Here is a 57,671-nt window from a genome sequence, read left to right as displayed (position 1 = left end):
GCAATGACACTATTATAAAACGGCGGGTATTTATCGGTCTTGGCATCAAAAGCTGCGGTATCTTTATATGGGATGCCAGTGACCCACGTGGTATCGGTTTCTTTGGCCACTTTGACCACTTCACTGATAAAACCTAGCGCTTCATCTTGAAACATGGGAATGGAAGACTCTGGCCACAAGATCATGTCGCTGCCCCATTCGGTACTGGACAGGGTGGCATAAATTTTTAGCGTTTCTACCTGATATTCGGTCAGCCATTTTAAATCTTGCGGAATATTCCCTTGGATTAATGATACCGACAAGTCAGGCGTGCCCTTTGGTTTTGTCCATTGCGGATTTAGCAGCCATAATGCGCAGCTGACAATAAGCAGCGCGGCAGTAGGAATCATATAACCGCCGCGGCGACGCAATAGCTCAACCAAACTTGCCGCCAATAATACTGCCACGAAAGACACCGCAAATACGCCAGCAACGGGCGCTAATGACGATAGCCAATACTGCTCGGTAAAGGCATAACCGACAAACAACCATGGAAAGCCGGTAAATAGCCAAGTTTTCATCCACTCTTGCAATACCCAAAGCGCAGCAAAGGATAACGGCTGCTTACCGACGACACGATTAAAAATCAGCGCCAAAAAGCCATGAAACAAGCCCATACCAAGGCCCATCAGCGCAATCATAATTAGCGCCAGCCACACTGGCGTATCGCCATAGACATGGATTGAGGTATACAGCCAAAACGCCCCGACGCACCAAAGCCCAGTACCATAAGCTTGACCGATAACAAAAGCACGCTTGCCCGTCATATCAGGCATCAGTAAGGCATACAAAATAGCAGGCGACACCAACGCCACCGGCCAAAAACCATACGGCGCGAGGGCAAAGATAAACACTGCGCCTGCCAGCCACGCAATCAATATAGTCAACACCAGCGGCAAGCCCTTGGGCTTATCGGGGTTTAGACGTTTTTGCAAATCAACAGTAGACAGACGCATAGCAGTTATCCAAAACCTTATTATTCAGTCGTTCAGAGCTTAAATATTAACTTTGTTTTATTCAGTTAGCGCTGGAATTGGTAGCCAATCGTTAGCTGCTCAATACAGCGCTCAAAAATTAAACCTGCCCATGATACCAGTCTAAATCAATCAATAGGTAACATTGCGTTGCAAAATACCGATTTTAAAAGCAAAAAAAACACGACCGCAATCGTGTTTTTTTATATTTAAATGCCGAGCTGATCTTTAAGTGCCAAGATTAAGTGATAAACATCAATAAATTAATGGCTACCTATTAATATTTGCTGGTCAGAATTGATTTTAGACAGCTCAAGATTTTGAATAAAGCGCCCTTCAACATCGGTAATAGTAATTTGCCAATCGTCTATCACCACGCTCTCCCCTTCCAAATCGCCAACATGACCGAGCGCTTGCATCACCAAACCGCCCATAGTATCAACATCGGTATCGTCAAAGTGGGCGCCAAGCTCATCGTTACAGTCTTCAATCACTGTCGATGCTTGCACGCGCCACGTATTTGGTCTTACAGGATCGGCGACGATATTATTGATATCACTGTCTTCATCGAAGTCATCATGCTCATCGACGATATCGCCGACGATTTCCTCGAGCAAATCTTCCATCGTTACCACGCCAGCAAAATTCCCAAACTCATCGACGACAATCGCCATATGCACTTGGGTGCGCTGTAATGAGCGTAGCAAAGTATCAGAGCGTGCCGTTTCGCTGATATAAAGCGGCTGACGCACCAAGTCTCGTAAACGTTGACTGTCAATTTTATCTTCTTGATCGCGCACCATGTGTACGAGGATGGGAATCAAATCTTTTGCCAATAAAATACCGATAACGGCATCATCATCTTGGCTATCAAAGACCGGATAGCGCGAGTGTGTGGTCTCAAGAATGATATCCATCACTTCAGCTAAGCTAGCGCTTTCGTGCAGCCCAACCACTTGCGGGCGCGGGGTCATGATTTCGCGAACTTGGGTGGCAGGCAAATCAAGGACGCCTTCCAACATGTCCACGGTATCGGGTTCTAAGAACTGGCGCGAGTCTTGCACCAAACGTATCAGTTCATCACGGGTTTCGGGGGCGGTCGATAGCCAGCGTTTTAAGCCGCGCATCGACCAACTACTCGGGCTTGGAGCGTCTTCGGACATGATGATGTGATTTAACCTCTTTAGTTAATAGCAGTAATCAAAGAAAATAGTAAATAGCAATTAAAATCTTAAACCTAAATGGGGATTAAAATAGTAAATAAAACAGCGACTTTATATTTAGGCAGTAGTCAAAATATTTAAATAAAGATCAAATTATCTATAAAAACCTATCATAACGATAAATGACAACTAGTAAGTATAGATAAAAATAGACCAGCCTAATAGGTTTCACTTTATCGCAAGGCTTACGGACATTCAACGACAAATTCACTCAAATTGTATTGTCAGTGTGTTGTGAACTTTGCTATGGTCAAAGCCTTCATTCCTCAAAGTCAAACCTATGTCGCTACGTGCCTTTTTTTCTCGCCTGCTCTCGCCGCTTTCAAACAGCAATCGCTTAGAGCATGGGGCAGCTTATGATCGCCAGCAAAAGCGGACTTGGCGCTATTACCTCGCGCAGGTTTTAATCGTTACTACGTTGCTACTATCTGCTATTTGGCTGTTAATGGCAATTTGGTATCAGTTTGGCATACGCTCACCAATTACTTGGCTTACAACCCTTATTATAATCGGCATTTTAGCCGCGCTGGCTAAGGCCGCTTATGCAACAGAAAGGCATTGGTCAAAAAGTCCAAAAAATCGAGGTAATCAGCCATTAAATAATTCAGCAGCGCCAGATAAAAAAGTAGCCGTTAAATGGCTCATCGGTTTATATGGCGCAGTTTGGTTTATCGGTTTGGGCTGTTTTTTTTCTATCGAGCCCAAACAAGAGCGCGACTGGATGGCGGAAGTCAGCGAAAGAGTTACTTATCGCCGTGATGCCAATAATCCTGACTTAGTCACGCTCACCAATGTGCGAAACTTTGATTGGCATACTGATAAAGAGGCGGCTGAACACTGGGGCACGCGCACGATAGATATGTCAAAACTCTCTGGCGTCGATGTGACCAACTCCTATTGGATGGGGCCGCTAATTGCGCATACTTTGGTCAGTTTCCGCTTTGAAGATGATAGACCGCTCGCCTTCTCATTTGAGATTCGTAAAGAAGAAGGCGAGTCGTTTTCGGCATTGGCAGGGTTTTTTAGGCGTTTTGAGCTGAGCCTGATTGCTGCCGAAGAGCGCGATATTATTTATACCCGTAGTAATGCTCGCGGCGAGCAAGTTTATCTGTTTCCGGTCAGCAATTTACAACAGCACGAGGTCAAGTCGTTATTTGAGTCTTACTTAACTGCCGCCGATGAATTGAACGCCAAACCAACTTGGTACAATACGTTGATTAGCAACTGTACCAATATTATCTTTTATATGGCACGTATTGTCAGTGGCGACCGTCTGCCATGGGATTACCGAATTTGGGTATCGGGCTGGCTACCAAACTACTTATACGACGTTGGCATGCTCGACGCCAACCCTGAAAAGGACGGTCAGCCTTGGTCAATGGATACATGGTACGAGCGCACCCATATCAATCCAAAGGTTCGCGGTTTTGATAATCTGGCAGGAACTAGCGCTATCAATAGTCGCGAGTTCTCCAAGCAAATTCGGCAGGATATTCCTATCCCGCCACTAGCAGATTCACAAGCCGATGCGGAAGCAAGTGCCAAATCTGCCGCGCAGGAATCTAAAGAATAGCTGAGGTTTTCGAAGAGGTGCAGCTACTCTCCAAAGCGGTATTGCGACGTTAAATCCATTGTTCATTAAGCATAAACATAGATTAAACCCTTTATAAAAAAAGTTAGGTTAAGGCTGGACCCAATTTACCACCCGCTCCTCCATCTCCTCATCTGTCATGCCAATCTCAGAAATACAGCGCCCTGCTACGCCAACAGTGGCAGCACGCATCTGCTGCTGAGTTGCCACCGCATCTCCCGTTAATAACAAATGCCAACTTGGCAAATCTTGTCCTTTATACAAGCGCTTATAAGCACAGTGTGACGGCAGCCACATCATCTGCGGCAAATTCTCCATAGTTAGCTGAATACAGTCCGGCACATGCTCTTGGCGTGTGGCGTAATGCTTGCAGTAACCGGTCGCGCAATCCATCAGCTGGCAGGTGACATCGGTATATTCAACCATTTCTGCTTCATGACTATGGTCATCGCTGACATTGTCATCGTCGATATACTTGATTAGGCAGCAGCTACCGCAACCATCGCATAGCGCTTCCCATTCGCTATGGTTTAGCTCTGACAGCGAAAAACGTGACCAAAACTGCGGACGCAATAGATCATTAGCATCGTTTTGGCTGTGAGGAAATAAGCGCACAGCAGATGGCGTCGCTGAATCTGAATCAGTTGTTGTTTTGGAATCTAGAGCGGATGCTAATTGAGATTCAGATTGATTGAGCAAATTGAGTGTCATAAAGTCGCCGTAGCATTTTGATAAAGAGCGTTACAGTATTATAGCTGTTTTTGGCGAACTTGGGCGTTAAGGTAGGAGAAGTGAATAAAAGAATGCAGCAAAATACGGACAGTTAACACTTATAAAACAAGCATTTATAAAGTAGTTATTTATAAAACAGCCATTTATAAAACACCCTTCATAACATAAAAAAGGACAATAATATGTCAATTAAGACCTTTGAATTAATCAGCACTACCGAAAACAACGTCGAGCTTATCAGCTATGTGGCGCTGCCAGAATCTGCCTCAGAGGACAATCCAGTAGCAGGTATTTTGGTGGCGCCAGAATGGTGGGGCGTGGTCGATCATCCAAAGTCCGTCGTTGAGCGCTTAGCAAAAGCAGGCTATGCAGCGGTGGCGATGGACGTTTACGGTGAAGGCAAGCTGACCAGCGATGCGTCGATGGCCAATATGTGGATGGAGCAAGTACTTGCTGATCAAGACATGCTAATGGCACGTTGCCGCTTAATACTCAATGACTTTGGTGACCAACTGGCGGTTAATCGCGATAACTTAGCGGCGATTGGTTATTGTTTTGGCGGTAAAGTGGTGCTCGATATGGCACGCGAAGGCATGCCATTAAAAGCCGTCGCAACTTTCCATGGCAATCCATCAGCAAAACAGCCAGCCGACAAGAACTTCAAAGCCAAAGTATTGGTCGCTCACGGCCGTGATGATTCGATGGTGTCAATGGAGGCAATCGAAGGTCTAAAATCAGAGCTAGATGCTGCCGATGTTGACTACACGATTGATGTCTATGACGGTGCTAAGCATGGCTTTACCAATCCGCATGCCGATGAACGCGCGGCCAAAAACGATGTTGACCTTGGCTACAACGAAACCGCTGCTAAGCAAAGCTGGGACAACATGCTTGAATTTATGAAAACCAATCTCGGTCAATAATTTTAAAAATATCATCAATCAAGTTGTATAAACGCTCACTATAACGAGTGTTAATACAAAGTATAAGACGAAAAACAGGGGTCACTTTCTCAGAAAGCGACCCCTGTTTTTCGTCATTATACACAATAACTACCATGACCAATCTTGTGCTTATGAGCAAATAACGTCATCATCACTCTATTATAAGTGGGATTGAGTAACGAGGATGTTATATCTATTGATAAATCAGCTGGGCTGGCTGGCTTTTATGGCTTTATTGATCGTGGTGTTCATACTATACGCCAGGATAAGCCAACAAATCAGACAGTTGCGTCATGATATGACAGCGCTACAAGCTGAGCTTAAACGGCAAGAAGAGGGCTTGATCACAGCAAAATCTTCTCACGCCGATATAAATAGCGATCAAGAAAGTCAATTTGCATCAGTGCCTGACACCTCTCCAACCTTGCGGTCATCAATGCCGCCACCGATACCGTTAGCAACAGTAGAATCGGTTACAGCCGCTGATCCTATTGCCGAACCCATAGAAAACCTCGGCGGCTTAAAGCCAAAACCGGAAGAATCGACAAAAACGAGAACCCCCGTTACAACGATAGAGCCAGACGAGCGCTCCTTGCCTATCGTCACCTCCATTATTCACTCTATGCAAAACTGGTTTTTTGGCGGCAACTTAGTAGTGCGCGTTGGGGTATTGGTGTTGCTCGTCGGGGTGGTGTTATTACTGCGCTTATTAAGTGACTATATTGAAATACCCATCGCCTTTAAACTCATTGCCATAGGCGTCCTCGGTTTAGGGTTAGCAGCTTTAGGATTAAAATTAGTAAAAAACCGCTTTGCTTACGGCATCACTTTGCAAGGCGCAGGATTGGCGATTGCTTATCTAACCACCTTTTTTGCCTATAGCGTTTATCAAGTGCTGGCAAGTCTACCAAGCTTTATAGGACTTGGTTTATTATCAGCACTTACCGTCGTTTTAGCCGTCCGTCAAAGCGCCTTTCCTTTGGCATTACTGGCATTATCGGGCGGCTTTTTTGCGCCTATATTGACCAGTCAGGATACAGGCAGCTTGACGGTTTTGTTTAGCTATTACTTATTACTAAACGTGACTATTGCAGTAATTGCTCATTATCGTCCGTGGAAAGTGCTCAATATTTTTGGGTCAGGAGTCACGTTTGGGCTGGCTTATTATTGGGGACTGACAGAGAACGTAACGGTAATTATTGATAATCAGCGTTGGTCATTGGTGGTACTGGTTGCCCTACATCTCATTCTGTATTTATTTGTGGTGATTCGCTACGCGCAACAAATCATTGCTTATAACGATGACAATGAAGCGATTATGAACGTGGCTAATGTTGAAGAACGACGTTCTAGCTATGTATTCCCTATCGATATTGGTCTGTTATTCTCCGTGCCGATATTGGCATTTGGCTTATTTTCTGCCTTATTGCAGGATATTCATCATGCGTTGACCATTGTTAGTGCTATTTTAGCGATGATTTATCTGGGTCTTGGTTGGCGTTTTATTAAACGCAGTCAGCGCTATGCTCTGATTACTGAAGGTATGCTGGCGTTAGGGTTTGGCTTTTTAGCATTAGTGATTCCGCTGGCACTTGATGCAGAATGGATTGCCTTTGGCTGGTCGGTACAAGGGCTAGCCTTGGTATGGTTTGGACGGCGCTCACTACGTGCATGGTCAGTATTGTTTGGGTTGTTATTGCAGCTGCTCAGTATCGCGATGCTGATGATAACTGTGGTCTTTACGATCAAAGATTATCCAACGTTGGCGTTGACGATTTCGGCGCTCAGCTATCTAGCTACGATGTTTATCTTACGCGCCAGCAACTCGCCTATTGATGACGCCAACAACCAGCTTAATGCCAATCATACGCTGACTGCCTATACTAAAGCTTTGGGCATTGGTGAACTCGCTACTAAGCAATGGCTTACCAGTATCAATAGCCAAAGTATGGCGTTTAACTTGATGTGGCGCAGTCCAAATTTGGGTCGCTTTTTAACCTTTACTGCAATGGTTTGGCTGCTGTATGTATTGGTGATTGATTTTGACCACTGGCTTGCCAGCCGGCGCTTAGCAACGACGGCGCTGCTAGGATTGGCCACCTTAACCAGCCTAGCTATTTATCAGGCAATCAATCACTATCATGCGTGGCGCGAGATTAGGCAGTTTAGCCATGGGTTATTGCTGCTATTTTATGCCGCACTACTGTTTCAACTGCCACAAAAGTATGAATTTGATCATCAATGGACAACCTTTCATTGGCCGATATTTATTGCCTTCTTCATAGGTTGGTTAGTCGTTGGGCAACTATGGTTAAAGTCATGGCATAAAGAATTGGAGTTAAAAAGTTTTGATAGCGCGAGCTGGCTTGGTGCTGGAATCATCCTGTTGGCAGAAGCTATGCATTATGGCTTGCCTGATTCAAAAGGCGTCATGACTATTTTGGTTCCGGTTGCCTTTATGCTGGCTGGATTATGGTGTACACAGCGTCATGCTATGGTTCAATACAATGATAAGCAATCACACTCGCAAACGGGAGCAGCGACCTCAGTATTTGCGCCTTATTGGTTTGATTGGCATCAGGCATTATTAGACAGTGCCAAAATATTTGTACCAATCACACTAGGTTGGGCTATTTTTACCAACTTCACTTACGATGGTATTATTTGGGAACTGCCCTACTTTCCTTTATTTAACTTATATGATGTGACGTTATGGCTGGTGGTGTTTTACGGCTTGGGCGTTTATTTACTCCGTCAGCCATATGGCATGAAATCGAGAAATCTATTAAGCGCCATTCCTAAAAACGATATGCTGTTAATTATCTTAGCGCTGATTAGTTTTTGGATAGGCTCTAGCATGTTAGTTAGAACGCTGCACGCATTTATCGGCACGCCGTTATGGACTGGCGGTTTATACGACGTGACAGGAGGCGCTTGGAATAGCGAGCAAGTACAAACGGGACTAACCATTTTATGGACGCTCATTGCTTTGGTCGCCACTATTATCGCCAGCCGCTATGGACAACGAACGCTATGGTTTATGGGCATTGGACTATTGGGAGTTGTGGTGTTAAAACTGGTCTTGGTTGATTTATCCCAGACCGAGGCGATTTGGCGAGTGATTTCCTTCCTTGGTGCGGGTAGCTTAATCTTGGTCATTGGTTATTTAGCGCCATTGCCACCAGCACGTGAGGATTTAACAGACGAGTTTGAATAATAGTCTGCTCTGTGCGTTACGTTAAATGAAATGTTAACGTGGTGACGCTGGTTGTGTAGTAAACTGAACACCATTAGAAAGTAGACGTTGATTGTCTTACTTTGAGCATTTTTTATAAAAGGTTAGTAAAGCAGATGGATAAGAGAGCAAGTATTCAGTGGTTCCCTGGGCATATGAACAAAGCCCGTAACGAAATCAAAGAAATCATGCCGCAGATGGACGTCGTCATTGAAGTGATTGACGCGCGTATTCCTTATAGTAGCGAAAACCCCATGGTTGCAGCATTACGCGGCGAAAAACCAGTCATTAAAATCTTAAATAAAGCCGATCTCGCTGATCCTGAATTGACCAAAGCGTGGATGGAATATCTTGAACAACAAGACGGCGTTAAAGCTATCGCTTGCGACAATAACAAAGCCGATGACGTCAAGCGTATCATTGCAATATGCAAATCCCTCGTACCCAATAAAGTCGGGACGGGACGTCAAATCAAAGCCATGATTATGGGTATTCCAAACGTTGGTAAATCAACCTTGATTAATACCTTAGCGGGGCGCGCGGTAGCTAGAACCGGTGATGAGCCAGCGGTGACCAAGTCACAGCAGCTGATCAAGCTTGACGATGACATCATGCTCTATGACACGCCTGGCATGCTGTGGCCAAAGGTTGAAAACGAAAACTCTGGCTATCGCTTGGCGGCGACCGGCGGTATTCGTGATACGGCGTTTGACTTCGCCGATGTGGCCAGTTATACCGCTGAGTATCTCATGCAAGCCTATCCTGAACTGCTAAAAACCCGCTATAAGATTGAAGAATTACCCAAGACCGATTGGGAGTTTTTTGAAATGGCGGGACGTAATCGCGGCTGCGTGCGCGCGGGCAATCAAGTCGATACCTACCGCATGTCTGAGATTTTGATTAACGAGTTACGTAGCGGCAAGCTTGGAAATATTACCCTCGAGACGCCAGAAATGACTGAAGCTGAAGAAATTGTGGTCGCTGAACAACGAGTCGCAGCCGAAGAGAAAAGAATCGCTAAAGAAGAAGAAAAACGTTTGCGTCGTTTAAAAACGCGGAAGAATCGTAAATAAATTGCATAAAGAATACTGGCTACTATGAATCCGTTAATACCCTCTGCTAAAACCATTCAGATTTATCTGCCAAAAGGTAATCCTCGCGGATTGCGCTTGGCAGAGATGACCACGCGTACGGTACGTTTGATTGAGATTCCGCGTATCCATATTGATGATTTTTTTGCGATGCCTGATGCCAATCAAGTAGGCTTATACTTTTTAATAGGTGAAACAGAAAATACCGATAAGCCGCTACTATATATCGGCCAGACTGGCGACCTAAGAAGACGGTTAAATCAACATGACGACAAAGACTTTTGGACGCGTGCCTTTGTCATGCTTTCAACCAATAATTCCATGACCCAAACCCATGCGCTGTATATGGAGCATAAAGCAATTGCCACTGCCCTTGACGTGGGGCGCTACGAGATTAAAAATGGTAATAGTGGTAATAAGCCGCATACACCCGACCCATTAAAAGCTGACTGCGAAGAGTTGTTTCACACCCTTGATGTTTTGCTATCAACCTTGGGGCAACCTATTTTTGAATCTTTAGCTATTCACGATAGCCTTTATAGCAATAAGACTGATGCACATAAACTGACCACAACCACTGATGTTAAAGTTGAAAAAGCAGCTGAAATACCTCCAACTAAACCTATCCCATTCCTGTTTTATTACAAGGTAAAAGATGGCGATGCACAAGGCTATTATGATGACGATGGCTTTGTAATATTAGCAGGCTCTTTAATTAGACAATCACAGGCAGCATCTGCGCCACCCTTTGTGACCAGATTAAAAGAGAGCTTGCTTAGTAGCGGCAAACTCATAGCGGTAAATGATACAAGCTATAAGCTCACTGAAAATCATTTATTTAAAACACCCAGTGGCGCTAGTGCATTGGTATCAGGTCGTTCGACCAACGGTTGGATTGAATGGAAAAATGCCGCAGGTCAAACTTTAGACAGCATCTATCGATAACGACTTTAATCCCAACATGCGATCCTCATATAACCCTCATACTTTTTGAATTGCTCGCCCATTGCTTATGACATCTATTACTTTTATCCATACCGAGACCAGCCTCGACTCCTTCGCCCCCCGCCTCCTCGATTGGTTCGCTGAAAACGGTCGCCACGATCTGCCGTGGCAACAGCACCAAACCGATACGCCCAATCCTTATATCGTTTGGCTATCAGAAGTCATGCTCCAGCAAACACAAGTAACCACGGTGCTGCCCTACTTTGCCCGTTTTATGGACAGCTTTCCCACGGTGCAAGATTTAGCCGCAGCAGAATGGGATATGGTGGCGGAACACTGGGCAGGACTTGGCTATTATGCGCGGGCGCGTAATCTGCATAAAGGCGCAAAGCAATTGGTTGCAGTGATTGATGAGACGGGCGACTTTCCACAGACGCTAGCAGGTTGGGAGGCGATTTCTGGCGTTGGCCCTTCGACCGCTGGGGCGATTATGGCAATGGGGCTACATCGTTATGGCGTGATCTGTGATGGTAATGTCAAACGCGTTCTCACCCGCTGGGCGGCTATCGATGGTGATATTACCAAGTCTGCGACGACCAAAGAGCTGTGGGCATTGGCGGAGCGTTTAACACCAAGAGAGAACTCAGGATTGTTTGCGCAAGCCATGATGGATATGGGTGCAACCTTATGTACGCGTAGCAAACCTGCTTGTCTATTGTGCCCATTACAAGATGATTGCTTAGCCCATGCGCAGGGTCGCGAAACCGATTATCCAGTCAAGGCCAAAAAACAGCCCAAACCCAGCAAAGTTAGCAATGCATTATTAATTAAAGATACGGACGGCAAAATACTGTGGCTACAGCGTCCTGATAATGGCATTTGGGGCGGATTGTGGAGTTTGCCTTTGCAATTTGTTGAGAAAATTGACGGTAAAGCTACTGCTAAAAATTCAAAAGCCAGCGATGATAAATCATTAAAAGTTGCTAGCAATGAAAAATTCTACGAAACAGAATTTACCACCGCTGAGCAAATTATCAATGAATGGTTGGATAAGCATAGTTTAGCAGCCGCGTCCATTAATAAAGCCTTAATTGATGAGGCGCCTATTAAACATTCATTAACTCATTTCCATTGGTATTTAACGCCGCAATCACTGACTTTAGCTAATGAGCAAGTGACTGATTTGACCAAAGCCTTGCAAGCGGCAGAAATTAATATTAACTGGTTAAATGCGAGTGATGCGCAGGCAACACTTGGATTACCACGAGCGATGGTTAAGATTTTAGAATAATAGGTTATTGCAACCAAATAAAACCCCTAAAAAAAGCGACTCAAAATATATTCTGAGTCGCTTTTTTCATTTATAACATACAAAAAACTAAGACAAAACTTAAGATTTGGGCACCCGCAAACGCATCAAGCCTTCTTGTTGTACCGTCGCGACCAATCGACCATCTTGCCAAAACTGACCGTGGTTTAAGCCTTTGGCATTAGATGTGGTGTCGCTCCACATGTCATATAGCAGCCAATTATTTAAATCAAAATCACGATGAAAATGCATCGAGTGATCAATACTCGCCGCTTGCAAGCCACTGGTCATAAAGCTGACCCCATGTGACATCAGCCCCGTACCGACCAAGTAAAAATCAGACGAAAACGCCAATAGTGCTTGCTGAATGGCCACAGGCTGCTTGCCAAGCTCACGGATACGCAGCCAGTTTGCTTGCTTGGGTTTCATCGGTTCTGGATGAATCGGATCACGCGGCTTAATCGGTTTAATCTCGACATGACGATGACGCATAAAGCGCGCTTTTAGGGCATCAGGAACCTTTCCAACATACTGCTCTTTTAAATCTTGCTCATCAAGCAAGTCTTCTGGCGGCGGATACACGGGCATATCTTCTTGATATTCCAAACCCTCTTCCATCGGTGAGAACGAAGCAATCATCGAAAATATCACTTGCTCGACAGGCGCTTTACCGCGCGCTTCTTTATACTGAATTGCCGTGACTTCACGTGCTGACAGGCTGCGACCATCACGCAGGCGGCGTACTTGGTAAATCACCGGCTGATTGATATCGCCGCCGCGCAAAAAATAACCATGCAGCGAATGACAAGGTTTGTCTTTATCGAGCGTATGCGATGCGGCCATAATTGCTTGCGCCAGCACTTGCCCGCCGAAAATACGACTGCCCACATAATCGTGGCTTTTACCTTCAAAAACATCAGGGCTGACTTCAATAAGCGCCACGGTAGCCAGCAGCTCATCGATCAGTTGCGGATAATCAGACATGACGATAGGTTTCCTTATTTTGATCAATCACACCAAGCATTGAGATATAAGCACTCAAGGGTCAAGCGTATCAATACGATACGGCTTAAGCCAATGCGGCGTTTTAATTTAAAATAATATATATAGTAGGTTCATTTTAAAACTGTTATAGCATGGCTATTATAGTTTGCGATAAACAACCAGATAACGCTGAGAATACCAAATAAATAGCCAGTAAAATGATTAGCAATCGCTCATTATAAAGCGAAAAGCCAATCATCTTAGCGAATATTAAAGATTTTGACTAGGCAGTCGCCGCCTCACGAGTCGGTTTAACGCTTTATTAGCTTAGCAATAATGGGCAAGCAACGACTTAAGTATGCTAACTAAGCCTGTAAACATAAATAAAAAACGAGATGATGAGACACCTCGTTTTTTATTTGACTTTATATTATGGTTTTACAGCGACCAGCACGCGAATAGAGTCTGGTACCAGCGATAAATTGCCTAGTGCTTGCTCGCCTTGGGCTTTTAGTTGCTCTAGGCGTTCAATCTCTTCTGGGCGCACGTTAGGGTTAATCGTTTGCAGATGCTTTAGGCGTTTGATTTCACGTGACCACTGCTGGCTAAAGCGCGCGCTTGCCTGTTCACCAATGTCTTCTAGCTGCTGACGGGCAATATCTTCGGCTTCATAATAACGCTGCTCAATCACATCGCCACGTACCTTAATCACTTGGCGAGCGCGGTTTTTATCCAAGCGCTCGATATGCGGCATAATCATATCGCTGCTAATACGCGCGGATAAATCACTGCCCTGCTCACTGATAAACACACGAATATTTTGCGTCGGCAAGGTAGCAGGCAGATTAAGCAATCTTGGCGCAATCGCTTCAACGCGGAAATTCACTTCTAGCAGCACCATACCTTGTGGAACGGCGGCACTCTTTAGCATCGCAACGGTGGTATTCCCAAAAGTGCTGGTACTTGCCAGCTCGTAAATCGCGCGCATCAATGGATGCTCATGGGTGATAAATTCGATATCTTCACGCTGCAGCGCTTGCTTACGCTCAAAGGTCAGCGTCATACCATCTTCGTCACCGAGCGGCAGACCGTCGATATAATCGCTAATTTCCGTGCTATCAATCGGCGCAATCACCCATGAACCATCGCGCTGGATATTGTGGTCGATATTGGCGGAAGCAAAGAAGCGCTCGATAAATTGCGGCAATAGATTATGTTTATCAAAATCATGCATGGCATCTGCAATACGCCCAGCAACGCGCGGACGGCATGAGTTGTACTCAAGTAAGCGATCGCGACCAGCTTGTAGCTGTGCTTCGAGTCCCAAGCGCGTTTGCTGTGCTTCTTCGATAATCTCCTGCAAAGTGGTGCGGTTAGCGTCGGTATCCGCGCCTTCAAGCAGCGGCTTTAACTCTTGGATATACTGCTCTTGTACGCTTTGCGCCGTTGGAGAAATCTGATTAAACATATTGAGCGCGTCGTTATACCAGCGGTACAGTCGCTCTTGCGCCGTCCCTTGTACATAAGGAACGTGCAGCATAATTTGCTGTGTCTGCCCGATACGATCTAGGCGACCGATACGCTGCTCTAACGTATCTGGATTGGCAGGCAGGTCCCACAGTATCAGCTGGCTGGCAAACTGGAAGTTACGACCTTCTGAACCAATCTCTGAACATAATAATATCTGCGCGCCTTCACTATCAGCAAAGAACGCCGCCGCTTGGTCACGCTCAAGTAAGGTCATCTGCTCGGTAAAGATGGCGGTTTTAATACCAGCATGCAGGCGCAATACCGCCTCTAAACTTTCAACCGTCGCCCCACTACGAGCAATCAGTAATACTTTTTTATGCTTAAGCTCACCCTTCAAAATATCAATCAACCACGGCACCCGCGGATCATCCTCTAGCCAGCCGCCATCGGGTTGATTTTCTTCGCCCCAAAGCTGCTCGCGCAATTTACCCTTGGTTTGATAGCTATCTACCCATGCTTCAGGTAGCGGCAACGGATACGGCTGGCTGCTACGACCATAAAAACCTTTGACACTCTCACGGGTATTACGGAATAAAATACGCCCCGTACCATGACGGTCAAGGAGTTCATTGAGCGCATAAGTACGCAGTTTTTCGTCGTCATTAATGTTTACTAATTCATCGATACTAATAGTAAGCAGTTGACTTAACGCCGCAATTTGACCATCACTTAACGGCTTATCTTCGATTAAGACACTCGCAACCGCTGCGGTTTCGGCAAAGGCTTCTTGACCATCGATAAACTCATCCAAATCATCAAAGCGATCGGGGTCTAATAAACGCAAACGGGCAAAGTGACTTTGTGCGCCAAGTTGCTCAGGCGTCGCGGTTAATAGCATCACACCCGGTGTTTCTTCAGCGAAATCAGCAATCAAATCATATTTATCATTGCCACCTTGCGCTTCATCCCAATGCAGGTGATGCGCCTCATCAACGACCAATAAATCAAAGCCCGCTTCCATCGCTTGATCGTACAAATCAGGATGATCGAGCAATAAATCCATGCCGGCAATGATACATTGCTCAGTAGCAAAGACGTTTTGCTCAGGGTCGTGCTCTTTAATCGCAGCAGTACGTACCAAATCAAACAAGGCAAAGTTTAGGTTAAAACGGCGACGCAGCTCGATCATCCACTGATACTGCAAACTGTCTGGTACAAGAATTAGGACGCGCTCAGCTTTGCCAGTCAGTAGCTGCTGATGAATAATCAGACCTGCTTCAATGGTCTTACCCAAGCCAACTTCGTCAGCAAGCAAGACACGCGGGGCGATACGTTTACCGACTTCATGGGCAATATACAGCTGATGCTCGATGATATCGACACGTGCGCCCATCAAGCCTTTGAGCGGATGACCCGCTAGCGCTGATTGCATACGCAAGATATCTTGACGCAGCTCATACCAATCCCCGCGCTCAATACGACCAGCCAGCAAACGCTCAAGCGGCTTAGCCAGCGTGATATTAGCCGCCAAACGGGTTTCCATAATGCCGCGCTCATGCTCATCAACACTGTATTTGAGCACGCCCATCACTTCTTCGACCGCGGTTACGGTATAGCTATTACCGGCTTGGTCAGAAATACTATCACCTTCTTTGAACACCACGCGCGATAACGGCGCAGAATTTTTGGCGTAGACGCGGGTCTCTTCACTTTGCGGAAATAAGATATGTACACAGCGGTCATCGACGTCGATGACCACACCCAAGCCAAGCTCAGACTCCGTATCAGATAAATAACGTTGACCAACGGCAAATTCGGTGCTGTGCAATGAAGCGATAGAGATAGTCATAAGGCGATGTCTTTTGTACTCAGATGATAAGAAAATAGATAGTTAATGAATCAAGCCACAATCATACAAACAATCACGCAAGGATTTAGTCAATTAATAGCTCAAACTCATTAATAAGTTGCTGGTCATTGAAGCTATCAGCAACGCCCAACTTGTCAGCTAGGTCGATGGATAAAACAGACCATTATATAACGTTAGCGCCTAGATGAGTGCGTTAAGTTAACTTTTCAAGAGCACTTTTTGGCAAGATTATTGCAATTGTTTGGCAAGAATATTGCAATACTGCGCTTAAGTAACTTTTTAGAAATCCATATATAACGACTCACAAGTAAAGAAAAAGGCTCGCTACTATGCCCTAAACATTGTTATCATAAAATTGTTTCTATATTGTTAATATATGCAATTTAACATTTCTTATTGTTATTGAAGCTATGTTAACCATTACCCCCTTTTAGATTTTCCAAATGATATAAAAAATTTATTCAAAAAATTTAACTATCAAGTCTTAAAACACAAAATTTCGGCAACCTCCTACTTAATACTGTCCTTTTTAAGACCGTTAAGTAAGCCAAATAGTGTTTTTCATAGTCGTTTAAGTTATGAATTAACCGTAAATACTTTAATACTAGTTATATATCTAGATATTTAACTGAGTGATAATCTTAAAAACTTTGCCCCAATACTCAAATCCCATTTTCGTAAGGCTTACGTATCACCACATCATCGATTGCTCACAGCAAATAGCATCAGTAGTCTTTATAGACAGTCTGCTTTGTGGTCACGTTTATCCAAGGACAATCCCCTCATGAGTGCCTCCAAAAAAGTTGGCTTTTTTAACCAAGTCAGTACCCAAGTGACGACCATTCTATTTATGGCTTTTGTGGTCGTACTAGCCGTTGTTGTGTATGTTGTTGATAAAGAAGGTCATGAAAAAATTCGCCTTGAATCGGCAAAACTGGTCGCTGAGCGTGGTAATACCGCGGTCAATAGTATCTCAGCCGATATCAATCGCGTGATGCGCAGTGCCTTGTTATTGCAGCAAAGCGCGCAGACTTTGCCGCCACAAGAAGCGATTTTGCAAGCCAGTACCGCCAATGCTTTTGATAAGCGCGATTATAACTTATTAGGTAGTGGCGGCATTTGGCCAGAAAAAGGCGCACTGGGCGCCAATACCGCCACCCATCCATTTTTGATGGTGCGTCAAAACGGCGATTATCAAGCGGTACTCAGCGACCCAAACCCTGCCAATCCTTATTATCAAGAAGACTGGTTTAGCGTTTTGAAATTGCTCAAACCTGAAAGCTGTATTTGGAACCATGTCCGCGCCAGCCAAACCAAAGGCGAGCTGGCGATGAGTTGCGGTGTCGCCATCGAGCGTGACAACCAGTTCTGGGGTGCCAGTACCGTCAACTTTACCCTCAACCAGCTGCAAGAAAACATCGTTAAGCTCAGCGAAAGCTCAGGCTCAGGTTATATTTTACTGCTCGATAACAGTGACAAAGTTATCGCCTCCTCTAATCCTGAGCGCTTAAGCTATATCGACGAAGCCACCGGCACACCGCTCGATATCAAGCAAGTTATCAACGCTGACCCTGCTTGGAATCCGGTACTAAACTTCTTGGAGATGCAGCGTAAAGAGACTATCGAGCGCGTTGCCGCTAGCGTATCGCCGCAAGTCCAGCAGGTATTGACCACGCTTGATAAAGCCGAAACCGGTACGTCAAAAGGCTATTATCTCGTCAACTACGCCGCTTATCTAAACAACGGTGAAAATAAGCAAAACGCGATGGACAGCCGTTTATTGCAGAGCTTTGAGTTAGAAAAAGACAGCTACTATAACGGCAGCCAAGCGTACGTATTTGAGATTCCTGAAACTTATTGGAAACTTATCGTCGTCCAGCCTGATGCTGAAATTAACGCCATCGCTGACAATCTAAGTAAAAATCTGATTAACTGGATTGCCCTCGCGCTACTTATCACCGCGGGTTTGATTTACTTTATGCTCACTTATTTAGCGTTTAAACCGTTAAAAGAAACCACCGATAAAATCTCGCAAGCGGAAAACCTGATTAATGATAAGCAATACAATAAGCTAAGTGAGGTTAAATTCACCGAAGGTCGCAACGAGATTGGGCTGGTAAATGGCTCTATTAATGACCTCCTAGACCGTATCCAATCTAACGAAGGTAAGCTTGCCAATATTAATCAGCAGCTAGAGATTAAAGTTGAAGAGCGTACCGCTGAGCTACAAGAGACGCTAAAAGAGCTGAAAAACTCTCAGCTGCAATTGATCCGTTCAGAAAAAATGGCAACCTTGGGTCAAATGGTGGCGGGCGTCGCTCATGAGGTTAATACGCCATTATCTTATGTGCAAAACAACCTTGAGATTATCGGTCAGTTGACTGAGCAATACGAAGAGTTGATTGAGTTGGTACAAGGGTTAAAAGCCGCTAAAACTGATGCCGCTACTGATGGCAAAATTGATAAGTTATTGGCTGATATCGTCCGTGCGTCGGATGAAATCCAAGAAGATGATTTGTCCACTGAGCTTAAAGAGCTGATTAAAGACTCACTCTTTGGTGTCGAGCAAATCACCGAGATGGTCCTAAACCTACGTAACTTTGCCCGTCTTGATGAGTCAAAAGTGAAAACCATCGATGTGCGCGAATGTATCGAAGCGTCATTGAAAATCGCTGGCAACTCTATCAGACATCAAGAGATTGTCACTGATTTTGCGCCGACGCCTGAAATTAAATGCTCGCCGTCACAGATTAATCAGGTGCTAGTGAACTTGCTTAATAACGCCGCGCAAGCCATGGGCGAAAAACCAGATGGCAAAATCGAAGTGCGAACGCGCGCCGATGACAGTCATGTCTATATCGATGTCAGCGACAATGGTAAAGGCATGAGCGCCGAGGTACTTAACCAAATCTTTGAGCCGTTCTTTACCACTAAGGGTGCGGGCGAAGGAACCGGTCTTGGGATGGCCATCAGTCAGCAGATTATGGAGCAGCATAATGGCGACATTAAAGCGGTTTCAACCGAAGGCGTTGGCACTACCTTTACCTTAACGCTACCGATTGATAATGATTTAACCGAACAAAGCCTAGCAGCATAAATGCTAGGTTCTGGTGTTCGTTTTGTTGTGAGCTCAATTGCTATTTAAATGATTATATAAAACTATCGTACTATTATTCATCATAAGGAAATCATCATGAATGAACTTGACCATGAAATGGAAACCTCTGGCGACGAGCTAGGGTCTGGACCAAAACCGAAGTTGGCGTTTATCGACGATGAACAACGTATTTTACGTTCGATGAAACTGCTGTTTCGTAAAACGCATGACGTTTTTATCACCACTGACCCGACTGAATATATCGACTATATCAAAAATAACCATGTACACGTGGCGGTCAGCGACCAACGTATGCCTGAGCGCGTGGGTGTCGATATCTTGCGTGAAGTCAAAGAAGTGTCGCCGTCTACCATGCGGATTTTATTGACCGGTTATGCTGATTTAAACGCGATTATTGGCTCTATTAACGATGGTGAGATTTATCGTTATTTGACCAAACCTTGTAAATCTGAAGAACTGCTCGCCGTCGTCGGTCGCGCCACCGAAATCGCGTTGACTTATAATCCAGATGAGGACGCGGAGCAATTTGATAGCTCGGGTAAAAAGCAGACACTGTTGGTCATCGATGAAACCGACGAGCTGATTGAGCAAATAAGCAAGCAGTTCTCGCATAGCTATAGAGTCCTGCACGCAGAAGGCTTAGAAGAAGCTTACGATTATTTGGCCAATGAAGATATCGGCGTGTGTATTACCGACATCAATGTCAGCGGCGAAAATATCGCGCCGATTATCTTCACCTTAAAACAAGATGCGCCGCACTTGGTGGTCTTGGTACAGACGGAATTTCAGGATGCGGGCTTGCTCATTGATTTGATTAATAAAGGTCAGGTTTATCGCTGCTTACCGAAGCCCATGCGTGCCAGCCTACTTGAGATTAGCGTCAACCGTGCTTTCCAGCATCATGCAAAACTCAAAGCCAGCCCTGAGTTGGTTAAGCGTTATGAAGTCGAGCACGACCCTGAAAACGATGTACGTATTGATTTAAGCAGTCGCGTTCGAAGTCTGATTGGCAAATTGCGCAAGCGTTTTTCTTTATAAAACGAAAAACGATATAAGCACAAGAACTCCTGTCGCATAAAATAAAACCTCTATTTCAATTGAAGTAGAGGTTTTTTACTGCACGCTTTTCGATAAGGTTTTTGACGCGTTTTTTGACTAAGCCCGGCAACGTGCTACATTAAGCCAATAACTCTATCAGCCTATTTAAAATGCAAGACCATTTAAAACGTCATCTATTTAAAATATCATCTATTTAAAATAACAATGAGATAAGGAAACATCATGCAAGCGGTTTTTTTAGACAAGGGTACTTTTTCTGACAATATCGACTTGCCAGCACCTGCTGGCGTGACTGACTACATTACTTACGACGATACACCTCAAGAGCTGATTATTGAGCGCTGTCAAAATGCTGATATCATTTTTACCAATAAAGTCCAAATCAGCGCTGACGTCATTGCTAAACTGCCTAAGCTTAAGCTTATCCAACTGACCGCCACAGGTATGAATAACGTCGATCAAGATGCCTGTGCTAAGCACAATGTTGCGCTATATAACGTCGCGGGTTACGCGGTCAAAAGCGTGCCCGAGCATACCTTTATGCTGATGCTAACGGCCATGCGCGCAGGCATCTATTATCATGAAAAAGTTGCTGACGGTACGTGGCAAGATAATGGTAATTTCTGCTTGCTCGATATCCCACTGATAGATTTGGAAGATAAAACGCTTGGGATTATTGGTGTTGGCACTATTGGTAAACGCGTCACCGACATCGCCCGCGCTTTTGGGATGACGGTATTGTGGGCGGAGCATCAAGGGCGTACGCCGCGTAATGAGGATTATACGGCGTTCGATGAGGTACTTGCGCAGTCTGATGTATTGAGCTTACATTGCCCATTAAACGAGCAAACCAAGCACATAATTAATAAAGACACCTTAGCAAAAATGGCTAAGCAGCCACTAATTGTTAATGTCGCTCGTGGTGGTATTGTCGACAGCCAAGCGCTGAGCGATGCCATTAACAACGAGCAAATTATTGGTTATGCCACCGATGTATTTGAGCAAGAGCCGATTGTCAAAGACGACCCTTTATTAACCCTTTCTAATCATCCTCGGGTGATATTTAGCCCACATAACGCTTGGGGCAGCAAAAGCGCGCAAGAAACCTTGTGGCAAATTTTAAGTAAGCAAGTTTCAGAATTTATCGATAAGCATTAAAAGACAATCACTAATAACACTTAACGACTAAAGCGTAACCAGTCGTCTTTTACTTTACGGTATTTAAGCATCACGCGGTCACTCAGATAATTATTGGTGACTCGCCAAGGATAAATATCGCCTTGTTTCGGTAATTCGTGTTGCGCGCGCTGCACGTAGCCTGCCGTTAGCGCGCCCATGACCGTATCTGGCTGCGTATGCGCCTCGCTATGCGCAGTTTTTGCGTGTGGCACTGCCACCTGATAACCGTGCTTGTGCATATGGTTGAGCAAGCGCAGCACATACTGACAAGCCAAATCGATTTTGAGCGTCCACGACGCATTGGTATAACCAAATAGCGCCACCATATTTGGTACACCTTCAATCATCACCGCCTTATACGTCATGCGTTTGCCAATATCAATTGCCCGTCCATCGATATATAGTTTCGCGCCGCCAAGCATTTGCAGCTTTAGCCCCGTTGCGGTCACAACAATATCAGCGTCAAGGTGTTTACCAGAATCAAGCATGATGCCAGTTTTGGTAAAGTGGCTAATTTGATCAGTCACGACGGCAGCGTGCTTGCCATGTAATGCCTTAAACAAATCGCTGTCTGGCACCGCACAAAGTCGCTCATCCCACGGATTATAAGTAGGCATAAAATGCGCAATATCAACTCCGCTGCCCTTTAACTCGGTTTTAACACTACGCTTTAATAAGGCTTTTATCACCTTGGGCGCAAAAACTGCCGCTCGATACGTCCCTTGTTGCATCAACACATTACGCGCGCGCAGTAGCTTATAAGCTTGCGTTTTTGATAACGGCGAAAATTTACCTGCCAGCCAATCAAGCGCATAATCATCGCCCGGTACACTTGCTACATAGGTCGGCGAGCGTTGTAGCATAGTGACGTGCTGCGCGCACTGCTCGCTTTCTTCATCGACCATAGCGGGCAGTAGCGTCATCGCGGTGGCACCGCTACCGATTATGACCACTTTTTTATCGTCATAATTGACGTTTTGCCAATGCTGCGGATGGATGATTTCACCTTGGAAATCTGCTTCGTTTTCAAAATGCGGGCGATAACCTTGCTCATAATCATAGTAGCCTGTAGCACCGACGACAAACTTTGCCGTTAAGGCAAATACCTCGCCGCTTACATGGTTTTTTACCGTTGCCGTCCACTGCTGACTATGGCTTGACCAAGACAGTTGTTGCACCTCATGCTGATAGCGAATGTGCTCAGAGACGCCAAACACACGCGCGGTATCGGCAATATAGTTTTTAATATCATCGCCTTTTGCCAATACCCGATGGTCCAACCATGGACGAAAGCTATAGCCAAAGGTCAAAGCATCAGAATCGGAACGAATACCAGGATATGTAAACAAATCCCACGTACCGCCCAAGTCTGCGCGTTTTTCTAATACCACAAAGCGCTGGCTAGTTTTTTGCCGCTTTCTTGTGGCTCGCTGTTTTAAGCGACTTGGGCTTTTCTGCCCAAACAGCCCTTTGTGCTTTTGCTGCTGCAATCGACACGCCATACCGATACCGGCAATCCCTGCGCCAATAATCAGCACCTCGCAATCGACGGGCGTCTTTGAGGTAGATGACGACGATTTAGGTTTAAAGCGCTGTTTAAGCGTCTGTTTAGCGGTATTGATATCAAGCATAATACGATCCTTGTTTTGCATGATTTATTTAAAAAAGCTTTTTAAAATGAGCTGATCAAAAAAGTTGTTAAAGAGGAATGGTTAAAAAGGGCATGGGCTTTCCCAATCCATCCAAGCACCAAGCGTCGGATGCTTGAGGCGCAAATGCTGGGCATGTAAATTAAGCCTCGGCGCAATCGTTAAGGCATCACCTTCAGCATAGATTGGGTCGCCAATCATCACATGACCGACGTGTACCATATGCACGCGCAGCTGATGACTGCGTCCGGTCACGGGCTTTAACAGCACGCGGGTGACGACCTGACCATTGCATTCTTCATGCGCCAATACTTCATACAATGTCAATGCATGCTTTGACCAATCATAGTCAACGATATGCCGCGGTTTGGTCGTGGGCTCATAGCGTACTGGCACTGATATCTCGCCTTTGGCACCGACACGCTGCCACGCCCCAAAGACGCGCGCTTGATAGCTTTTTTGCGGCAGGCGGTCGATGAATTGCTTACTAATATGGCTTTGTGCGGCGGCATTCTTGGCAAAAATTAGTAGCCCTGAAGTATCCATATCTAAACGATGAATCAATTTTACCGCCGGATTGGCGCGCTCGAGCCGTGCCAATAAACTTACCTTAAGGCTTTTACCATCGACACTTAACAGTCCGGCGGGCTTATCAACAACCCAAATGTCATCGTCTTCATAGACAGTAATGTCTTGGGCAAATTTTTGGAAAAACGCAAGAGGATAGGCATTTTCTTGAGCGTTTAAGGCGTTTATTGCTTCATCGGTAAAAGGCATAAAAATGGGCTACTTATATCAAAAGGTTGGTGGTCTAAAAATAGATTATTCTAATAAGGCAATAAATGATATTAGGGTTTAGAAATATTAACGGCGCTACACGGTAAACATGCTAGATGTAGAATAATGCCCGCAAGAGATTAGGGTGACAGATAAAACATAACCTGTGTCATTATGTGTCGATTTATTGTGCTAATAGTAATAGTTAAACATTTTAACCCGCCTGCATCTGTCAACTTTGAGCAAACATGTTAATATAATGGCAGATTTTCACCACCTCCCAACCATTCTTTAACCACTCATCGCTCGAATATGACAGCCGTATTGTATGATGACTGGTGATAGAAATAATAAAACAAGAGAGATAAATTATGTCAGACCTTATAGTTAATACCACTGATGCAAACTTCGACCAAGACGTTCTACAATCTGATATGCCAGTGCTAGTAGACTTTTGGGCAACTTGGTGTGGTCCTTGTAAAGCCATTGCACCTATTTTAGAAGATTTGGCGAGCGAGTACCAAGGTAAAGTCAAAATCGTTAAAGTCGACGTCGATAACAACCCGCAAGCAGCGAGCCGTTTTGGTATCCGCAACATCCCAACGCTATTTGTCTTTAAAGATGGCGAAAAAGTCGATTCAGTCATGGGCTTACAGCCAAAAGCTGAACTTGCTAAAGTATTAGATAAACATCTATAAGTACGGTTAATACACGCCCTCTAATAATCGCTAAAGGTGTTTGTTAAAAATAGCGATTTTAAAGAATGCGCTATGCTGTTTATAAAGTTCGTATTGAAAAAGCCATTATCTTTTTGAGCTAATGGCTTTTTTGCTGCTTTTCTGAGCAAAAAGCTGGATATTATAGCTTTTTTAGCAAAAATTATTGACAAGGCTGTCTTGAACGCCGTATAGTCTGCTGACAAGAGAAAACTAATCATTTTCCTAAGTGTCTTGTCGCTATTCTCCTCGTGTTTATCAACAAAAACACAATCGTCATTATAAAACACCACTACTGAACGCAATGACTAAACACAATTACTGATATTGAGTTTTTGACGCAGACTCTTATGTAGACTTCTTTATCTTCACTTTTTATAAACCTGCCCGACTGTCTTGCAAGGCGTTTATAAGCTGGCACGTAAAACAAATCCTACATAAGCCCCAAGCCCTGTGTATATACCCTCTATCGCCCTACACCCTTTGTTTAATCCTTGTCGTGATTTGTGCTGATAATGGCATCTCTCATCTGATCAACTGCTAATGACCTATCTATGAATCTTACTGAACTAAAGAAAAAATCAATCGCTGAGCTATTGGCCATCGCCAAAGAAATGGGCCTTGATAATATGGCGCGTAGCCGTAAACAAGACATTATCTTTGCTATCTTAAAAACCCATGCCCGTAACGGCGAAGCCATCTACGGCGACGGTGTGCTTGAGGTACTTCCTGATGGTTTTGGCTTTTTACGCTCATCAGAGGGCTCTTATTTAGCAGGCCCTGACGACATTTATGTCAGTCCGAGCCAAATTCGCCGTTTTAGTCTCAAGACGGGCGATAGTATCGCGGGCACCATTCGTCCGCCAAAGGATTCTGAGCGTTATTTTGCGCTACTAAAAGTTGGTGAAATCAACTTTGATACCCCAGATCGCTCGCGTCATAAGCTGATTTTTGAGAACTTAACGCCATTATTTCCAACTGAGCAATTAAAGCTAGAGCTTGGTAATGGTACGACTGAAGATTTGACTGGTCGTATCATCGACCTGATTGCCCCGATTGGTAAAGGACAGCGCTCGATTATCGTTGCACCGCCAAAAGCCGGTAAAACCATGCTCTTGCAATCTATTGCTCAGTCTATCACCCGCAATAATCCTGAATGCTACCTTATCGTCTTGCTCATTGATGAGCGTCCAGAAGAAGTAACCGAGATGGAACGCACCGTGCGCGGTGAAGTCGTTGCCTCAACCTTTGATGAGCCACCGCAGCGCCATGTCCAAGTCGCCGAAATGGTCATCGAAAAAGCTAAACGTCTGGTCGAGCATAAGCAAGACGTGGTCATTTTGCTTGACTCTATCACCCGTCTTGCCCGTGCTTACAACACTGTTATTCCATCATCGGGTAAAGTATTGACCGGTGGTTTGGATGCTAACGCGTTAGAACGTCCAAAACGCTTTTTTGGCGCGGCGCGTAACGTCGAAGAAGGCGGCAGCTTAACCATCATTGCCAGTGCCTTGATTGATACAGGTAGTAAAATGGACAGTGTTATCTTTGAAGAGTTTAAAGGTACGGGTAACCAAGAAATTACCCTTGAGCGTGACTTAGCCGAAAAACGCGTCTTCCCTGCGATTAATATCAAAAAATCCGGTACCCGCCGCGAAGAGCGCCTACTTGATGAAGATAAACTACGTAAAGTTTGGATATTGCGTAAACTGTTACAACCGATGGATGGCGTGCAAGCGACTGAGTTTTTGCTTGATCGTTTAAAAGAAGCCAAAACCAATGATGAATTCTTTGAGCAAATGAAACGTAAGTCACAAAATTAGATCGTTAGCTAGATTGCTAGATTAAAAAAGACCACTTTATGTGGTCTTTTTAGTTTTGCAATTACGCAATTGCAAAAAACAGTTAGCGGACTATCATTATAAATACAATAACTATAAGCAAAACCCCTACCAATGATACAGCCAAGTAACATAATTTACCGTATATTTGCAAAGCTTAGCGTTTCTACTACGGCTTGATAGAGACAAACAAGCTATTATAAAAAGTAGTACAGACATATTTAGATACATCCTGTATATTGGATTTCAAATTTGACAACTTAATAGGTGATACCATGAAATTTGCTAAAACTTTTGCACTAACTGCGATTGCAAGCTCAGCTTTGATGATGGGCGGTTGTGCTAACAATGGTTATGGTTACAACAGTGGCTTAAGCAACACTGCTAAAGGTGCAGCAGCGGGCGCAGCAGCGGGCGCTTTGATCAGAAGTGGCGGCGACAGTAAAGATATCGCTCGCGGGGCATTGGGCGGTGCTGCTGTTGGTGGCGCAGGTGCTTATATCCTTGACCAAACTCGTTAATCACTATTCGTTAGCTATGATTAAATCATTATCTTAATTAAGATGATAGATTACATGAGTATTGAAAAAAGATAGCTGACTATTAAAAAGTTAGCAAGAAAAAAGCCTGCAATGGATTTGCAGGCTTTTTTATGTTCATAGGGTAACCAATACCTAAATACTGCTATAACGCAACACAAACTTTATAACGCACCACTAAACTCTATAGCGCGCCGCTAAAAGTATCGCATGCTTGTACATTACCGCTCTCTAAACCACGGGTAAACCACTGCACGCGCTGTTGACTGGTGCCATGAGTGAAATTATCTGGTACCACAGCGCCGCCGCCGGCACGCGCTAAACGGTCATCGCCGATTTGACTGGCCGCATTGATGGCTTCATCAATATCGCCCGCTTCTAAGAACTGTACGCGCTCTTGATTGCGCTGCGCCCAGACTCCTGCAAAACAATCGGCTTGTAATTCTTGCATGACGGATAACTTGTTAGCCTGCGCGCGTGTTACTTGACGACTGGCTTCATTGACTTGCTGAGTAATACCAAGCAAAGTCTGCACGTGGTGACCGACCTCATGAGAGATGACATAGGCTTGCGCAAAGTCTCCCGCTTTACCTTGATTTTCACTATCGCCTGAACCTTGTTCATCGCCAGTAATACCCAAACTTTGCCGCATTTCTACAAAAAACGACGTATCCAAATATACCGTCTGATCGCCTGGGCAATAAAAAGGCCCGGTGGCGGCGCTGGCACTGCCGCAAGCTGAGCTGACCTGTCCATTAAATAAAATCAATGACGGCTCTTTATAAGTGCTCCCTGCCTCGTTAAATATCTGATGCCAAACTTCCTCTGTATCCGCCAATACGACTTTTACAAAGCGGGTATCACGGTCATCACTAGTGGCAGGTTGGGTAGAAGTATTGCCGCCACCCGTAATCACTTGCCCCGTTTGCAAGGCGGTCATCGGATTGACTCCAAAAACCAGCCATAAAATACCAGCAATGATAATACCGCCGATACCGCCACCAATCATTTTGCCGCCGCCACTGGTGGTGCGCACATTCGAGCTGCCACGTCTGTCTTGCCACTTCATAATGTTTCTCCTAAAAATCCAATAGCATGCCTATCACTATCGTAGTAAACCCTATTATTTGATTATTAACGTTATAAGATATATGACTCATTCCGTTGATTTTATATTCTAGCTTTCAACCATAATCGCTTCTATATTTTTGCTTTATTTTAATGTCAATTTTATTGATAAATAGCCTATCGATAATCTCAAAATACGCTTAAAATCCTAAAGGAAATCCTTTTATCAAAAAAGTGCTAAAACGTCCTGATGTCATTGATTATACGTCGATTAATTTGGCTTGTTGTATTAAAAAGTATATTAAATGAGCAAGTTAAAAGTCGGTTTACAATTTTATTGTTACTTAATTGTACAACCTCTTTCCATGCAGAAAGAAATCATATAGAATGCGTGAAAGCTGAGTAGCTGTAATTAATACTAGTTGAATTCTGGGACATCTCGGATATTCAACCTTTTTTGCTGCTACTGATCATTTCATTTTTCCGGAGAAACCCTATGAAACTTAAATTACTTGCTCTAGCTGGTATCATGACTGCAACTATGGGCCTTACTGCCTGTGATAGCAACAAAGAAAACGCTGCTGAAGATTTATCTGACGCGCAAGAAGAAGTGCAAGACGCTTCTGAAGAACTAAACGAAGCTGCTGCTGAAGGCGAAGCGGTACCTGCAGAAGCTGAAGCTGCTGTAGCTGATGCTGAAGCTGACATCGCTGATGCACAAGCGGCTACTGCTACTGACGAAATTGATGCTGAAGTACCTGTAGACGGTACTACTACTAGCGTTGATGTAGCTAGCGAAACTCCAGCTGTTGACGCTGCTGACGAAGTTGTTGTTGAAGAACCAGCTCAGTAATTTTTATTTTTCATAATAAAAGTACTGTAGTAAAAAAGAGAGCTTATGCTCTCTTTTTTTATGTCTACTATTTATGTTTTATAAAAAGTAGTATGATATAAAAGCGCCACATAAAAAATGATGGTTATCACAGTAATATATTCAATAGACTGTGATAACCATCATTTTCACTTACTGCCGAGATTATTATTAGTCAAATAAGCGCTCATCCACTTGTTGGCGAAACTTCTGTCCTGTTTTAAAGGTGACGACGCGGCGTGCTGACACGGCAACGGGCTCCCCTGTCTTCGGGTTACGTCCGGGACGGCTATTTTTATCTTTAAGCTCAAAGTTGCCAAAGCCTGACAGCTTGACCTCTTTGCCATCAATCAAACTCTCTGACAACTCGTCAAAAAAATTCTCCACCAAACAGCGGCCTTCTTGGCGTGTCAGGTTAAGATGACTCATCAAATGCTCAATCATGTCAGATTTGGTTAAGGTGCTCACAGTACGACTCCTATGCTATGTCGTGATGTCGAATATCATGGTTTAGCGGTATGAGAATTAATGTTAGTTATTATAAAGGTTTTTTGTCCTCTTTTTCATAAAGTCTGCATGAAAATCCTTTATTAATAACCACTTAACTTTTTTAAAGATGAAAATTTCTATCAAATAATCATTTTTATAAATAGCAAAACGCCATAGCCTCATTTATGCAGAGGCTATAGAGCGTTTTAGATGGTTATATCTTGGTTTTAGCTATCACGCAACTGAGCAGCGTGTTGTTCAGTTAGCGCTTGCACGACTTTATCCGTCGCCGTTTTTACTGCGTCATCAGATAAGGTCTGTGCTTTGTCTTGCCATATTAAAGCGAATGCTAAAGAGCGCTGACCGGTCGGTACTTTGTCGCCTTGATAGACGTCAAATAACCATAAATCTGTCAGCAATTTACCAGCTGCGGCTCGAATCGTCGCCTGCAAGGTCTGTAAGCTGATGTCACTATCGACTAAGATGGCGATATCGCGGCGTACGTGTGGGAACTTACTTGGCGTGGTGATAGCGTGCTGTTCACGTACCAAGGTTAATAATGGCGCCAGTGACAATTGCGCGACCCACGTCGCTGGCAAGTCTAGCTGTTTAGCAGTATTAGGATGGAGTTGACCCAACCAACCGACGTATACCTCATCAATATAAAGCTTGGCACTTTGACCCGGATGCAAGAAGGCAAGCGCACTACGCTCGTAGCGGATACGCGCACTGTCGATTTGCGCAGGTAATAACTGCTCAATATCATGCTTAAGATCATAAAAATCTAGCGCACGGTTTTGATACGCTTGCTCATCCCAAACATCGCCGACAGCAACCAACGCAATACTTGGCGTTTGTACCAACTCGCTAATACTTTGACCGACAAAGCTTAACCCCGTTTCAAAGAAACGCACGCGCGGCTGCTGACGATTGAGGTTATATTGCACGCAAGGCAATAAGCTTGATAGCAAAGTACGGCGCATCACTGCCAAGTCGCTAGAGATAGGATTGGCCAGTGCCAACACTTCGCCCAGCGCTTTATCATCAAGCAAGGCTTCTATTTTTGCATCACTAAAGCTAAAGCTAATGGCTTCCATATAGCCATTATCGACTAGCGCGAGCTTCATCTCGTGCGTCAAGTCCGCGGTGTCGTCATAATCCATACTGACTTGCAAATGCGGCAAGACGCTTGGAATATTATCATAACCGTAAATACGGGCAATCTCTTCAATCAAGTCCTCGCGGATACTCATATCAAAACGATACGATGGCGGCGTGCAAATCAGCTTATCTGCTTGCTGCTCTACCTCAAAGCCTAATTGAGTCAAAATACGCACCATCACGGCAGGCTCAATCTCAATACCAATGACCTCACGGACTTTGTTAATTGGCAAAGTAATTGGCGTACGTGTTGGCAAGTACACGATATTTTCTACTTTTACTATTTGCCCAGCTTGAGAGCTCGTGACACTGGTAATCAAATCAACTGCACGCGCTAGTGCTAACGCTGGCAATTCAAAATCGACACCACGCTCAAAGCGTTGTGAGGCATCGGTATGCAAACCAAAACGGCGGGCGCGTGCAGCGATCGCTAATGGGTTAAAAAAGGCACTTTCTAGGATAATATTGGTGGTGTTATCAGTGACACTGCTGCGCTGACCGCCCATGATACCAGCAAGTGCCAATGCACCTTTATCATCGGCAATGAGCAACTCATCACCGGTTAAGGTAATGGTTTGCTCATTTAATAAGGTAATGGTCTCAGCAGGCTGCGCCAAACGTACCACGATATCGCCTTCAATGGTATCAGCATCAAACGCATGTAGCGGTTGACCCAGTTCCAACAACACGTAGTTAGTCACGTCAACCAAAAAGTTATGCGAGCGCAGTCCTGACTGGACTAGCGCATCAGTCATCCACTTTGGCGTATCGATACTACGATCAATGTTGCTGATTGACTGTAATAAATAGCGCGGGCACGCTTCAACCACGCTTACCGTTACTGCGGGCGTAGTATTTTTAGTACCGTTAGCGTCAGTTGGCACGTTGGCAGGAATCTCAGGCTGCTGCATTGGCAAATCGTTAATGACTGATATCTCGCGCGCGATACCGCGTACGCTGAAGCAATCTCCGCGGTTTGGGGTGATAGAGATATCCAGTATTTGATTGTCTAAACCTAAATACTCACGGATATCCATGCCAATCGGTGCATCACTTGGCAATTCAAGCAGACCATCGATGCTATCGGTTAAATCAATTTCAGAGGCACCGCACAGCATACCGTTAGAGTCGACACCGCGTAGGTTGCCATTTTTAATTGTAAAGCCTTCTGCGTCGTTAGATGGTAAAACGGCACCAACGGTCGCAACCGGCGCTTTCATACCAACCGTCACATTGGGCGCGCCGCAAACGATTTGTAACGGCTCAGCGGCACCAATATTGACCTGCGTGACGCGCAGTTTATCGGCATCGGGATGCTGTTCAACGCTAATCACTTCACCGACCACCACGCCGCTAAAAGCACGAGCAACTGCAAAGCGATCGTCAATCTCAAGCCCTGCCATTGTAAGCTGTTCGGCCAATTGCTCACTGCTATTGTTGGGGTTTACCCATTGACGTAGCCACTGTTCGCTAATTTTCATAAATATCTCGGATCAGAATTTTATAATAAAGATTTTAGAATAAAGGGTGACGTATTAATAAAGACCATCTAGCCAAACTGTTTTAAGAAGCGTACGTCGTTTTGGAAAAACAGGCGCAAATCATCGATACCGTAGTACAGCATGGCAAAGCGCTCAATACCCATGCCAAAAGCAAAGCCGGTGTATTTTTCGCTATCAATACCGCAATTGGTCAGCACCTGTGGGTGTACCATGCCGCAGCCCATGACTTCAAGCCATTTACCATTATCATCGAGGATATCGACTTCAGCAGAAGGCTCGGTAAATGGGAAAAACGACGGACGGAAACGCACGGTTAGCTCTTTGGCAAAAAACGCTTCTAAGAATTCACTAATCAAGCCTTTTAGCTCGGCAAAGGTGCTCGATTCTGTCACCATAAGCCCTTCCAACTGATGAAACATCGGCGAGTGGGTTTGGTCCGAGTCATTACGATAAACGCGACCTGGACAAATAATACGAATCGGCGGCTCATTCTTTTCCATGGTGCGAATCTGCACCGGACTGGTATGGGTACGCAGTAAATAATGCGCATCAAAATAAAAGGTATCGTGCATCGCCCGTGCTGGATGATGCGAAGGGATATTTAGCGCTTCAAAATTATAGTAATCGCTCTCAACTTCAGGGCCAGTGGCGACATTGAAACCCGCTTGGATAAAATACTGCTGCATACGCTGGGTAATCATGGTGACAGGATGTAGATGACCTTTTTGACCACCGCGCGCAGGCAAGGTGATATCAATGCTCTCGCTGGCAAGCTTGGCATTTAATGCCGACACTTCTAGCTCTTGCTGCTGCGCCGTCAATGCATCTTGAATGCGGCTACGCACTTGATGTAACCAACCGCCGTAAGTTTTTTTGTCATCGCTACCAAGCTTACCCATCTGCTTTGACCAGCCGGTTAATGGGCTTTTTTTACCGGTCAGTTGCACACGTAAATCTTGTAGCGCGCGCACATCGGTTACTTGTAAAACTAACGCTTCAGCAGCACTGGCAAACTCATTTAACTGGGCTTCGCTTAACTCGCTGAGCTCGGTGGACAAGGTCGGTAGCGCCGACAAATCGGTGGTAGCAGCAGGGGTAGTCATAAGACGCATTCTTCCTGATTTAAACGGACTATTAATAATAGTGATTTATAATTGTAGGGATTTGACCAAATATTGCAAACCATTTACCCACTCATTTTCAACCAAAGGCGTGTGATATAAATGGCTTGAATATTTAGACAATAAAAAGTGCAACTTTACTAAAAACGTTTTACATTTTTGCGGTGTAAAACTGGCTGTAAAATAATCTACTATAAAAAAAGCCACCGACCAGCGGTAGCTTTTATTAATATCGTACTATTAATCAATATTATTGCTATCCATTTAAGCAAACACTCAAACAAGCAGAATACTTAAAGGATAACTAATATTTAGGCTAATTCCGCTTTTGCTTTTTCAACTAAGGCGGTGAAAGTCGCTGCATCATGCATAGCGATGTCAGCAAGTACGCGACGATCGATAGCGATGTTTGCTTTTTTCAAGCCGTTGATAAGGCGGCTATAGCTTAAGCCGTTTAAGCGTGCACCAGCATTGATACGTGCAATCCAAAGACGACGGAAAGTACGTTTTTTGTTGCGACGGTCACGATATGCATATTGACCAGCTTTGGTCACAGCTTGTACCGCTACGCGATAAACACGTGAACGAGCACCGTAGTAGCCTTTTGCGCGCTTTAAGATTTTTTTGTGACGGCGATTTGCCTGTACACCACGTTTTACACGGGCCATAAATTACTCCAAGATTTTTTAATCATTATTAAACGAATCACGATGTCATCAAATAATTGACTAATAGACATCGTTATCAAATTGCAAAGTCAAATATCTTTAATTGATTAAAGCTAAATGACGATAGGCTATTAGATGTATGGGCACATACGACGAACTGCTGCTTCGTCAGACTTGTCCACCATCTTTAGACCGCGCAACTGGCGAATACGCTTAGCTGATTTCTTGGTCAAGATATGGCTTTTGAATGCTTGTTTACGCTTAAAGCCGTTCGCTGTTTTTTTGAAGCGTTTAGCGGCGCCGCTTCTGGTTTTCATCTTAACTTTCATGATGATTTGCCTCTTTGTCTTTGATAGAACCTGGTCGTCAAATAGTAAAAACGAATAGTCGCTTTAAAAACAAGCACTAAACGGCTATTTGCCTCGAGGTGGGAGGCGCTATTTTAGCAGATAGTACGCTGTTTTGCCAAGGAAAGTTTTAATCGCTACTTTATAGGGTGCGTTAGTTGATATGAAATACACTACGCGCAAAAACGTGCTGCTGTTATAATTGCGCTTTATTTCCTGCGTTAACATATTGAATGTCAGCGGTAGCTGTGTTTAAGTAGGGTTTGAGTGCTATCTTTATTACTTTATACTTTTTACCACTTTCTCATTTCTTTTATAAGACGACTGATAGATTATGACTTTACCTGCTTGGCTTGCTGCCGTAAATTTTAATACTGATGGTTTGATTCCTGCGATTGCCCAAGATTATGTGTCCGGACGTATTTTGATGATGGCGTGGATGAACACCGAATCGCTGCAATTAACTGCCGAAACGCAGACAGCGGTGTATTTTTCGCGCTCGCGTGGCAAGTTATGGCATAAGGGCGAATCGTCTGGGCATACCCAGCGCGTGCATGATATTCGTTTGGACTGCGACGCTGATGTGATTGTACTGAGCGTCACGCAAGCGGGCGGTATTGCATGTCATACTGGCCGCGAGTCTTGTTTTTATCAGCGTTTGGATTTGTCAGGGCAAATACCTGAATGGCAAACCGTCGATAAAGTATTAAAAGACCCAGCAGAAATTTATCAGACAAACGCCGCAGCAAAAGTCATGCCTAAAATTAATGAAGCGGCGGCGGAAGATATAGACCATTTGCACACCCATCAAAATAACAGACTTGCTACCACTCATTCTATTTTGCAGCAGCTTGATAAAGTATTGGCTGAGCGCAAACAAGCAGACGCTGACAGCTCATATGTAGCAAGCTTATACGCCAAGGGTTTAAATAAAATATTAGAAAAAGTAGGCGAAGAAAGTACCGAGAGCATTATCGCGGCCAAAGACTTAGCCAATTGCGATGAAAATGTGGATAAAACCCAGTATGACGAAGCGCGTCACGAGCTGATCTATGAGGTCGCTGATGTTTGGTTCCATACTTTAGTGGGCTTGGCATGGTTTGATATAGAATCAGAAGCGGTATTAAATGAGCTAGGCCGACGTTTTGGTCTGTCAGGTATTGATGAAAAAGCCGCGCGCTAGCGTTTTTTAAGCTTAGCCGTTACCCTGTTTGATTATTGTTGCTTTCACCTTTTTGTCACAAGTGCAGGTTATAATAGTGTGACGTGTTACTTCGCATAAGCTGTCGATAGCTTTTGTGTACGACAGCAATATTCTATACACTCAAAGTATTTATATAAAGACTAAAAACCAAGACAGAAGGATAGCATCATGGGTAGTTTTTCCATTACGCATTGGCTGATTTTATTGGTGGTGGTGGTGGTCGTATTTGGCACCTCCAAGCTAAGAAATGCCGGTAAAGATTTGGGCGGCGCGGTCAAAGGTTTTAAAGACGCCGTTAAAGATGAAAATACTGAACATGCCAAAAAACAAGTCGTGCTCGATCATGACGGCAACGCGCACCCTGAAGAGCGCACAACCACCAAGGTTGATGACAAGCATAATGTATAGCATTTAATAATGGCATTGGGACATTATGTTTGATATTGGATTTTCAGAATTACTGCTTTTTGGCGTCATCGCCTTAATTGTTTTGGGGCCAGAAAAACTGCCCCAAGCGGCGCGTACGGCTGGGCAGTGGTATGCCAAAATTCGCCGCACGGTGTCTACGTTGCAGTCTGAAATCGAAGCTGAGCTTGACTTGGCAGAGACGCGGCAGCAAATGCAAAAAGAGCTGGCGAAAATTCGTGAAACTGAAGCAGAAATGCGCCGTGAGATGGCAGAGATGCGCGGCAGTCTGCAAGAATTTGAATCCTCGCAAAACCAGCATCTTAAAGCCGCGCATCAAGTCAATACTGCGAAAGTGGATAGCGCTAGTAATAAAATCGACCATGAAAAAGACGATCATTCATCAGTAACGCCAAAAGAATTTGACTACGCTTACGACCGCTATGACTCCGATAAAAAATTAACAGCGCCTGAACCATTAGAATTACAGAACTCAAATAATGATGCTAATCTGAAAACTGATGTTAACGACAATACCCATCAAATAATCCAAACTGCCATTACCAAACCCTGGGAAAACATGTGGTTTCGTTTGGGCGCTTATGACAAAGCAAGGCGTCTGCCGCAGCCGCCCTACCTGCCCAATTATAAAGCCGATACGTTATTAAATAACCATTTAAATAAACCATCGATTAACAAATCATCAATTCAGCAGGCTTCCGCCAAGCAGCAGGAGAATGATTAGTGGGTTTATTTAAGCGTAAAAAAAACCGTCAAGAAAAAGTAACGGCTACAGACATCGATGCTATTACAGATGCCGCCACAGATGCCGCTGCGCATGATGACTCTGGTGATATCTTAAGCTCAATGGCTGATATGCCGATTACTGAGCATTTGATTGAATTGCGTCGGCATCTGATTAAAATATGCGTCGCGGTACTGGTGATATTTTTGGCGTTGGTCGGATTTTCACGTGAGCTCTATGATTTTTTATCCGACCCATTGGTTGCTCAGTTGCCCGCCAACTCGACGATGATAGCAACCGATATCACCTCTAACTTTATGGCGCCAATACGTCTGAGTATCTTTGTGGCGGCATTTTTGGCAATGCCCTATATCTTGTATCAAATTTGGTCGTTTGTCGCGCCTGGTTTGTATAAAAAGGAGAAGAAAGTCGCTATTCCTGTACTGATGTCTTCGATATTTTTATTTTATGCGGGCGTAGCGTTTGCTTATTTTATTGTTTTAAAGGGCGTGCTTAAGTTCTTTATCATGTTTGCGCCGCAAAACGTCTTACCGATGACAGATATCGACAGTTATTTAAGCTTTGCGCTCAAGCTGTTTATGGTGTTTGGGCTTACCTTTGAGATTCCAGTGGTGACTTTACTATTGATATTGGCGGGTGTCGTCTCCATTCAGAGTCTAGAAGATAAACGTCGCTATATTATCGTCGGCTGTTTTGGCGTTGCAGCGGTCGTTACACCGCCCGACGGGGTGTCGATGTTAATGCTTGCCATCCCAATGTGGTTATTGTTTGAGCTGGGATTGTTTTTGGCGAAAGTTTTAATCAAAGAAGAACGTAAACTGACTTTGACAGACGATATAGAGTTGAAGAAAGAATAACTTTACTTATCAGGCACTTATTCAAAAAGCAGCCAACACGCTAATCTGTTAATATAACTTTCTTATTTAAATCGCTTTCTTATTTAAGTCGCTCAGTACTACCCTCAGTGTTAATGAGTGTCTCAATATCACCGTTATTATCAGCCGTCAGCCATTGTTTATGCAGTGGCTTTTTTTACCGTCGCCAATTTTGACCCCATTCTAGTTTTTTAGGTAGCTTTATTATGTCCGCATCGATGCCAGCTTATATGAGCGATCCCACTGATGAGCAGCTGAACGCGCTAAACATGGCGATGGATCACAAGTCATTTAAAGTGGTCGCTTATGCGGGTGCAGGGAAAACCACGACGCTCAAATTAATTGGTGAGCGTCTGCGCGGTCGCGGCTTGTATTTAGCCTTTAACAAAGCCATTGCCAACGATGCGCGGCAAAAATTCCCCGGTCATGTCGATTGTCGGACGTTTCACTCATTAGCCTACCGTCACGTACCACGTGATATTACCGCTAAATTGTCGTTACCGAGATTTTCACCCAAGCGTTTGGGTGATGATTTGGGCTTACAACCGGTACAAGTACGCCGGCAAATGGATGGGGTGAATAAATATATTACCCTCACGCCAGCGCGCTTGTCGCGGTTTGTCAGTGATGCAGTGAGTAATTTTTGTAGTACCCACGCCAGCTATCCTGCCCCAAGGCATCTTGAATTTCCAAGCTGGCTTGCTGAGTCAGATAGCGAGCAGTTACGCGAAATGCTCTACCCTGCTGTTGAGCAGCGCTGGTTACAGTCGATTGATGCGCGCCATCCGGCTGGTATCGGCCATGATATTTATCTTAAATTGTGGGCACTATCGAAACCGAGTATTCCTGCGGACTTTATCTTATTTGATGAAGCTCAAGATGCCGATCCGTTGATGATGGGGATTTTGACCCAGCAGCCACGGCAGGTGATTTATGTCGGTGACGCCCATCAGCAGATTTATGAGTGGCGCGGCGCGGTCAATGCGATGAAAAAACTGCCGTTGCCGCAAACCTTATTGACCCAATCGTTTCGTTTTGGCGAACCAATTGCCGAGATTGCCAATACCTTGCTCAAAGCTTTACAAGAAGACGTACCATTAAAAGGCAATCCAAATAAGCAATCGTCTACCGAAAAAGGCATGGTACATAGTAAAAAAGATGCCATTCTTTGCCGTACCAATGCTGCGGCGATGTCGCAGTTATTAACTGGTTTAAAACTTGGGCATAGAGTGGCGTTACAAGCCGATACTGATCGTATGCTTAAATTTTGTCAGGCAGCCGAAAACTTAAAAAATGGTAAATCGGCGTATGGCGTGCCCGAACTGGCGTATTTTTATAATTGGGGTGACGTTCAAGAATACTCTGAAACCAATGAAGGCAGTGACCTTAAAACCTTGGTGAAGTTGGTCGATGACCATGGTACCAATGTGTTGACGCAGGCAGTTAACAGCCTAACCCGTATCGAAAATGCTGATTATGTCATCTCAACCGCGCATAAAGCCAAAGGGCTTGAGTGGGGCAAAGTGCAGCTCGATGATGATTTTTATTATGACGTAACCACCAATGCGGTCAAGATTAGCCCAGAAGAGCTGCGTCTGCTCTACGTTGCGTGTACGCGCGCGCAAAGCAATTTAGATATTCATAATATTAAAGACTTGGTATCAGGACTGCAGACGGGTAAAAAGGTGATTTTTGGTAATACTTAATCTGCCCGTCTATCTCTCCCCTCATCGCCTTTGCCGACCTCTTTTTATAACATTGACTCTCCTATCATGAATCATAATCAGCAACTTCAAGCACGCCAAAACACCATACAGCAATTATTTGCCAATTCTGTTCGTCTTCTTGCGCCCATGGAAGGCTTAACTGATCCCTTGATGCGCCAAATCCTAACCCAAATTGCGTCAGACTTGGGTCGTCCTTATGATTGGTCGGTCAGTGAGTTTATTCGCGTCACCCAAACTGTCTTACCAGCACACGTTTTTTATAAATACGTACCAGAGTTGCATCATGATGCCAAAACTGCATCCGGTACACCGATTCATATTCAGTTGCTCGGTAGTGACGCGCAATTGATGGCAGAAAATGCCGCTTATGCTGCCGAGCTTGGTGCGCCTGCGATTGATATCAATTTTGGTTGTCCGGCTAAAACGGTTAACAGCCATCGTGGTGGCTCAGTGCTACTTGATGAGCCTGAGGTGATGTATGAGATTATCAGTGCCGTACGCCGAGCTGTACCCGCGCACCTTCCCGTATCCGCAAAGATTCGCCTGGGCTATACGGATACGAGTCGCATGGACGATATCAAAGCGGCGATTGCTGCGAGCGGCGCTGATTGGTTAACCATTCATGCGCGTACCAAAACCCAAGGTTATAAGCCGCCCGCTTACTGGGACAAAATCCAAAATTTTAATATGCTTGCTATACCAGTGATTGCCAATGGTGAAATTTGGAATAGTGAACACGCACAAAACTGTATGACGCAATCCGGTACGACGCATTTAATGCTTGGTCGCGGCGCTGTCACCCGTCCTGATTTGATTGCCAAGATTGATCTCGATAATAATGACACAAAAACACTGACAGTCTTAGCATGGCAAGATTTAATTACCCATCAGATTAAGTTTTTAGAGGGTGCGGCGAAAAACGATGTGGTGTTGGTCGGGCGTTATAAGCAGTGGCTTGGTATGTTGACCAAAGGTTACTCTGAGGCGCAAACCTTGTGGGAACGTATTAAAAGAGAAAAAAATAAAGCGGTGATTATCGCGGCGCTGCAAAATAGCACATGCGAATAAACAGCGCCTTATGATCGATACTGTAAAGGTGTTAAAAATAAAAATCTCAAAGACTTACAGCAGCAATAAGCTAAAAACTGACCCGAATCGCTAAATAAAACAACATCAATGAGCAAGCCATCGAAAGCACCCAAAGAATAGAGCGAAAGGTCGCTAAATTGGTAATATAGGCCACGCAAAACCCAATACGAATCAGCACATAAAGCCAAGCGATGGTATTAATTATCAACTGCGGTACAAAAAACAGCATTGCTACCAATACTGCCGCCAAAAATATAGGCAAGGTTTCATAGCTGTTTTGCTGGGCAGCATTGGCCCGCGCGGCAGCTCCTGTCGTCCCTTGTAAGAAATCACGCGGGTGGGCATTGTCAGCAAAATTAAAACCACCAAGCGCTTTTGCTGTCAGCGCCATCATCAGTGGCAGCAGACTTGCCACCACCATCGCCCAAATAGCCGCTGCGGCACTATCGGGAATCAACCCAAAGAATAGACTCATCAGTATACTCGTCCCTATCCTGCAATCACTTCAAAATCGTGAGTCACATTGACGCCGCCCTGTACCAGCATCCGACTGGCTGAGCAGTATTTTTCGGCCGACAATTTGATGGCTTTTTCTACTTGGCTTTCTTTGACCTCTTGTCCGGTCACCACAAAATGCATATGAATGTCGGTATAAACTGCTGGAATGGTCTCAGCACGCTGAGCGGTCAGCTCACAACGTACATCGGTCACTTGTTGGCGCGACTTTTGTAAAATTGCCACCACATCGTAGCTGGCACAGCCACCAAGTCCTAATAAAATTAGCTCCATAGGACTGGCGCCCTTTTCTTTATCAGCATCGATTTGGACGTTATGTCCTGATGGCGACACACCCATAAAGGCTTTATTTTCTTGCCACGTGACGCTTGCTTTTGACTCTGACATCTTAGATATTCCTTGTTTTAATTGCTACGACTTTGAATGCGCATGCTTCTTAATTCATATGCTTCTTAATTCATATGCTTTTTAATTTGACATGATTTTTAGTTTGAATAGTAAAGGTTTCTTATTTTCTGAAATACAATCTCTTTTTGAAAAATACTGTCTTTTATTAGTGTAGCATAAGCAAAAACCAGATTTATGACGCTCTTTCCTCGTTTGCCTTTTCTTGTTTACCTTTTATAAACCGCTACCTTATTTATGCTTTAACAATAATATTCGATATTTAAGTATTTATACACCTATCGTTACCGCGACTTATCATTGTTAGAAAAATCTGCGGAATTTACTTACAAAAGTAGAATCATAAGTTACTGATTTTAAAGGATTAATCTTGTGAAACATTTTATAGCAAAATACTGTTACACATTTTGGTTGTTTCTTGGTTTAATAACGGTAATGAATCTTATTTTGTCATAGTACTGATGGTCATCACCCTATAATAACTATGATTGCTGTCGTTGTACCTTGTCGAAATAAGCTATTTTTAAACAATTTAAAAGGGTTTAGTCATGATAGATGCAGACGGCTTTCGCGCCAATGTCGGCATCATCTTGGCAAATACACAAGGGCAAGTTCTGTGGGCAAAACGTATTGGTCACAACGCTTGGCAGTTCCCTCAAGGCGGCATCGACCGCGGGGAGACGCCGATGGATGCGATGTATCGCGAGCTCTGGGAAGAGGTCGGTTTACATCCGCGTCATGTCGATCTACTGGCGGTCACGCAAGATTGGTTGCGTTATCGCTTGCCAAAACGCTATGTGCGTCATGGGCAGTACCCTTTGTGTATTGGGCAAAAACAAAAATGGTTTTTGCTGCGCTTAGATGAGCCGAATACTCAACACATCCGCTTTGATGAGGGTAAACCAGAATTTGACCATTGGCAATGGGTCAGCTACTGGTATCCACTCGGACAAGTGATTCATTTTAAACGCGGGGTATATCGTCGCGCCTTGCAAGAATTGGTGCGCGAACTACCGCTTAAACAAGAACTGATTATTCCAGAACAAAACAACCATTTGTTGGTGGAATAAGTATTCAAATAGAAAAAAAATTCCCCTATTGATAGCTATTATTCATAGGGGAATTTTTTTATGTTAGATTTGCCTATGCTGGCATTCACGGCTAATAAGCGCTGCTTTGATTTTTTTGTCTGAACTATCTTCTTTACGTAAGGTTAAAATACTTTGCGTCCGCGTTCCATAGCTTGGCATGGCTGTTTTATTCATACTACTTAAATCAGCAGATTCAATATAAATGGAGGACAGTGCGCGCTCAATCTGCTTAGCGACACCTGTTTCGGGTAATTTATTTTCTGGCGCTGGCGTATTATCTGACATCACGGCAAACGCCGCTGCTTGCCAGTAGTCAAGGGCGCTGTTCTCGCTAATCAATGGCAACACCTCTTGGCGTAACCGACCGCGTAGGCGTTCGGTTTTAAACCACCCTTCTTCTGGCTGACCATTGGATATTACGTACAATCCAGCATATAACGGCGTTGGTGCATGACCACGATTATTGACAATCACCGCTTGCGCCGTATCGCCAATAACAAGGTTAAAACCTGCGTAATCTTGCAAACTGATTTGTCGAGCAAATTCCAATGGGTTTAAAGTGCTGGTCAAAAAATCGGTGACCAATTCGCCACGTGAGCGCTCATCATTACTTGCTTGTACGCCATCACGAAAATTTAACACCGCCGCCCAGCGCCCGTTTTGGTCGTAAAAATCGCCATGTTGCTGTTGATGTATGCCAAGCCATGTGCCGCCACTTTGCTTATCGCGCCCTGCATAAATAGGCTTATCCTCCCATTGATGCAGCGGCGCTGTTGGACGCTGTAAAAACTCATCACGGTTGGACAGTAAAACCAACGGCAACTCATCAAATAACTGCCAAGCAATGGCGACGATACACATAGTTTTCCTTGATATAAATATTAAATTACCAGCGCTTAGTTGGTACTCAGCTTTTTATCGGCAGGGTAGCTGATTTGATACGTCGATTGCAGCACTTGTGATTGCTTACTTGGTAAATCAAATTCCCAAGCGACAATACCTTTATGGTCATTCCAGTCTTTTTGGCTAATCGCTGGGGTGTGCGCCGACGTGACTTTAATATTGTCATCACTGCTCACTGGCTCAGCACTTAACACTTGCAAGCGTACGCTGCGATTGTGCTGATTGGTAAATTGATATGCTTGAGTGATGGTTTTGGTTTGTTGACGGTTAAACACGCCTTTATCGCCTTGTTTATTCTCATCGGTCAATTGCTTCACCAGCAAACTTGGGTCAATACCGAAACCAATACCCTGCTCTTTTAAATTTTGATAATTATAGCGCGACTGCCCGACATAGTTATCATCACGGTATAGCTGCAACGAGCCATCAGCCCAAGCAGGCGTCAAGAACGGCGCGGATGCATACCAATAAGCGGCGGTCTCGGCACTTGGTGTACTGCGTAGCCAAAGCTTACTGGTGCCAGATTGCTCATCAATGACCGTGCGTACGCGCCTGCCATCACTAGGAATACTGACCCGCTGCGGCAAGCGATATTCGGTGATGCCATTTTTGTTTTGACTACTCACAGTAAAGCTCGGTAGTGGCGGCATCTCTGCACCGCCGCCATAATTGTCTCTTGCAGAAGCAACAACGACAGGCGATGCTTCCATCTCCATCATCGGCGCTGCATAACGAGCCAATTTAGCTTGTTGCTGCTCTTCATATAATGACAAGCGCTCAACGTGTGGCAGCTGACTGGTAGTCGTTTGATTGGGATTTACGCTGCTTAAAATAACAGGCACGTTGCTCCAATTCTCGCCGGTTCGTTGAGCGATAATGGCGGAGGCGGTAATATTCAGCTGCTTGCTGTCGGTATTTAAGCGCGCTTGATAGGTCGGCTCCCAACTGGCGCCGCGCACCTGATAATGCAGTTTAACGGTGCTTGGCGTGCGACTGGCGGTGCGAATACTAACTTGGATCACGCTATTCTGTTTTGAGGTCGTACTGCCCGCCAGCAGCTGATTGAGCGCATCTTTTGCTTGTGCCTCGCGCTGCTGTAACTCGATAATTCTTTTATTAATATTGGCCGCTTGTGTCTCTAAATCGCGGGCGTTATTGGCCAATGTGCCAGCCGTATTAATTTGCGTGACCTTGGTCAAATTTTGCAGATAGGCTTTGGTTAAGCGTGCCGCTTCTAATTCGGCACTGATATCGGCAACAGTGTTTTTCTGGACTTGTACTTTGCTATCGCCTTGATATTGGCCATATTGACATTGCGCCGCTTGCTCAGAGCTCAAGGTTTCGATACTGACTTCACCGACGTTAACATTACCTAGTGCTTGAACGCTAATGCTATCAGCGTCAATGTTCGGCGATAAACAAGAAAAAACCAGCGTTTGCTCGCCACTGCCGTTGATTGGCAAGGTACGCGTGACGCTGGCTAAGCCTTGATAAATAGTAATATTTTCAATATTACTCAGCGCTGCTGGGGCATTGATAGGAACCCATAGCGTCAAACCTGAAGCTAGGATGCCGAGCAAGGATAATGTTGGTAAAGGCAGCTGCATAAGGATTCCTTAGAAATTGAAGCACTTTTTTTCATCTTATCGGTTTTTGCTCCGATTTGCTATTGATTCCATGTGCCATCCCTTTATCTATTTATATATAGATAAACTTATCATAGTATTCGCAACGGATGAATTTTGCTATTATGGGCCACATTCCATTATCAATAATATGATGCCTTTATGATGATTCATCCTCAGTTCGACCCCGTAGCGCTGTCCTTGGGGCCAGTAGAAGTGCACTGGTATGGTTTAATGTACTTGCTGGCCTTTGCCGCCGCTTATGGCCTTGCATGGTATCGCAGTAGCAAACGAGATGGCTGGACTACCGATATGGTGTCTGATTTGGTCTTTTTTGGTGCCCTTGGTGTCATTTTGGGCGGCCGTATCGGCTATGTATTGTTTTATCAATTTGGTGAATTGCTACAAAATCCTGCGTATCTGTTTAGGGTATGGGAAGGCGGCATGTCGTTTCATGGCGGCATGATTGGCGTCTTATTAGGCATGTTATATTTTGCCCGTAAATATAAAAAGACCCCTTTTCAGGTGCTCGATTTTATTATTCCTTGTGTACCAACGGGTCTGCTGTTTGGGCGTATCGGCAACTACATCAACGGCGAGCTATGGGGACGCGTTTCAGACGGTGGCTATAATTGGCTGACTTACTTTCCGCAAGCCGCAGCATTTGATGCGCAGCAATTACAAGCTAATCCTGAATTGCAATCGTTAATGCTTGAGGTCAATGGCCAGTATTTATTGCCGCGTCACCCATCACAGCTCTACGAAGCCCTAGCTGAAGGTCTGCTGCTATTTATATTTTTATGGTGGTATTCCTCAAAACCGCGTCCCCGTATGGCAGTCTCGGCTATCTTTTTATTAGGTTACGGTCTTAGCCGCTTTATTATCGAGTTTTTCCGTCAGCCCGATGCCGACCAAGGCTTTATTTTACTCGGCTGGATGACCAAAGGCCAAATATTAAGCGCGCCAATGATTGTTATTGGTCTAATCATGCTGATTTATGCCTATAAACGCGGCATCTATGATTGGGGAAAACAAGCAGCTTATTAGTCCAATTTACAGCCAATCCAGCTTACAACCAACTTCCCTATCAAAAGTTATATTTAGCATTATTTTAAGAAATAATTTAAAGAAACGTTTTAACAGCGTAAAAGAGCAATTTTATGACCAGTAATTATCATAACAGTAAAAATGAGCAAGCCTATTTAGACTTGCTACAATATGTCATGACGAATGGCACTGAAAAAGGCGATCGTACTGGCACTGGTACACTAAGCCACTTTGGTGCGCAGCTACGTTTTGACTTAGCCGATGGATTTCCCTTACTAACCACCAAAAAAGTCCATTTTAAATCGATCGTTTATGAGCTATTTTGGTTTTTAAGCGGTAGCACCCACGTTGATTATCTACAACAAAATAACGTGCGTATTTGGAACGAATGGGCGACCGCTGACCAAACCGCGCGCTTTAATCGTCCTGCTGGCGACTTGGGGCCCATTTATGGTCATCAATGGCGCAATTATGGCGCCACCAAGCGTGAAGACGGCAGTTATGACAACGATGGCGTCGATCAAATCACTGAGGTGATTGAACAAATAAAGACCAATCCCAACTCGCGCCGCTTAATCGTCTCTGGCTGGAATCCAAAGGAAGCGGATCAAGTTGCGCTGCCGCCTTGCCATACCTTATTTCAGTTCTTTGTCGCGGACAATAAACTGTCCTGCCAGCTTTATCAGCGCTCAGCGGATTTATTCCTTGGTGTGCCGTTTAATATCGCCAGCTATGCCTTACTAACTCATATGGTGGCGCAAGTATGCGGCTTAGAGGTTGGTGAGTTTGTTTGGACGGGCGGCGATTGTCATATTTACCAAAACCATCGTGAGCAAGTTGAATTGCAGTTGACGCGCTCGCTGTATGAGCTGCCAACCTTAACCCTAAACCCTGACATTAAGGATATTTTTGCCTTTACCTTTGACGATATCAGCGTTGAAGGTTATGAGTCGCATCCAGCTATTAAAGCCAAAGTTGCCGTCTAAATTTAATCGCTTTACTTTTAAAAGACCATAAAAAGGATAGGTTATGAGCTATGCCAATACCGAAGTTGCCCAAATCGCGGCCATCAGTCGCAATCGCTGTATCGGCAAAGGGAATGATTTGCCGTGGCATATCTCAGCTGACTTGCAGCATTTTAAAAGCATGACGACCAAACAAAGTGACGGCGCGATACAAGGTATCGTCATCATGGGTCGCAAAACCTTTGAGTCGATGGGCAGCAAGCCGCTACCAAAACGTATCAGCTTTATTATCACGACCCAACTAGACTACGCCGCGCAAAATGGCTTGGTCGGTAGTGAAAAAGCATATGTGATGCATAATTTAGACGATGCGCTGACACAAGCGGCCAGCCTTGCTCATGGTGCGCACCTTGATACCATTTGGGTGATTGGCGGCGAGCGTGTCTTTAGTGAGGCGATGATGTATACCGACCGCATCGAGCTGACGCATGTTGATACTGATATTAAAGATGGCGATACCTTTTATCCCGAACTGCCAAATGAGTTTGTAGTCACAGCAGAATCTGAGCAAAAACACGATGAAAAAAGTGGGCTAGATTTTAGGTTTGTGACTTATAAAAGAGAAAATGCCGAATAATAATTGTAGTTTATTAAAATAAAAAAAGCTGTCCTAGATAATTCTAAGACAGCTTTTTTATTGTTGGGCTTTACGAGCACAAACTTAAATTTAGCCCATATTGCTTAAACTACTCATGCAGCACTTTATAAATCGTTTTCGCTAATACCGGACCAATCCCCTGCACGCCAGCCAGCTCTTGCTGCGATGCGCCAAGCAATTGCTGCATACCGCCGAAATGATTGAGTAAGTCACGGCGACGCTTTTCACCCAGCCCCGGTATGACTTCTAGCACCGATGAGGAACGGCGTTTATCGCGCTTTTTACGGTGTGCGGTAATAGCAAACCGATGCGCTTCATCACGGATATGCATCAATAAATGCAGCGCTTTGCTATCCATCGGCAAGTCAAGCGGCTCATGATCGATAAAGTGCAATACTTCCAAGCCTGCTTTACGCCCTTCACCTTTTGCCACACTAATGAGCAACGTATCATTAAGAATACCCAACTCTGTGAGTACTTCTTTAGCAATACCAAGTTGACCTTTACCACCATCAATCAGCAATAGATCCGGCAATGGCTGCTTCTTATAACGCCGCGTCAGCACTTGCTTCATCGCCGCATAATCATCACCACCTTGGATATCATGAATCGCATACTGACGATAATCACGGCGACGCGAGCCACCTTGGTCAAAGACCACGCAGCTACCGATGGTCGCTTCGCCCATGGTATGTGAGATATCAAAGCACTCGATACGGTCAATGGTTCGATCGGTAACATCGGCGAGGACATCTTTTAAAGCGCCAAAGCGCGCATGCAATTCTAGATAATCGCCAAGCTTGGTTTTTAGGGCGTTATTGGCATTGAGTTTGGCCAAATCTAACCATTCAGCGCGGTGCTCGCGAACGTTGGTCTTAACGACCGTCTTACTGCCAAAGTGGGTTATCAATGCTTCGTTGACCGCTGTTTGATCCGGCAGCTCATGGCTGAGTATAATCTCAGCTGGCAAATCATCGGTCACTTGAAAATAAAACGAAGTAATAAACGCCGATAAATTATCGGCAAGTGGCTCATTACTATCGATATCGGGAAAATAGTTTTTACCGCCAAGCACGCGCCCGCCGCGCACAGTCAGCACATTGACGCAAGTCATGCCCGCCTGACTGGCAATCGCAATCACATCCGCCTCACCTTCTACGGTATAAACGGCTTGCTTTGCCTGTACTTCGCGCAGCATAGACAGCTGATCGCGATAAAAAACCGCCTTTTCAAAGTCTAAGGCTTCCGCGGCGCTCTCCATCTTTTTAATTAACGTCTGATGAATATCACTTGAATCACCTTTTAAAAAGCGAATGGTATTATTAACGTCCTCGGCGTATTCTTCTGGCGACACCAAACCAACGCAGGGCGCACGGCAACGCTTAATCTGATACTCAAGGCACGGGCGCTTACGCTGTTTAAAAAAAGTATTGGTACATTGGCGCATTTGAAACATTTTCTGCATCAGCACCAGCGTCTCTTTCGCCGCATGAGCCGATGGAAACGGCCCAAAAAAGCGACCTTTTTGGTGATTGCCCTTACCGCGACCATAAGCCAATCTTGGATAAGGCTTATCCGCAGAGATAAACACATAAAGGTAAGATTTATCATCACGTAGTAGCACGTTATAAGGCGGACGATGCTCTTTAATCAGGTTTTGCTCAAGTAATAGCGCTTCGGTCTCACTACGGGTAATAATGGTTTCGATATTATGAATTCGTGCTACCAGTGCCCGTGTTTTTGGATGGTCAATGGTCTTGGCAAAGTAGCTGTTGACGCGGCTTTTCAATGATTTGGCCTTACCAACATAAAGAATATCGCCATTTTTACCCAGCATTTTATACACCCCTGGCAGATTTGGCAGGCGCTGAATTAAATGCTTAAGGCGGGCTTTTTTATCGTCGACGGGACTCGATGCGGAGACATTGACCATAGAATTTTTGACTCTTAAATAAGGGCTTTAACGTTAGTACAGAGTAAAAACAGCACACCGTAAAAACGTAAGTAATATCATATGTATGGGGCAACAGCAGGTATTTTGCAAGCCAAAAACTAGCTTAACTAAAGTCATAAAAAAAGCCAGCATCGAGGCTGGCTTTTTATGGAAAACGTTAAAAATCTAGTGACGGAAGTTTGGCAAAAGCGCTGGGATACCGGGCAACATGCCGACGATAGCCATCACTGTGGTTAAAATGACAAAAGTAACCACAGGAATAATCCAGCGACTCATTTTTGTTAAGCTGGCACTGCGATCTTTAGATCCAATTAAACCTAAGTTATCCAGTACCAGAGTAATCGACCAACCAAAGGCTGGATTGACCAAGGCTGACGCAAAGACGACAATCGCCGCAGACTGCGTGGTTTTACCTTCGCGGGTCATCTCCATGCCCGCTTCAAGTAGCGGGATAAAGACGCCAACAATCAACGCCACGCACATTACTGGTTCCCAAATGGCTAAATCCATGGGGTAACCCCAAACACCAGCAATAATACAGAACAATCCCGTCAATACCGCACCGGCTGGAATAGGACGCTTCGCAATTGCCGCTGGTACAATATAGGTACCCCATGACGACGCAAAGTTGGCACCGCCAAGCACAGAGCCTGCTACCTGACGAATAGATGCACTGGTCATGGTGTCATCGATATCCATCAGCACGCGCTCAGTACGTTTTGGATAGCTTATTTTTTGAAAGACTTGATGACCTAAAAAGTCTGGTGACCACATAGCGACTGCCAATACTGCAAAGGGCAATACCACGATAAAGCTTTCAACAGTTGGCAAGCCTAACATCCAACCGGTGTTTTCGCCCCACCAATACATTGGATTCATATTTGGTAGGCCAGGTGCGGTTTTAAAGGTAAAAGGCGCGCCCATCGCAAAGGCAACTCCGCCGCCTAACAAACAGCTGAGTGGCACCGCCAGCCAGCGTTTTTGATAATTCTCTAACAGCGCGTATAAGATAATCGTCAGTAGAATCACCACAAAGGCGATATGCGACATACCAATTCCTTCCGCCCAAGCAAATAGGTTTTTGACTTGGGATGTGGTGCCGATAAAGCCTAAATATAGCAGTAGGCCGCCACACACGCCTTTACTAGTCAAGTTCGCCAGCAGACTGCCGCCTTTACTAATCGCAAGTAACAAGCCAAAAGCACCGATTAGCAGACCAAAGGCCATCGGGTGACCACCTGCGGCAACGACGATAGGAATCAGCGGAATCAGTGGGCCGTGCGTACCAGCAAGGTTAGCAGTCGGTAGCAGGAAGCCTGAGAATAAAATCACAAAAAACGCCACGATAAGCAATTCATAACGCACGTTTTCTAGCACGAAAGCATCGCCCAAACCAAGCGGACCAGCAAAGGTTGCAGCAATGGCGCCCACCATCACCACTTTACCGATGGTCGCTGCCATTGCCGGAATCGTATCTTCATATTCAAAACGATAATCGCGGAACGGCAAATTAGCACGCCAACGTTTTGGTTGCATGATTTGCAGTTCATGATTGAGGTAGGCATTACGATTTTTAAAGCTAGCGCTGGGCTTATGTAACTCTACATAGCTGCCTTGCAAATCGTCATTATCAAAAGGGATTGGTTGCTGCGGGTTGCGCCCTGAGGTGGGAAGCTGTGTACCACTCATCACATTTCCTTATGTCGACTGAGGTTTGCGCGATCCTACTTACCTTATGACGGCGTAAACCAATACAGGGAAAATAAAACCGCTCAAAACAAAATGCGGCTATTGTAAGGCATCGCCAAAGATAATGCGAGGCTTTAACCATTAAAAGATACTATCCGTATCGTTATGAAAAGTATTTTTTATGACTCAATCGGTGATACTTAGAAAATGGTAATGAATGCAAACAAGATAATGGCTTTATCGTCGCACTTGCCGTTTCGTTACGCTTTAAAACTGGCGAGACTCATGGTTTTTCACTATGATAAATGTCTTTTTATGGCTCATTGCTTGAAAACTTACCTTATAAGCAACAATCCTTGCAGTCATACTTAACTTAATACAATAAAAATAACCCATACCACCAGACTAGCAATATCTAAAAAGGGAATAGGAAATATTGATGAATTTACTGCCTAAAAGACTTGAAACGCTTAAACGTAACGCGAAAAAAAATATCATGCCATTACTGACGCCCTACTTGCTTAAACTGCGTATCAACACTTATGCGCCCTACATCGGCGCTGGTATCAAGATTGAACATATGAACTTAGATCAAGGTTTATGCGTGGTCAGCATGGGCTTAAATAATTTAAACAAAAACATCGTCGGCACCCAGTTTGGGGGCAGTTTATACTCGATGGTAGATCCGTTTTATATGCTGATGCTCATGCACCAACTGGGCAGCAGCTACGTAGTGTGGGATAAAAGCTCACATATTGAATTTATCGCGCCGGGTAAGAGCAAAGTCACCGCGCGTATCAAGGTTAGCAGTGCTGAAGTAATCGCTATTCAAGAATTGGCAAAGGATGGCGAGCCGGTCTTTCGTGAATACAGCGTCGATATCGTCGATGAGCAACAAAAAGTCGTAGCTACTGTGACCAAGACCGTTTATATTCGCTTGCGTAAGTACAGTAAGTCTAAAGACCAAACCAGCCGCGTAGACAATATTGAGATCTAAAACATTGAAAGCCAACATGTCGCGCAAATCTTTAATGAAAACAGCATGAAAACAGCATGAAAGCAGCAATTAAAGCCTAAATAAAAGCGGCAGAAACAAAAACCCCAATCTGGCATCAGCACAGATTGGGGCTTTGTCTTTTTTGGTATGGCCCGCTTATTTATAAATAAACCTATGAATAAGGGCTTGTATCTACTTTCGCCTTGCCAAACATCGAGCGTCCAATCAGACGACTAAGCGCGGCAAAGCAAACTGGTTCTTAAATACCAGGAGCAGTATCAACTGCTTTAGGTACGCCAGCGTCAGTTTTTTTGTTTGCAGCTGGACGAGCACCAAGTTTTTCGCGGATACGGGCTGATTTACCAGAACGCTCACGTAAGTAGTATAGTTTCGCACGGCGAACTGCGCCACGGCGTTTCACTTCGATGCTATCAATGATTGGTGAATGCAATTGGAATGCACGTTCTACACCAACACCGCTTGAGATTTTACGTACGGTAAACGCTGAGTTTAGACCGCGGTTACGCTTAGCAATTACAACGCCTTCAAAAGCCTGTAAACGCTCACGCTCACCTTCACGTACTTTTACTTGAACCACAACGGTATCGCCGGGTGCAAAGCTTGGGCGCTCAATCAATTGCGCATTTTCGATGACCTGAACCAATGGATGCTTGTTGCTCATGAGAGTTATCTCCTCACATTAGATAATAGAGGCTTGACGCATATCACCTGTTTGTAATAATGAATCATAGCTATTATTAATATCTTGGATTAATAATAACTACAACGTAAATGGGTTATGACCAACGGCCATGATGCTATGACACGTTTTATTGTTGCTCAAAATTTTATTACTTAACTGTTTATTTATTAACCGCTATTAACGCTATTTTTTATCTGCTTTTGTCAATGCCTTTAACCACTTCGCTTGCTCGACCGTTGGCGTAAACGCTTGCCATAAATCTGGACGCCGCGCTTGCGTACGTTCGACCTGTTGGCTAAAGCGCCACTTGGCGATATTGCCATGATGTCCTGAAAGTAGAACTTCAGGAACCGCCAACCCAGCAAATTCATGCGGCTTGGTATAGTGCGGACAATCAAGCAAACCATCGACAAACGAGTCTTGCTCAGCAGATTTATCATCACCCATAATATCAGGCAGACGACGTATCACACTATCCATGAGCACCATTGCTGGTAGCTCGCCACCGGTCAACACATAATCACCAAGTGAAATTTCCATATCGACATACTGCGTCAATAAGCGCTCATCAATACCTTCGTAACGACCACATAATAAAATCATGCCGTCATACTCAGTCATACTGACCACACTACTTTCGCTGAGCGTTTTGCCTTGTGGTGACATATATATCACCGGACAGTGCGCACTATCGACACGGCAACCGTGCTGACTGGCGCGCAGGCGGGCATCCTCAATTGCTAGGGATAATGGCTCAGCCATCATCACCATACCAGGACCTCCACCATACGGGCGCTCATCAATACGGCGATAATTATCCGTGGTATAATCACGTGGATTGATGCATTCAATCGTGACTTGCTCCTGAGTGACTGCCCGTCCCGTGATTCCAAACTCACGAATCGTGGCAAACATTTCAGGGAAAATACTAATCACGGCAAAATACATCAGATCTCTACTTGCATAAACACTGCGTGAATGACGTTTTTATCAATCAAAAGAAATTACGATTAATAATCACTTTGCCATGCCACAAGCACGGTTTTCTCAGCCAAATTGACCTCAATCACCGTTTGCTTATGCCAAGGTATTAGGCGCTCCTCGGCGTCCAAACTGTCTGACGTTGCCGCGACACGCATGATGTCATGGGCCCCGGTTTCAAACATTTCAGTAATCTCGCCTAAGTTTTCGTCCTGCTCGTTTATCACGCGCAGGCCCACCAAATCTGACCAATAATATTCGTCTTCACCAGTTTCTGGCAAAACGTTTTGCTCAACCCAAATGGTCACGCCATTCATGGTCTCTGCAACGTTACGATCAGGGACTTGCTCAAATTGAGCGACAATGCCCGTCCCTTGCTCGCGCCACGCCTTTACAGTTAAAGGCTTCATGCCAGTAGCAGTTTTCATCCACCAAGGCTGCATGTCAAAGATTGCCGTGCGATCATCCGTGTCACTAAATACCCACAGCCAGCCTTTGATGCCATAAGGCTTTTTTAGCTGACCGATTTTCATAAGCGCACTAGCGTTTGGAACAGATGACATAACGGCTAACCTAACGATGACTAAAACAACAATGATAGATAAAGCAATGACTAAAAAACGAGGGTAAATACAGTTCAATCAACAGCGCTAAGCGCAATCAAAAGTCATAAACAGTTAATGGCGCACCCTGGTCAGACCAGTTACGCTATGTTTTCTAAAGTCTGTTGAGACTGCCATAGACCAGCTATCAGCGCCTCATTGACGGTACAAACTTAAGCAGTTGCTTCAGTTTGAGCGGCAGACTTGTTATAAGCTTTTGCTAATGAAGCAACGCGATCTGAAGGTTGTGCACCTTTAGCGATCCACGCATTGTACGCTTCCATGTTTAGGCGTACTGCTTCTTCAGACTCTTTAGCGAGTGGGTTAAAAAAGCCGATGTTTTCAATGTAGCGACCGTCACGCGCGCGGCGTTGATCAGCAACAACTACTTGATAAAATGGGCGTTTCTTGGCACCGCCCCGTGCTAAACGAATAACAACCATGTGAATTCTCTCTTTCGCAGGTATACCAAAAAGGGCATAATTATAGCACAGTCTTATTTTATTGAAAACATAAACCGTGCTTATTTAATTATTTATTAACAATAGCTTAAATGGCAAAGCATGTAAAATACAATTCAAAATATCTTGTCAATTTATAGCGACAGAATGCTATTTCAGGTCTGGGTCTTCTTGCAAATTGACTATCGTAAAGCAACCTGTCTTACTATTTTATTATGCTATGCTACCAACAATAGCAGTGATAGAAATCCATAAAACATAAGCTTGTAAGCGCGCATACAGCGAGTTACTTTTTATCTAGATATTTAATTTATATAGACATTCAATAAAAATACCTTATCTACCTGCTTTACCTGCCATTTTAAAGAAAATCACTTTACCCATATTTTGATTAATTTTTTGGATATATATGACCACCGCAAAATCACAGCCTCGGCGCAAAGGTTGGCTCGCCCGCTCCTACTCTAACAGTTGGCTCACCACCTTGATGGTCGCTTTTATCGTCATTATTAGCGTCGGGGTGTCGATTTCATTTTTTTGGCGCAGTCTGTATTTGCCAGAGCTTAAAAATCATGCGCGCTATCTGACCAGCGAATTGCGTTTGATGAACAGCGTCAATAAAGACTGGAAAAATGATCCGGCCGTCCGGCAATGGATTTATCAGCATTCGCATGTGGTGGTGGTCAATAATCCTAGCGATTTTCCAGTGATAGAAGATAAGGCGTTTGTTGGCGTCTTTACCGATGTGTTGCAGCGCGAAATTGGTGCGCAATTGGGTCGTCCCGTAGAGGTCTACTTTAAGTTTAAACCAACGCCGCAGCTGTGGGTGCAAGACAGTCGCGATACCAGCTTTTGGATTCGCGAGCCGGTGGTATATTACTCACAGTACAGTCCCGCTTTATTAGTATTATTTTTAGTTGGCTTACCAATTTTAACCTTGCTGACCATTATTTTATTAGCGCGGCAATTAAATCGTCCACTACGCTATTTGCAGCGTGCGGCGACCAACTATATTCGCTTGGGTCACGCTACCACTTTACCGACCCACAATGGTCCTACTGAGATCCGCCAAGTTAATATGGCATTTAATCGCTTATTTACTACCCTCAATCAAGCACAAAAAGAGCGGACGATTATGCTGGCGGGCATCTCGCACGACTTGCGCACGCCGCTGACCCGTATGCGTTTAACCGCTGAGATGCTGCCCGATGAATTTTTCCGTGAAGGTTTGATTTACGATATCGAAGACATGGATGCGATTTTGGAGCAGTTTATTTCCTTTATGAAAGACGGTTCCGATGAGCCAGTGCGCCTGACCAATTTGGACACCATATTTAATGAAATCATGGTGCAATTTGCGCCGCTAGAGTTTATTTATCAATCCGAATGTCAAAAAATGGTACCCGTACGGCCAATGTCTATCAAACGCTTGGTGATTAACTTGGTCAATAACGCCAAGCGTTACGGCAAACCGCCCATTTATTTATCCGCAACCGTGGTGCCGACATTCATAGAAAAAACGGTGGTAGAAGACAGCGATGTAGTGACTGAAAATGAGGTCAATAAAGAAGCAAAAGAGCAGTTATTGATATGTGTGCGCGACTGCGGTGAGGGCGTCGCAGAAGACCAATTAGAGCGTATTATGCAACCGTTTGAGCGCGGAGAGTCAGCGCGTACTACTCAGGGTAGCGGGCTTGGTCTAGCGATTGTCGATCGTATCGCGCGCCTGCATCATGGGACGGTCGAGGCCATCAATCATCCAGATGGCGGCCTACAAGTCTGTGTCCGTATTCCACTTATCTCTAAAGTTGCCGGAGAGCCGCCATTGGCTTCTGACAATGACAAAATAACTAACGCTGCTAGCAATATAGACGACCAATAAAATAGATGGTCGTTAAATAAAAGTAGCAGGCAACATCAAAGAATTGCTAATAACTGATCGTTATTAGCGACTTTAATAACCCTACTTTTTAGTACCAATCACTGGAGGAATGTACTCGGCGCTATTACTAAAAGTTAAAGGTTGGGTTATTTCTTGCTGCGCAGCCTTTAGCGTCTCAGTGCTGGTTGGCTGCTGTAAAAATAAATAATATCCAAGCGCTGCTGCGTTCAATACCACTAAACCACCAAACAAATACGGCATCCTTTGCCCTCCTCTACTATCAATAAGCTCATTTCAATCATTTTAATACATCATCAATATCAATTTATCGGTCATTATAAAAGATTAAGCATCGAAATCGCGTTCACTTTTTTCTTGCGTCAATTCATCGGCAGCAAGGACTTGGGTTAATGGTTTAATCGGCCAAGTCATGACAAAGCGTGCGCCGCCAAGCTCACGGCTCTCGTCCACTTTCATATTGCCATTAAACCAAAAAGCGATACGCGATACGATAGACAAGCCTAAACCATAACCACCTGAGGCACGTGTACGACTATCGTCCAAGCGTGAAAACGGAATAAAGACTTTTTCACGGTCGGCTTCAGGGATACCGT

50 protein-coding genes (2 of these 50 running past the window's edge) are annotated in these 57,671 nt (G+C 44.6%); 25 read left to right on the top strand and 25 right to left on the bottom strand.

Translation table 11 applies throughout. The annotated features are described in order from the left end of the window. Together lnt and JMX70_RS11030 are read right to left on the bottom strand one after the other, a co-directional pair. Nucleotides 1-995, bottom strand: the 5' portion of a protein-coding gene (gene lnt / locus JMX70_RS11035; RefSeq protein WP_191692233.1) for an apolipoprotein N-acyltransferase. The gene continues 580 nt to the left of window position 1, outside the view; only the first 995 of its 1,575 coding nucleotides appear in the window; it begins with the start codon at nt 993-995; its stop codon lies beyond the left edge, outside the window. A 281-nt stretch (nt 996-1,276) separates the two neighbouring features. Beyond that, the gene (locus tag JMX70_RS11030; RefSeq protein WP_191692231.1) at nt 1,277-2,176 is read right to left on the bottom strand and encodes an HlyC/CorC family transporter; all 900 of its coding nucleotides are present in this window, start codon (nt 2,174-2,176) and stop codon (nt 1,277-1,279) included. A 340-nt stretch (nt 2,177-2,516) separates the two neighbouring features. Here JMX70_RS11030 and JMX70_RS11025 point away from each other — a divergent pair, with 340 nt between their 5' ends. Then, the gene (locus tag JMX70_RS11025) at nt 2,517-3,809 is read left to right on the top strand and encodes an Lnb N-terminal periplasmic domain-containing protein (protein ID WP_201592087.1); all 1,293 of its coding nucleotides are present in this window, start codon (nt 2,517-2,519) and stop codon (nt 3,807-3,809) included. 108 nt (nt 3,810-3,917) lie between these two features. Here JMX70_RS11025 and JMX70_RS11020 read toward each other — a convergent pair whose 3' ends face one another. Continuing rightward, nucleotides 3,918-4,538, bottom strand: coding sequence for a YcgN family cysteine cluster protein (locus JMX70_RS11020; RefSeq protein ID WP_201592084.1), 621 nt, complete (start codon nt 4,536-4,538; stop codon nt 3,918-3,920). A 203-nt stretch (nt 4,539-4,741) separates the two neighbouring features. Between JMX70_RS11020 and JMX70_RS11015 the strand changes: the two genes are divergently transcribed. The 5 genes from JMX70_RS11015 to mutY all read left to right on the top strand — a co-directional run bounded on the left by JMX70_RS11015 (nt 4,742) and on the right by mutY (nt 12,065). After that, nucleotides 4,742-5,482 carry a dienelactone hydrolase family protein gene (locus JMX70_RS11015; RefSeq protein WP_144297661.1) on the top strand — a complete coding sequence of 247 codons (741 nt, stop codon included), beginning with the start codon at nt 4,742-4,744 and terminating at the stop codon, nt 5,480-5,482. Between the two features lie 247 nt (nt 5,483-5,729). Continuing rightward, nucleotides 5,730-8,720: a DUF2339 domain-containing protein gene (locus tag JMX70_RS11010; RefSeq protein ID WP_227671251.1), complete on the top strand. Its 2,991-nt coding sequence runs from the start codon at nt 5,730-5,732 to the stop codon at nt 8,718-8,720. Between the two features lie 134 nt (nt 8,721-8,854). Beyond that, complete coding sequence (gene ylqF, locus JMX70_RS11005; RefSeq protein ID WP_201592078.1) at nt 8,855-9,811, top strand: ribosome biogenesis GTPase YlqF; 957 nt, start codon at nt 8,855-8,857, stop codon at nt 9,809-9,811. Nucleotides 9,812-9,835: 24 nt separating this feature from the next. Next, complete coding sequence (locus tag JMX70_RS11000) at nt 9,836-10,774, top strand: GIY-YIG nuclease family protein (RefSeq protein WP_201592075.1); 939 nt, start codon at nt 9,836-9,838, stop codon at nt 10,772-10,774. 67 nt (nt 10,775-10,841) lie between these two features. Continuing rightward, nucleotides 10,842-12,065, top strand: coding sequence for an A/G-specific adenine glycosylase (gene mutY, locus JMX70_RS10995; RefSeq protein WP_201592073.1), 1,224 nt, complete (start codon nt 10,842-10,844; stop codon nt 12,063-12,065). Nucleotides 12,066-12,164: 99 nt separating this feature from the next. Here the strand turns inward: mutY and JMX70_RS10990 are convergent, their stop codons facing one another. Together JMX70_RS10990 and rapA are read right to left on the bottom strand one after the other, a co-directional pair. Beyond that, nucleotides 12,165-13,067, bottom strand: a complete 903-nt coding sequence (locus tag JMX70_RS10990) for an acyl-CoA thioesterase (protein ID WP_201592070.1) — start codon at nt 13,065-13,067, stop codon at nt 12,165-12,167. A gap of 430 nt (nt 13,068-13,497) precedes the next feature. Further along, entirely contained in the window at nt 13,498-16,386 is a 2,889-nt protein-coding gene (gene rapA / locus JMX70_RS10985; RefSeq protein WP_201592067.1) for an RNA polymerase-associated protein RapA, read from the bottom strand. 805 nt (nt 16,387-17,191) lie between these two features. On the opposite strand from rapA, the gene JMX70_RS10980 reads away from it, so the two are divergent. From JMX70_RS10980 to JMX70_RS10970, 3 genes are all read left to right on the top strand, one after another. Beyond that, nucleotides 17,192-19,504, top strand: coding sequence for a sensor histidine kinase (locus JMX70_RS10980; RefSeq protein ID WP_201592064.1), 2,313 nt, complete (start codon nt 17,192-17,194; stop codon nt 19,502-19,504). A 96-nt stretch (nt 19,505-19,600) separates the two neighbouring features. After that, on the top strand, nt 19,601-20,563 hold the full coding sequence (locus JMX70_RS10975) for a response regulator (RefSeq protein ID WP_201592061.1): 963 nt from the start codon (nt 19,601-19,603) through the stop codon (nt 20,561-20,563). Nucleotides 20,564-20,806: 243 nt separating this feature from the next. Next, entirely contained in the window at nt 20,807-21,742 is a 936-nt protein-coding gene (locus tag JMX70_RS10970; protein ID WP_201592059.1) for a D-2-hydroxyacid dehydrogenase, read from the top strand. Between the two features lie 20 nt (nt 21,743-21,762). Here JMX70_RS10970 and JMX70_RS10965 read toward each other — a convergent pair whose 3' ends face one another. Together JMX70_RS10965 and JMX70_RS10960 are read right to left on the bottom strand one after the other, a co-directional pair. Continuing rightward, nucleotides 21,763-23,394: a flavin-containing monooxygenase gene (locus JMX70_RS10965; protein ID WP_201592057.1), complete on the bottom strand. Its 1,632-nt coding sequence runs from the start codon at nt 23,392-23,394 to the stop codon at nt 21,763-21,765. An 81-nt stretch (nt 23,395-23,475) separates the two neighbouring features. Beyond that, nucleotides 23,476-24,189 (bottom strand): RluA family pseudouridine synthase, encoded by a 714-nt coding sequence (locus JMX70_RS10960; RefSeq protein WP_191690755.1) that lies wholly within the window; start codon nt 24,187-24,189, stop codon nt 23,476-23,478. 371 nt (nt 24,190-24,560) lie between these two features. On the opposite strand from JMX70_RS10960, the gene trxA reads away from it, so the two are divergent. The 3 genes from trxA to JMX70_RS10945 all read left to right on the top strand — a co-directional run bounded on the left by trxA (nt 24,561) and on the right by JMX70_RS10945 (nt 27,267). After that, nucleotides 24,561-24,887, top strand: a complete 327-nt coding sequence (gene trxA / locus JMX70_RS10955) for a thioredoxin (protein WP_068403703.1) — start codon at nt 24,561-24,563, stop codon at nt 24,885-24,887. A 572-nt stretch (nt 24,888-25,459) separates the two neighbouring features. Continuing rightward, nucleotides 25,460-26,728 (top strand): transcription termination factor Rho, encoded by a 1,269-nt coding sequence (rho, locus tag JMX70_RS10950; protein WP_068403707.1) that lies wholly within the window; start codon nt 25,460-25,462, stop codon nt 26,726-26,728. A gap of 293 nt (nt 26,729-27,021) precedes the next feature. Continuing rightward, the gene (locus JMX70_RS10945; RefSeq protein WP_191690753.1) at nt 27,022-27,267 is read left to right on the top strand and encodes a hypothetical protein; all 246 of its coding nucleotides are present in this window, start codon (nt 27,022-27,024) and stop codon (nt 27,265-27,267) included. A 202-nt stretch (nt 27,268-27,469) separates the two neighbouring features. On the opposite strand, the gene ypfJ is transcribed toward JMX70_RS10945, so the two are convergent. Further along, complete coding sequence (ypfJ, locus tag JMX70_RS10940) at nt 27,470-28,372, bottom strand: KPN_02809 family neutral zinc metallopeptidase (protein WP_227671255.1); 903 nt, start codon at nt 28,370-28,372, stop codon at nt 27,470-27,472. Nucleotides 28,373-28,849: 477 nt separating this feature from the next. Here ypfJ and JMX70_RS10935 point away from each other — a divergent pair, with 477 nt between their 5' ends. Beyond that, nucleotides 28,850-29,206, top strand: coding sequence for a hypothetical protein (locus tag JMX70_RS10935; protein WP_201592055.1), 357 nt, complete (start codon nt 28,850-28,852; stop codon nt 29,204-29,206). Between the two features lie 189 nt (nt 29,207-29,395). Here JMX70_RS10935 and JMX70_RS10930 read toward each other — a convergent pair whose 3' ends face one another. The 5 genes from JMX70_RS10930 to rpmI form a co-directional block, all read right to left on the bottom strand. Beyond that, entirely contained in the window at nt 29,396-29,692 is a 297-nt protein-coding gene (locus JMX70_RS10930; protein WP_068403716.1) for an integration host factor subunit alpha, read from the bottom strand. Between the two features lie 248 nt (nt 29,693-29,940). Beyond that, the gene (pheT, locus tag JMX70_RS10925; RefSeq protein ID WP_201592053.1) at nt 29,941-32,355 is read right to left on the bottom strand and encodes a phenylalanine--tRNA ligase subunit beta; all 2,415 of its coding nucleotides are present in this window, start codon (nt 32,353-32,355) and stop codon (nt 29,941-29,943) included. Between the two features lie 68 nt (nt 32,356-32,423). Next, on the bottom strand, nt 32,424-33,479 hold the full coding sequence (gene pheS / locus JMX70_RS10920) for a phenylalanine--tRNA ligase subunit alpha (RefSeq protein ID WP_201592051.1): 1,056 nt from the start codon (nt 33,477-33,479) through the stop codon (nt 32,424-32,426). A 329-nt stretch (nt 33,480-33,808) separates the two neighbouring features. Beyond that, nucleotides 33,809-34,165 (bottom strand): 50S ribosomal protein L20, encoded by a 357-nt coding sequence (gene rplT, locus JMX70_RS10915; protein WP_058369591.1) that lies wholly within the window; start codon nt 34,163-34,165, stop codon nt 33,809-33,811. A 131-nt stretch (nt 34,166-34,296) separates the two neighbouring features. Continuing rightward, nucleotides 34,297-34,494: a 50S ribosomal protein L35 gene (gene rpmI / locus JMX70_RS10910; protein ID WP_011281253.1), complete on the bottom strand. Its 198-nt coding sequence runs from the start codon at nt 34,492-34,494 to the stop codon at nt 34,297-34,299. A gap of 352 nt (nt 34,495-34,846) precedes the next feature. Between rpmI and hisIE the strand changes: the two genes are divergently transcribed. The 6 genes from hisIE (at nt 34,847) to JMX70_RS10880 (ending at nt 40,557) form a co-directional block, all read left to right on the top strand. After that, nucleotides 34,847-35,695: a bifunctional phosphoribosyl-AMP cyclohydrolase/phosphoribosyl-ATP diphosphatase HisIE gene (gene hisIE / locus JMX70_RS10905; RefSeq protein ID WP_201592049.1), complete on the top strand. Its 849-nt coding sequence runs from the start codon at nt 34,847-34,849 to the stop codon at nt 35,693-35,695. Nucleotides 35,696-35,884: 189 nt separating this feature from the next. Continuing rightward, on the top strand, nt 35,885-36,124 hold the full coding sequence (tatA, locus tag JMX70_RS10900; protein WP_144297674.1) for a Sec-independent protein translocase subunit TatA: 240 nt from the start codon (nt 35,885-35,887) through the stop codon (nt 36,122-36,124). A gap of 25 nt (nt 36,125-36,149) precedes the next feature. After that, nucleotides 36,150-36,866, top strand: coding sequence for a Sec-independent protein translocase protein TatB (gene tatB / locus JMX70_RS10895; RefSeq protein WP_200663370.1), 717 nt, complete (start codon nt 36,150-36,152; stop codon nt 36,864-36,866). Next, nucleotides 36,866-37,744: a twin-arginine translocase subunit TatC gene (tatC, locus tag JMX70_RS10890; protein ID WP_201592046.1), complete on the top strand. Its 879-nt coding sequence runs from the start codon at nt 36,866-36,868 to the stop codon at nt 37,742-37,744. The genes tatB and tatC overlap by 1 nt, the downstream gene beginning before the upstream one ends. Nucleotides 37,745-37,968: 224 nt before the next feature. Then, nucleotides 37,969-39,468, top strand: a complete 1,500-nt coding sequence (locus JMX70_RS10885) for a UvrD-helicase domain-containing protein (RefSeq protein ID WP_191690735.1) — start codon at nt 37,969-37,971, stop codon at nt 39,466-39,468. 66 nt (nt 39,469-39,534) lie between these two features. Then, nucleotides 39,535-40,557, top strand: coding sequence for a tRNA dihydrouridine synthase (locus JMX70_RS10880; RefSeq protein WP_191690733.1), 1,023 nt, complete (start codon nt 39,535-39,537; stop codon nt 40,555-40,557). 70 nt (nt 40,558-40,627) lie between these two features. On the opposite strand, the gene JMX70_RS10875 is transcribed toward JMX70_RS10880, so the two are convergent. Beyond that, nucleotides 40,628-41,053 (bottom strand): MAPEG family protein, encoded by a 426-nt coding sequence (locus tag JMX70_RS10875; RefSeq protein WP_144297679.1) that lies wholly within the window; start codon nt 41,051-41,053, stop codon nt 40,628-40,630. Between the two features lie 14 nt (nt 41,054-41,067). Then, nucleotides 41,068-41,481, bottom strand: a complete 414-nt coding sequence (locus JMX70_RS10870; RefSeq protein ID WP_191690731.1) for an OsmC family protein — start codon at nt 41,479-41,481, stop codon at nt 41,068-41,070. A 566-nt stretch (nt 41,482-42,047) separates the two neighbouring features. On the opposite strand from JMX70_RS10870, the gene JMX70_RS10865 reads away from it, so the two are divergent. Further along, nucleotides 42,048-42,569, top strand: coding sequence for an RNA pyrophosphohydrolase (locus JMX70_RS10865; RefSeq protein WP_068403735.1), 522 nt, complete (start codon nt 42,048-42,050; stop codon nt 42,567-42,569). 63 nt (nt 42,570-42,632) lie between these two features. Here the strand turns inward: JMX70_RS10865 and JMX70_RS10860 are convergent, their stop codons facing one another. Both JMX70_RS10860 and JMX70_RS10855 read right to left on the bottom strand, forming a co-directional pair. After that, nucleotides 42,633-43,451, bottom strand: a complete 819-nt coding sequence (locus JMX70_RS10860) for an NRDE family protein (protein ID WP_191690729.1) — start codon at nt 43,449-43,451, stop codon at nt 42,633-42,635. Between the two features lie 35 nt (nt 43,452-43,486). Next, a complete protein-coding gene (locus tag JMX70_RS10855) occupies nt 43,487-45,100 on the bottom strand; it encodes a DUF4139 domain-containing protein (RefSeq protein WP_201592044.1) in 1,614 nt (537 codons plus the stop codon). Between the two features lie 180 nt (nt 45,101-45,280). Between JMX70_RS10855 and lgt the strand changes: the two genes are divergently transcribed. The 3 genes from lgt (at nt 45,281) to JMX70_RS10840 (ending at nt 47,767) form a co-directional block, all read left to right on the top strand. Beyond that, complete coding sequence (gene lgt, locus JMX70_RS10850) at nt 45,281-46,165, top strand: prolipoprotein diacylglyceryl transferase (protein ID WP_201592042.1); 885 nt, start codon at nt 45,281-45,283, stop codon at nt 46,163-46,165. Between the two features lie 113 nt (nt 46,166-46,278). Continuing rightward, entirely contained in the window at nt 46,279-47,151 is an 873-nt protein-coding gene (locus JMX70_RS10845) for a thymidylate synthase (protein ID WP_201592040.1), read from the top strand. Between the two features lie 43 nt (nt 47,152-47,194). After that, nucleotides 47,195-47,767, top strand: coding sequence for a dihydrofolate reductase (locus JMX70_RS10840; RefSeq protein WP_201592038.1), 573 nt, complete (start codon nt 47,195-47,197; stop codon nt 47,765-47,767). Between the two features lie 109 nt (nt 47,768-47,876). Here the strand turns inward: JMX70_RS10840 and uvrC are convergent, their stop codons facing one another. Next, nucleotides 47,877-49,721, bottom strand: coding sequence for an excinuclease ABC subunit UvrC (gene uvrC / locus JMX70_RS10835; protein WP_201592036.1), 1,845 nt, complete (start codon nt 49,719-49,721; stop codon nt 47,877-47,879). 186 nt (nt 49,722-49,907) lie between these two features. After that, nucleotides 49,908-51,431 (bottom strand): DUF3360 family protein, encoded by a 1,524-nt coding sequence (locus tag JMX70_RS10830; protein ID WP_201592033.1) that lies wholly within the window; start codon nt 51,429-51,431, stop codon nt 49,908-49,910. Nucleotides 51,432-51,870: 439 nt separating this feature from the next. Here JMX70_RS10830 and JMX70_RS10825 point away from each other — a divergent pair, with 439 nt between their 5' ends. Further along, entirely contained in the window at nt 51,871-52,428 is a 558-nt protein-coding gene (locus JMX70_RS10825) for a DUF4442 domain-containing protein (protein ID WP_201592030.1), read from the top strand. A gap of 259 nt (nt 52,429-52,687) precedes the next feature. Here JMX70_RS10825 and rplS read toward each other — a convergent pair whose 3' ends face one another. The 4 genes from rplS to rpsP form a co-directional block, all read right to left on the bottom strand. Then, nucleotides 52,688-53,110, bottom strand: coding sequence for a 50S ribosomal protein L19 (gene rplS, locus JMX70_RS10820; protein ID WP_068403752.1), 423 nt, complete (start codon nt 53,108-53,110; stop codon nt 52,688-52,690). A gap of 204 nt (nt 53,111-53,314) precedes the next feature. Beyond that, nucleotides 53,315-54,079: a tRNA (guanosine(37)-N1)-methyltransferase TrmD gene (gene trmD, locus JMX70_RS10815; protein WP_200662737.1), complete on the bottom strand. Its 765-nt coding sequence runs from the start codon at nt 54,077-54,079 to the stop codon at nt 53,315-53,317. A gap of 62 nt (nt 54,080-54,141) precedes the next feature. Continuing rightward, nucleotides 54,142-54,675 carry a ribosome maturation factor RimM gene (rimM, locus tag JMX70_RS10810; protein WP_144297691.1) on the bottom strand — a complete coding sequence of 178 codons (534 nt, stop codon included), beginning with the start codon at nt 54,673-54,675 and terminating at the stop codon, nt 54,142-54,144. 212 nt (nt 54,676-54,887) lie between these two features. After that, complete coding sequence (gene rpsP, locus JMX70_RS10805; protein ID WP_021812802.1) at nt 54,888-55,157, bottom strand: 30S ribosomal protein S16; 270 nt, start codon at nt 55,155-55,157, stop codon at nt 54,888-54,890. Between the two features lie 427 nt (nt 55,158-55,584). Between rpsP and JMX70_RS10800 the strand changes: the two genes are divergently transcribed. Further along, entirely contained in the window at nt 55,585-57,057 is a 1,473-nt protein-coding gene (locus tag JMX70_RS10800) for an ATP-binding protein (protein ID WP_201592027.1), read from the top strand. A gap of 81 nt (nt 57,058-57,138) precedes the next feature. Here JMX70_RS10800 and JMX70_RS10795 read toward each other — a convergent pair whose 3' ends face one another. Further along, on the bottom strand, nt 57,139-57,318 hold the full coding sequence (locus JMX70_RS10795; protein WP_068404248.1) for a hypothetical protein: 180 nt from the start codon (nt 57,316-57,318) through the stop codon (nt 57,139-57,141). A gap of 84 nt (nt 57,319-57,402) precedes the next feature. Next, nucleotides 57,403-57,671, bottom strand: the end of a protein-coding gene (locus JMX70_RS10790; RefSeq protein WP_201592024.1) for an ATP-binding protein. The gene runs 1,417 nt beyond the window's last position; the window shows 269 of its 1,686 coding nt (coding positions 1,418-1,686); its start codon lies off the right edge, out of view; it ends in the stop codon at nt 57,403-57,405.

The organism is Psychrobacter pulmonis (genome assembly GCF_904846465.1).
Taxonomy (GTDB): Bacteria; Pseudomonadota; Gammaproteobacteria; order Pseudomonadales; family Moraxellaceae; genus Psychrobacter; species Psychrobacter faecalis.
The sequence above is the reverse complement of the archived record's forward strand: the minus strand, read 5'-3'. Positions and strand labels throughout refer to the sequence as shown.

What these genes read in the sequence shown, in the direction of transcription:
- JMX70_RS10800 (WP_201592027.1), top strand. Translation starts at nt 55,585, where the DNA reads ATGACCACCGCAAAATCACAGCCTCGGCGCAAAGGTTGGCTCGCCCGC.
- JMX70_RS11000 (WP_201592075.1), top strand. Translation starts at nt 9,836, where the DNA reads ATGAATCCGTTAATACCCTCTGCTAAAACCATTCAGATTTATCTGCCA.
- JMX70_RS10965 (WP_201592057.1), bottom strand. Translation starts at nt 23,394, where the DNA reads ATGCTTGATATCAATACCGCTAAACAGACGCTTAAACAGCGCTTTAAA.
- mutY (WP_201592073.1), top strand. Translation starts at nt 10,842, where the DNA reads ATGACATCTATTACTTTTATCCATACCGAGACCAGCCTCGACTCCTTC.
- uvrC (WP_201592036.1), bottom strand. Translation starts at nt 49,721, where the DNA reads ATGGTCAATGTCTCCGCATCGAGTCCCGTCGACGATAAAAAAGCCCGC.
- JMX70_RS10870 (WP_191690731.1), bottom strand. Translation starts at nt 41,481, where the DNA reads ATGTCAGAGTCAAAAGCAAGCGTCACGTGGCAAGAAAATAAAGCCTTT.
- rho (WP_068403707.1), top strand. Translation starts at nt 25,460, where the DNA reads ATGAATCTTACTGAACTAAAGAAAAAATCAATCGCTGAGCTATTGGCC.
- rimM (WP_144297691.1), bottom strand. Translation starts at nt 54,675, where the DNA reads ATGTCATCTGTTCCAAACGCTAGTGCGCTTATGAAAATCGGTCAGCTA.
- trxA (WP_068403703.1), top strand. Translation starts at nt 24,561, where the DNA reads ATGTCAGACCTTATAGTTAATACCACTGATGCAAACTTCGACCAAGAC.
- pheS (WP_201592051.1), bottom strand. Translation starts at nt 33,479, where the DNA reads ATGACTACCCCTGCTGCTACCACCGATTTGTCGGCGCTACCGACCTTG.
- rapA (WP_201592067.1), bottom strand. Translation starts at nt 16,386, where the DNA reads ATGACTATCTCTATCGCTTCATTGCACAGCACCGAATTTGCCGTTGGT.
- trmD (WP_200662737.1), bottom strand. Translation starts at nt 54,079, where the DNA reads ATGTATTTTGCCGTGATTAGTATTTTCCCTGAAATGTTTGCCACGATT.
- rpsP (WP_021812802.1), bottom strand. Translation starts at nt 55,157, where the DNA reads ATGGTTGTTATTCGTTTAGCACGGGGCGGTGCCAAGAAACGCCCATTT.
- JMX70_RS10825 (WP_201592030.1), top strand. Translation starts at nt 51,871, where the DNA reads ATGAATTTACTGCCTAAAAGACTTGAAACGCTTAAACGTAACGCGAAA.
- JMX70_RS10840 (WP_201592038.1), top strand. Translation starts at nt 47,195, where the DNA reads ATGAGCTATGCCAATACCGAAGTTGCCCAAATCGCGGCCATCAGTCGC.
- JMX70_RS11010 (WP_227671251.1), top strand. Translation starts at nt 5,730, where the DNA reads ATGGCTTTATTGATCGTGGTGTTCATACTATACGCCAGGATAAGCCAA.
- JMX70_RS10975 (WP_201592061.1), top strand. Translation starts at nt 19,601, where the DNA reads ATGAATGAACTTGACCATGAAATGGAAACCTCTGGCGACGAGCTAGGG.
- JMX70_RS10885 (WP_191690735.1), top strand. Translation starts at nt 37,969, where the DNA reads ATGTCCGCATCGATGCCAGCTTATATGAGCGATCCCACTGATGAGCAG.
- tatA (WP_144297674.1), top strand. Translation starts at nt 35,885, where the DNA reads ATGGGTAGTTTTTCCATTACGCATTGGCTGATTTTATTGGTGGTGGTG.
- JMX70_RS10865 (WP_068403735.1), top strand. Translation starts at nt 42,048, where the DNA reads ATGATAGATGCAGACGGCTTTCGCGCCAATGTCGGCATCATCTTGGCA.
- JMX70_RS11020 (WP_201592084.1), bottom strand. Translation starts at nt 4,538, where the DNA reads ATGACACTCAATTTGCTCAATCAATCTGAATCTCAATTAGCATCCGCT.
- JMX70_RS10945 (WP_191690753.1), top strand. Translation starts at nt 27,022, where the DNA reads ATGAAATTTGCTAAAACTTTTGCACTAACTGCGATTGCAAGCTCAGCT.
- JMX70_RS10970 (WP_201592059.1), top strand. Translation starts at nt 20,807, where the DNA reads ATGCAAGCGGTTTTTTTAGACAAGGGTACTTTTTCTGACAATATCGAC.
- JMX70_RS11015 (WP_144297661.1), top strand. Translation starts at nt 4,742, where the DNA reads ATGTCAATTAAGACCTTTGAATTAATCAGCACTACCGAAAACAACGTC.
- JMX70_RS10960 (WP_191690755.1), bottom strand. Translation starts at nt 24,189, where the DNA reads ATGCCTTTTACCGATGAAGCAATAAACGCCTTAAACGCTCAAGAAAAT.
- JMX70_RS10860 (WP_191690729.1), bottom strand. Translation starts at nt 43,451, where the DNA reads ATGTGTATCGTCGCCATTGCTTGGCAGTTATTTGATGAGTTGCCGTTG.
- JMX70_RS10795 (WP_068404248.1), bottom strand. Translation starts at nt 57,318, where the DNA reads ATGCCGTATTTGTTTGGTGGTTTAGTGGTATTGAACGCAGCAGCGCTT.
- rplS (WP_068403752.1), bottom strand. Translation starts at nt 53,110, where the DNA reads ATGAGCAACAAGCATCCATTGGTTCAGGTCATCGAAAATGCGCAATTG.
- JMX70_RS10855 (WP_201592044.1), bottom strand. Translation starts at nt 45,100, where the DNA reads ATGCAGCTGCCTTTACCAACATTATCCTTGCTCGGCATCCTAGCTTCA.
- JMX70_RS10880 (WP_191690733.1), top strand. Translation starts at nt 39,535, where the DNA reads ATGAATCATAATCAGCAACTTCAAGCACGCCAAAACACCATACAGCAA.
- rpmI (WP_011281253.1), bottom strand. Translation starts at nt 34,494, where the DNA reads ATGAAAGTTAAGATGAAAACCAGAAGCGGCGCCGCTAAACGCTTCAAA.
- tatB (WP_200663370.1), top strand. Translation starts at nt 36,150, where the DNA reads ATGTTTGATATTGGATTTTCAGAATTACTGCTTTTTGGCGTCATCGCC.
- pheT (WP_201592053.1), bottom strand. Translation starts at nt 32,355, where the DNA reads ATGAAAATTAGCGAACAGTGGCTACGTCAATGGGTAAACCCCAACAAT.
- JMX70_RS10875 (WP_144297679.1), bottom strand. Translation starts at nt 41,053, where the DNA reads ATGAGTCTATTCTTTGGGTTGATTCCCGATAGTGCCGCAGCGGCTATT.
- JMX70_RS10980 (WP_201592064.1), top strand. Translation starts at nt 17,192, where the DNA reads ATGAGTGCCTCCAAAAAAGTTGGCTTTTTTAACCAAGTCAGTACCCAA.
- JMX70_RS10990 (WP_201592070.1), bottom strand. Translation starts at nt 13,067, where the DNA reads ATGTCTGATTATCCGCAACTGATCGATGAGCTGCTGGCTACCGTGGCG.
- JMX70_RS10845 (WP_201592040.1), top strand. Translation starts at nt 46,279, where the DNA reads ATGACCAGTAATTATCATAACAGTAAAAATGAGCAAGCCTATTTAGAC.
- ylqF (WP_201592078.1), top strand. Translation starts at nt 8,855, where the DNA reads ATGGATAAGAGAGCAAGTATTCAGTGGTTCCCTGGGCATATGAACAAA.
- JMX70_RS10935 (WP_201592055.1), top strand. Translation starts at nt 28,850, where the DNA reads ATGAAACTTAAATTACTTGCTCTAGCTGGTATCATGACTGCAACTATG.
- JMX70_RS11030 (WP_191692231.1), bottom strand. Translation starts at nt 2,176, where the DNA reads ATGTCCGAAGACGCTCCAAGCCCGAGTAGTTGGTCGATGCGCGGCTTA.
- lgt (WP_201592042.1), top strand. Translation starts at nt 45,281, where the DNA reads ATGATGATTCATCCTCAGTTCGACCCCGTAGCGCTGTCCTTGGGGCCA.
- JMX70_RS10830 (WP_201592033.1), bottom strand. Translation starts at nt 51,431, where the DNA reads ATGAGTGGTACACAGCTTCCCACCTCAGGGCGCAACCCGCAGCAACCA.
- hisIE (WP_201592049.1), top strand. Translation starts at nt 34,847, where the DNA reads ATGACTTTACCTGCTTGGCTTGCTGCCGTAAATTTTAATACTGATGGT.
- rplT (WP_058369591.1), bottom strand. Translation starts at nt 34,165, where the DNA reads ATGGCCCGTGTAAAACGTGGTGTACAGGCAAATCGCCGTCACAAAAAA.
- JMX70_RS11025 (WP_201592087.1), top strand. Translation starts at nt 2,517, where the DNA reads ATGTCGCTACGTGCCTTTTTTTCTCGCCTGCTCTCGCCGCTTTCAAAC.